This is a genomic window from Comamonas faecalis (assembly GCF_039538025.1).
GTDB classification, from domain to species: Bacteria; Pseudomonadota; Gammaproteobacteria; order Burkholderiales; family Burkholderiaceae_C; genus Comamonas_C; species Comamonas_C faecalis.
In genome coordinates this window covers 1-55,364 of the sequence record NZ_BAABBP010000022.1, presented here as the reverse complement: position 1 = coordinate 55,364, position 55,364 = coordinate 1, and the positions used below count along the sequence as shown (strand labels likewise).

Genomic DNA, 55,364 nt, shown 5'->3' with positions numbered 1-55,364 from the left:
CCAGCGCGTGGGCGTGAACGCCAGCGCCGGGGGAAAGCCGAACATGGCGCTTTGCTGCGGCAGGCCGTCGATCCAGAACTGGTCGCCCTCCTGCGGGCCGATGATGGGCAGATGCAGCCGCTGGGCCAGCTCGCCGGTGCCGCCGGCATGGTCGATGTGCGCGTGGGTCAGCCAGATGGCCTTGAGCGAGACGCCCAGGCGCCGCGCCGCGCTCTCGATGCGCTCCAGGTCGCCGCCGGGGTCGATGACGGCCGCCTCCATCGTCTGGTCGCACCAGACGAGCGAGCAGTTCTGCTGGAAGGCGGTGACGGGAATGGTCAGGTAATGCAGCATGGCCGGCGATGATAAGGGCCAGGGCAAAGCGGCGCCGGCGCCGTAGCCCGCGTTTTCGCACGACAATCGCGCTCGGCAGGGCAAAACGCCCGCCGGGACGCGGACACCGAGGCTCCGCGGCCAGATAGAAAACGGAGACACGGTGAGGGCAGCAATGCATGGCGGTGCAACCAGGCGCAGGTGGGTAGCCACCGTCTGCGCCTGCGCGTGGCTGCTCTACGTTCTGGCCACTGCCTTTGCACCGCCGCCGGCGCTTGCGGCAGCGCACCAGGACGCCCCGCCGTGGGCGGCGGACCTGTGCTCGCAAGCCCATGGCGCGGCGCAGGAGCCCGCCGCGCCGGATCAGCCCGCCTGCACGCACGACCTGTGCTGCCTGCTGGGCTGTGCCCTGCACCATGGCGCGGCCGCGGCGCCGTGCCCGCCGATGCCGCCCGCCGCCGCGGCGGCGCGCGCGCCCGGGTTCGCGCGAACCGACCCGGCGCAGCTGCCCGGCACCATGCACGCCCTCCTGCCCGGCCCGCGCGGGCCGCCGGACACCGCGGGTTGACCCGCGCAGCACGCGCTGCGCTTCTTGACCAACGCACGCGGCGCTCTGCCGCCGTGCGCATGCGTTGGCGTTTCGCCTGTTTGTCCACTGCGGGCCGGTTGTCCGGGTGCATCACCGCACCCGGGCCGGCCGAGGAGTTCCCATGTCCACCCATCCCTTTTCCAGACCCGTGCGCACCGCGTGGTGGGCGCTGCTGGCGGCGTCGTGCGGCGTCGCGACGCATGCGCAGCCGGCGCCCGCCACCGACGCACCGTCGCTGCCCATGGTCACCGTAACCAGCGCCGAGCCGGGGTCGCCCACCGTGCCCAGCGTCGCGCGGCTGCGCGGCGCCATCGAACAGACCGCCGGCTCGGTCGGCTTCATCGACAACGCCGTGCTGCTCGACCGCTACCAGTCCAATCTGCGCGACGTGCTGCAGGACGCGCCGGGCGTGCTCGCGCAAAGCCGCTACGGGCAGGAGATGCGCCTGTCGATCCGCGGCTCGGGCATCGCGCGCGGCTACCACGTGCGCGGCATCGAGCTGCTGCAGGACGGCATCCCGACCAACCTGGCCGACGGCAGCGGCGACTTCTACGAGATCGACCCCATGGGCCTGCGCGCCACCGAGATCTACAAGGGCGGCAACGCGCTGGGCTTGGGCGCGTCCACGCTGGGCGGCGCGATCAACTTCGTCACGCCCACGGCGTACACCGCGCTTGCGCCCAACATCGTGCAGGTCTCTGGCGGCAGCAACGGCAGCGTGCAGACGAGCGGCCAGGTCTCGCGCGTGCTGGGCAAGCTCGATCTGCTGGCCAACTTCACCGCCTCGCACGCCGACGGCTGGCGCGCGCATGAGAGGGGCAACTACGGGCAGTTCAACGGCAACCTCGGCTACCGCCTCGGGCCGTCGGCCGAGACGCGCTTCTACCTCGGCATCTACGCCACCAACCAGCTGCTGCCGGGCACGCTGACGCTGTCCGATGCGCTGGGCGATCCGCGCAAGGCCGGGGCCGGCGTGGTGGCGCAGGACCAGGCGCGCGACATGCGCGTGCAGCGGCTGGCCAACCGCACCAGCGTGACTCTGGCTGGCGTCCGGCTGGACGTGGACAGCTGGCTGATCCACACCGACATGTTCCACCCGATCTTCCAGGTGCTGACCACCGAGGGCGACACCTGGGGCGTCGCGCCGCGCTTGCGCAGCGACTGGCAACTGGGCGGCCGGCGCAACGAGCTGACCCTGGGCGCGCGCCTCGTCGGCGGCAGCTACGCGGCGCGGCGCTTCGTCAACGTCGGCGGCGCGGCGGGCGCGCCCACGCTCGACGCGCGGCAGAAGGCGCTGAACGTCGAGACCTATCTGGAGAACCGCAGCTTCGTCACGCCGCAGCTGGCCGTCGTCGCGGGCCTGAAGGCGCTGCGCCACGAGCGGCGCTACACCGACCGCAGCAGCGGCGCATCCGACGAGGCCCGCTACAGCGGCGTGAACCCGAAGATCGGCCTGCTGTGGACTGCGCGCGAGCAGGTGCAGGTGTTCGCCAACCTGACGCGCAGCCAGGACGTGCCCGACTTCACCGACCTGACGCAGACCTTCGGCGCAGCGAGCCGCTTCACGCCGCTGGCCTCGCAGCGCGCTTGGACGGCCGAGGTCGGCACGCGCGGTGCGCAGGGGCCGCTGCGCTGGGATCTGACCTATTACCGTTCGCGGGTGCGCGGCGAGATGCTGCAGTACACGGTAGATCCCACGGTGCCGGCCTCGACCTTCAATGCCGGGCGTACCCTGCACCAGGGCATCGAGCTGGGCGCCACGCTCACGCTGGCGCGCAACCTGTTGGCGGCAAACGCGGGCGACCGGCTGGAACTGAGCCAGCTGTGGAACTGGAGCGATTTTCGCTTCCAGGGCGATCCGCAGCATGGCAACAACGCCATTCCCGGGCTGCCGCGCAACGTGCTGCGCACCGCGCTGACCTATGCGCGCGCCGACGGCTTCTACGTTACGCCCACGCTGGACTGGGTGCCCGGCGGCGCATGGGTCGATTACGCCAACACGCTGAAGACGCCGAGCCATGCGCTGCTGGGTCTGAAGTTTGGCGCGGCGCTGCGCGACGACCTGTCGTTCTACCTGGATCTGCGCAACCTCACGAACCGGCGCTACGTCGCCGACTTCGCGCCGGTGCTCGATGCCGGCGCCGCCCCGGCCAGCACCTTCTACCCGGGTATCGGCCGCAGCATCTATGCCGGCATGCGCTATCAGTTCTGACACAGGGAGCCAATCATGAAAACTTTCACCACAGGCCTGCCGGCCAGCCAGGTGGTGGACGAGCGCGCATGGATGCGGCTGCTCAAACGCACGCACGCGCCGCGCTACGCCCAGCTGTACGGCGGCGCGCCGGCGAGCGCGCAGGCCAGGGCGCCGGAGCAGGCGCTCGATCCGCGCTGCCTGGACGGCAAGGTGGTGTGCATCTCCAAGGCGCAGAAGAAAATGTCGCTGGTCGTCGACGGCAGGGTGCTGTTCACGCGCGAGACGCGCTTTGCCCGCCCCGGCTGGGGCAGCCCCGAGGGCGAATTCCGCATCTGGTACATGAACCAGGACACCATCTCCACGCTGTTCGGCGAGCGCACGCCCATGCCCTACGCCATTTTTTACGACGGCAACGTCGCCATCCACTAGGGCCTGTTAACGCTATTTTTGACGGATGCGTTGTGATCAAAAGGGCCACTCGCCAAGGCGCCAGCCGCAGCCAAGGTGCCACCCTTGGCAAGGCTGGCAACGCCGGCGATGGCCCTTTTGATCGCAACCCGAAGGGAACATACTCAAAACGGCGCCACTCTTCGTTGCGCTCCTTGCCCAGACACCCAGTCTGGGCTGCGTCGCACGTCTCGATTGACGCCGTTTTGAGTATGTTCGCACCGCCAAAAATAGCGTTAACAGGCCCTACTCCGACGACTTCGGCCAGGTCGGCTACCAGGGCGGCTCGCACGGTTGCAGCCAGCTGCGCGACTACCAGAGCGCGCACTGGCTGTTCGAGCAGGTGCGGGTGGGCGACAAGGTCGTCGTCTACTGACGAGCACGGCCGCCCCGGCGCGCAAAAGGCTTTGCCCCGCGCCCGCGCGGTGGGGGCTGCGACAATCACGCCCCATGAACACCTTTGCCCCTCTGACCAACGACACTTTTTTGCGTGCCTGCCGCCGCCAGGCGACCGACTACACGCCGCTGTGGCTGATGCGCCAGGCCGGGCGCTACCTGCCCGAGTACAAGGCCACGCGCGCCAAGGCCGGCAGCTTCATGGGCCTGGCCACCAACGTCGACTACGCCACCGAGGTCACGCTGCAGCCGCTCGACCGCTTCGCGCTCGATGCCGCCATCCTGTTCAGCGACATCCTGACCGTGCCCGACGCCATGGGCCTGGGCCTGACCTTTGCCGAGGGCGAGGGCCCGCGCTTTGCCAGGACGGTGCGCACCGAGGCCGACGTGGCCGGGCTGGCCGTGCCCGACATGGACAAGCTGCGCTACGTGTTCGACGCCGTCACCAGCATCCGCCGCGCATTGAACGGCCGCGTGCCGCTGATCGGCTTCTCGGGCAGCCCCTGGACGCTGGCCTGCTACATGGTCGAGGGCCGCGGCAGCGACGACTACCGCCAGGTCAAGACGCTGATGTACAGCCGCCCGGACCTGATGCACCGCATCCTGGCGGTGAACGCCGACGCCGTGGCCCAGTACCTGAACGCGCAGATAGCCGCCGGCGCCCAGGCGGTGATGGTGTTCGACAGCTGGGGCGGCGTGCTGGCCGACGGCATGTACCAGCGGTTCAGCCTGGACTACACGCGCCGCGTGCTGGCGCAGCTCAAGCGCACCGGCGTTCATGGTGAGGACGTGCCGCGCATCTGCTTCACCAAGGGCGGCGGCATCTGGCTGGACGACATGAAGGATCTCGACTGCGAGGTGCTGGGCCTGGACTGGACGGCCAACCTGGGCCGTGCGCGCGCCGTCGTTGGCGGCCAGGCCGGCGGCCCGGGCAAGGCGCTGCAGGGCAACATCGACCCCAACGTGCTGTTCGCCCCGCCCGAGCTGGTGGCCGCGCAGGCGCGCGCCGTGCTCGACAGCTTCGGCGCACCGCACACCGACCGCGCCACCACCGGCCCGACGCACATCTTCAACCTCGGCCACGGCATCAGCCAGTTCACGCCGCCCGAGCACGTGACGGCGCTGGTCGAGACGGTGCACGGCTACTCGCGCCAGCTGCGCCAGGCGCAAGCAGGCTGACGCGGCCGGGTGTGTTGCATTTGGTACATCTTGTTGTCGTTGCAACCTGCCCGGGCAAGAAGATTGGCACAGCCCTGTCATGCTGGTCGAAGCCCGCGTAAGTCATTGATTTGTCGTGTAATGCCCGCGTTGCCGCTTTCGTGGGCAAACCAGCCAAACCCAGCACCGACAAGGCTTTGGGTGATTTGTTCGACAGATATCAACAAAGTTATCCACAAAAATTCGGGACTTGTTTCAGATTCACTGGAAAATCAAGCACTTGCCGGCTTTTCTGGAAGTGCAGCCCCTCGGGCGATCGAGCGGCTAGCACATTTTGGCGGTGTCCAGACTATTGACAGCGCAGTTGTGCACACGATAGCGCGAGCGGGGTGGCTTTTTCACCCAAGGGCAAACATGCTGCCCGGCCTGCCGGATGGGTGATGCAAGACATTGATTTCCATCATTTTTTCCATACTCCATTGGTGTACTTCGGTTTGGCCATGCATCACGTCGATCTGGCGAAAAGACGAGATGGTCAGCCGCTATCAACAAAGTTATCCACAGGAAGCGGTCGTGCGACGAAATCGCCGATGAATCAAGGTCTTGCGACGTGAATGCCGACACCACTTCAACAAGCGACGCCAAGTCGAGCCCGACGCAGACCGTGCTCGTCGCGGTGCAGACGCCGGTGCACAGCGGCATGGCGCAGCTGCTCAGCTACGCCCACCCGGTGGCACTGGCGCCGGGCACGCTGGTGCGCGTGCCGCTGGGCGCGCGCGAGGTGCTGGGCGTGGTCTGGGACGGCGAGCTGCCCCCGCAGCAGGGCGGCGACGGCCTGCGCCCCGTGGCCGGTGTGCTGGACGGCCTGGCGCCGCTGGATGCGCGCTGGCGCCGCCTGGTGGCCTTTGCGGCCCACTACTACCAGCGCAGCCTGGGCGAGCTGGCGCTGTCGGCGCTGCCGCCGCAGCTGCGCGAGCTCAGCGCCGAGCAGCTGGCGCGGCGCCTGCGCCGCCCGCCGCCCAACGCTGCCGCAGTGGCTGATGCGGCGACGGCCGCTGCCACCATCACGCTAAGCGCCGAGCAGGCCGGCGCGACCGAGGCCATTGCCTCGCAGCCCGGGCCATTTTTGCTGTTCGGCAGCACCGGCAGCGGCAAGACCGAGGTCTATCTGCACAGCGTTGCCCGGGCGCTGGCCGACGACCCGCGGGCGCAGGTGCTGGTGATGGTGCCCGAGATCAACCTCACGCCCCAGCTGCAGCAGCGCTTTGCCGAGCGTTTCGCGCCGCTGTACGGCCCGCAGGCCATCGTCAGCCTGCACAGCGGCATGACCAACCCGCAGCGCCTGGCCAGCTGGCTGGCCGCGCACAGCGGCCAGGCGCGCATCGTGCTGGGCACGCGCATGGCGGTGTTCGCCAGCCTGCCGGGCCTGGCGCTCATCGTCGTCGACGAGGAGCACGACGCCAGCTACAAGCAGCAGGAGGGCGCGCGCTACTCGGCACGCGACCTGGCGCTGTGGCGCGGCAAGAACGCGGGCGCCAAGGTCATCCTGGGCAGCGCCACGCCGTCGCTGGAGAGCTGGCACGCCAGCGACCCGGCCGTTGGCCGCTACCAGCGCCTCGAAATGCCCAGCCGCATCGGCGCCGGCGAGCTGCCGCGCCTGCGCCTGGTAGACATGGGCCAGCAGCCGCGCGGGGCGGTGTTCTCGCCGCCGCTCTTGGGCGCGATCACCGCGCGCGTGGAGCAGGGCGAACAATGCCTGGTGCTGCTCAACCGCCGCGGCTTCGCGCCCGTGCTGCACTGCGGCGCCTGCGGCTGGAAGAGCGATTGCCCGCACTGCAGCGCCCACCAGGTCTTTCACAAGGTGGACCGCACGCTGCGCTGCCATCACTGCGGCAGCACCCAGCGCGTGCCGCGCGCCTGCCCGGCCTGCGGCAACCCCGACATCGCGCCCGTGGGCCGCGGCACCGAGCAGCTCGAAGAGCAGCTGGCGCACCTGCTGCGCAACGTCATCACGCCCGAGCGGCGCGCGGCGCGCGTGGCGCGCATCGACGCCGACACCACCAAGACCAAAGGCGCGCTGCAGGAGCAGCTGGCGCAGGTGCACGCCGGCGAGGTCGACGTGCTCGTCGGTACGCAGATGGTGGCCAAGGGCCATGACTTTCGCCGCATCACGCTGGTGGCCGCTGTGCAGCCCGATGGCGCGCTGTTCTCCAGCGACTTTCGCGCGCCCGAGCGCTTGCTGGCGCTGCTGATGCAGGCGGGCGGGCGCGCCGGGCGCGACGCGCGCTACGTTGCCGCGCAGCAGACCCGCCCTGAACTGTGGGTGCAGACCTGGCACCCCGATCACCCGCTGTTTGCCGCGCTGCGCCGCCACGACTGGCCGCAGTTCGCCGCGCAGCAGCTGGCCGAGCGCCGCCAGGCCGGCATGCCGCCATTCGCCTACCAGGCGCTGGTGCGCGCCGATGCACGCACCCAGGAGGCGGCCCAGGGCTTTCTGCAGGCGGCAGGCGACGCGGCGCGCGGCGCGCAGCTGCCCGGCGTCGACCAGGTGTTTCTCTACCCGCCAATTCCGCTGGCCGTGCAGCGCGTGGCCAACGTCGAGCGCGCGCAAATGCTGATCGAGAGCGCCAGCCGCACCGCGCTGCAGCGCTTCCTGGCCGCGTGGCAGCCGCTCTTGCACGCCGAGCGCCGCCAGCACAAGGGACTGGTGCGCTGGCTGGTCGACGTCGATCCGCAGGGAATTTGAGCTTGGAAACCCGTTGCTGGGCTTATCAACCGGCATCGCGGCGAGGGCGCCTCTCCCACAGAGGGGGAATGGATTCCGTGGGAGCGGCGCCCTCGCCGCGATGAATGCCCTGATGGTTTAGGCGAGACGCTGAACGCGCCCTCAGCTCTGCACCGTCCGCGACAGCGCGCCGATGCGCCAGCCGCCCAGCTCCAGCAGCGCACCAAAGGCGTCGGACATCAGATAGGCGTATTCCACCGGTCGCTGTATGCCGATCGCGTCCTGCAGCACCGGCGCGGTGGCCGGGTGGCACATCAGCAGGCCGCCGTCCTGCAGCTGCGCCAGCCAGGCGCGCATGTGCACGGCGTAGGCGCTCAGCGTGGGCGCGTCGAAACCGTAGACGCCGGCAAAGCCGTGATTGGTCTGCAGCCCGGCGCGGCGCCACTGGCGCGTGGCGGCGCGCCCGCCCAGCAGCGCAATGACGGCGGCCTTGGTGTCGCGCCACAGACTGCCGGCGGGCACCGTGGAGCGCAGCCACGGCATCTGGTCGGCGCGGTAGCGCGCCTGCAGCTCGGCCAGCAGCGCATGGCGCACGCCGGGCAGCTGGTGCACGTGCTGGTGGCCGTCGATGAAGTCGGGCGCGCTGCCCACGGCGTCTTCGAATGCGTCGAGCTGGGCGCGCCACAGCGGCCGCATCTGCGCCGCGCCAAGGCGCCCGGTGTAGGCGCGCGCCAGCACCTGGTGCAGGCTGTGTGCGGGGTAGTGGCCGCCGTGGCTCTCGGTCAGGTTGAAGTGCAGGCCCAGCTGCAGCGCCGGGCGCAGGGGCAGCAGTTGGGCGACGGCCTCGCGCCAGCGCGGCGACGTGGTCATGCAGCTGGTGGCCGACAGGCGCCCGGCGCGCGCCAGATGCAGCACGGCGTCGTCGATCAGCGCGTCCTGTGCGTAATCGTCGGCGCACAGGACGAGGGTACGGGAGGGGGAATTCATGTTGTCGTATGACGGGCCTTGAAGGCCCAGAACTTGCTCAGCACGAAGGTGCCAATGGCCACCAGCAGCAACACGGCCAGCAGGCTCCACAGGTAATGCCAGTGCAGCCAATGGAGTGCCGCGGCGTACAAAAGTTCATTGATCGCGAAACCCAGGCTGGCAACGGCAAAGTAGCGCGCAACGACCGGCCAGCCGCGCGCGCCGCTGCCGGAAAAAGTGAGCAGAGCATGGCCGTTGTAGCTGACGACGAAGGCCACCAGGAACGCCAGTACATTGGCCGCCAGCGGCGCCAGGCCCAGCAGCGCCACCAGCAGCGCCACCACCGCCAGGTGGGTGGCCGCGGCCGCGCCGCCCACCAGGACGAACTGCACGGGCTGGGGCAGGCGCAAGAGCGCCTGGGCGAGCGCCGCGCGGCTCATGGCCGCTCGCGCAGCGGGCTGTGATCCTCGTCGCGCGCCACCAGGTAGGCGGGGCGCTGCTTGACCTCGTCGTAGATACGGCCGATGTATTCGCCCAGGATGCCGATCGACATCAGCTGCACGCCCGAGAACAGCATGATGGCCGCGGCAAGCGTCGGCCAGCCCTCCAGGTCGGCGCCGAACAGCAGGGTGTCGAGCACGATGAGCAGGCCGTAGGCGAGCGCGATGAGCGCGATCACGCTGCCCATCACGCTCCACAGCCGCAGCGGCAGCGTGGTGAACGAGATCAGCCCCAGCAGCGCCAGCGATCCCAGGCGGCGCAGGTTGAAGCTGGACTGGCCGGCCGCGCGATCCGCCGGCACGAAGGGCAGGGCCGCGCTCTTGAAGCCCACCCAGGCGTACAGCCCCTTCATGAAGCGCTGGCGCTCGGGCAGCGCCTTGAGCGCGTCGGCCACGCGCCGATCCATCCAGCGGAAGTCGCCCGCGTTGGGCGGCACCTTGACGTGGCTGCCCGCGTTGAGCACGCGGTAGAACAGCCCGGTGCCCACGCGCTTGGTGCCGCTCTCGCCGCCGCGGTCGGCAATCACGCCGTAGACCATGTCAAAGCCCGCCAGCCACAGCTGGTGCATCTGGGGCAGCAGGTCGAGCGGATGCTGGAAGTCGGCGTCGATCAGCAGCACCGCGTTGCCGCGCGCGTGGTCGATGCCGGCGGTGAGCGCCGCCTCCTTGCCGAAGTTGCGCGACAGCGCGATGTAGCGCAGCGGCAGGCCGCTGCCTTGCGCCAGGCGCAGCGCCACCTCGTGCGTCGCGTCGCGGCTGCCGTCGTTGACGATGATGATCTCGAACTCGGCAGTCAGCGGCTGCACCGCCTGCGCCAGCGCGCGCACGAAGCGCTCCAGGTTGGCCTCCTCGTTGTGCGCCGGCACCACGCACGACAGGCGCAGCGGCGCGCGCGGCAGCGGCGGCGGCGGCGCTGCCGGCGCAAACGCGGCGTGGTAGTCGCTGCAGGGCAGGGCGCTGTCGGGGGCGTGCGTCTCAGTCATGGTGCGATTGTGTCCTGACGCAACGGCACTTCAGCGCTTCGGACCATCGACGTCGAATACCGCATAGGCAAACGGCGTCGGGCGCGGAAAGCGCCAGCCGCTGCGCTGCGCCTCCAGCATGTGGGCAGTGGCCGGCAGCCCCTGCGCGGCCAGCCATTGCTGCGCCTCCAGCATGCAGGCGCTGGCGGCGGGCAGTTGGCCAGCCCGCACCGGGCCCAGCGGGCACAGCAGCAGGCCGGGGCGTGCCTGCCAGTCGGTCAGGCCCAGCAGGCGGGCGCGCTCGCCGTCGGGCAGGCCCGGCACCGTCAGCAAACGGGGCTGGGCGTAGAAGGTCAGCATGGCGTTTTCGGCCCAATCGCCGCCCACCCAGGCCAGCCGCTGGCCGGGATGGCGCTGTTGCCAGTCGTGAACGATGGCGCGCGCCGCCTGCGCCGTAGGGCGGTAATAGCCCAGGTCGCCCTTGCGCGCGTTCATGGCGGCTGACACCAGCGCCAGCACCAGCACCAGTGCCAGCACCGGCCACCAGGCGCGGCCCAGGCGCGCCAGCGCGCCGTCCTGCGCCAGCGGGTACAGCGTGTGCAGGTTGCGCAGCCACAGCAGCGCGAACGCGTAACCGATCGGAATCGCCCAGGGCGTGGACAGCTCGGCGACGCCGGCCATGCCGAACGCCAGCGTCAGCGCCCAGGGCATGAAGGCCAGCCAGAACAGCGTGTCGCCGCCGCCCCGGGGCAGCCAGCTGCGCCACAGCAGCTGCGCGGCGCAGCGCAGCCAGGGCTGGCCGCTGGCGCGCGACTGCAGCCGCGCCCACACCAGGCACAGCGCCAGCCACGCGGGCAGCCAGTAGAACAGCGGCGACAGCGCAAAGCGCGCCACGTAGCGCCAATTGGTGCTCCCGCCGCCCTGGTCCATCGCGTACTGCAGCGGCGCCCAGTCGTGCGACGCCACCCAGGCCAGGTGCGGTGCCATCGCCAGGCCAAAGGCCGCCAGCGCCACATAGGGGCGTGGGGTCGCCAGCCAGCGCCGCCCGTCGGCGTTGAGCAGCGTGGGCACGAGGAAGCCCGCGAGAAAGACCCCGCTGTAGTACTTGCTCAGCATGCAGGCCGCGGCCACCAGGCCCAGCGCAATGCTGCTGGCCAGGCCGCGCCAGCCGCGCCCCTGCCAGCTGGCCAGCAGCAGCGCCGCCGCCCAGGGCCACAGCGCCAGCAGCTGGCTGTTGGCGTTGAACTTGCCCGCCAGGCTGGTGTAGGGAAAGCTCCACAGCAGCAGCAGCGCGCCCCAGGGCGCCAGCCGCCCCAGCTGCAGCCGCCGGCCCAGCGCCCACACGCCCAGCAGGCCGACGAAGACGTTGGCGTAGGACAGCAGCCGGTAGGCCCAGTCCGTCTGCGGCCAGACCATGAACCACAGCCCCGCGACCCAGGCAAAAAACGGCGGATGCTTGTGCGTGCCCCAGCGCAGCGGCTGGCCCCAGGCCACGTTCTCCAGCATGTCGTTGTAGCCGTCCAGGTTGGCGCCGGAGAGCCAGGACGCCAGCGCCCAGGCAAGGCAGGCGGCCAGCAGCCACCAGGCCAGGCGGTGGGCAGGCAGGCCCACAGAGGGGTTGAAGGTCATGGAGGAGGTCATTTCAGAATCAGGTCAGCAGCGCCACGAAGGCAGAAAAACTCAGAAACGCCAGCACCGTGCTCACCAAAATAATGCGTGCCACGCGCCCGCCGTGGGCCTGGAAGCGCTCGGCCAGCAGCGACACGTTGCTGGCGCTGGGCAGCGCCGCCAGCAGCACCAGTACCACCACGGTCGTGGGCTCAATCGGCGCGCCCAGCGCCGCGGCGCCGTGCGCCAGCGCCCACACCAGCAGCGGGTGGGCGACGAGCTTGACCAGCGCCGGTGGCCAGTATTGGCGCGCCGGCACCCATTCGTGCTGGTTGATCTGTGAGCGCGCCAGCACCGTGCCGATGGTGAACAGCGCCACCGGCGATGCGGCGTCGGCCAGCATCGCAATGGTCTTGTCGATTGGCCCGGGCAGGCGCCATTGCAGCCACGACGCGAGCGCCCCCAGCGCGATCGACCAGGGCATGGGGTTGACGGCCATGCCCGCCAGCGCCTTGCGCAGCGCCACGCCCATGCCGTGCGCCCCGGCGCCATCGAGGCGCGACAGCGCGATGCACGCCGAGCTGGTGACCACCAGGTCGACGGTCAGCACGACGATGGTCGGCCCGGCGCTGGCCGGGCCCAGCAGCGCCAGCAGCAGCGGCAGGCCCATGAAGCCGGTGTTGGGAAAGGCGGTCACCAGCGCGGTGAATGCGGTGTCGTTCCAGTTCAGGCCGGTGCGGCGCGCCCAGGCTGCGGTGGCGCCCACCAGCAGCGCCGCCGCCAGCAGGTAGACGCCGGCGACGCTCGCGTCCAGCAACTGGGCGATCGGCGTCTGCGCGCCGAAGCGGTACAGCATGGCCGGCAGCGCGAAATACAGCACGAAGCCGTTGAGCCCGCCAATCGCCGCCAGCGCCAGCGCGCCCGCCCGCGTGGCCAGGTAGCCGCACAGCACGAGCGCGAAGAAGGGAAAGGTGACGGCGAGGACGGAAAGCACGGGCGCGATTGTGGCAGTAACGACCTGTGCGCCGCCCCGATTTGGCGGGCGTCGCTATCATCGTCGGCTTTTCCGCGCCCGCCGCCGTCCCCCTTGCCCGCCATGTCCGCCGGTCTCAACCTCGCCCAGCTCCAAGCCGTGCGCTACACCGAAGGCCCTTGCCTGGTGCTGGCCGGCGCCGGCTCGGGCAAGACGCGCGTGATCACGCACAAGATCGCCCACCTGATCGAAAAAGGCCTGCAGCCGCGGCGCATTGCCGCCATTACCTTCACCAACAAGGCCGCCGCCGAGATGCGCGAGCGTGCCGCCGGGCTGATCGGCCGCGCCGCCAAGGACGTGCTGGTCTGCACCTTCCACGCGCTGGGCGTGCGAATGGTGAGGGAGGACGGCCATGTGCTGGGGTTGAAGCCCAACTTCAGCATCCTGGATGCCGATGACGTTGCCGGCATCCTGAAGGAATGCGCCGGCGGCACCACGGATCTGGCCACCGCGCGCCAGTGGCAATGGGGCATCAGCGCCTGGAAGAACCAGGGCTGGGACGCGCGCCGCGCGCTGGCCATGGCGGGCGACGACCACGAGCGCAGCCTGGCGCTGATCATGCAGCGCTACGAGGAGCGTCTCGCCGCCTACCAGAGCGTGGACTTCGACGACCTGATCGGCCTGCCGATGCGCCTCCTGAAGGGCCACGCCGAGGTGCGCGAGAAATGGCAGCGCCTGCTGGGCCACGTGCTGGTCGACGAATACCAGGACACCAACGCCACGCAGTACGAGCTGCTGAAATTCCTCGTCGGCGAGCGCGCGCGCCTCACCGCCGTGGGCGACGACGACCAGAGCATCTACGGCTGGCGCGGCGCGACGCTGGACAACCTGAAGAAGCTGCCCATTGACTACCCCCAGCTCAAGGTCATCAAGCTGGAGCAGAACTACCGCTCGACCAGCGCCATCCTGCGCGCGGCCAACCACGTGATCGGCCCCAACCCCAAGCTGTATCCCAAGACCTTGTTCAGCGAGCTGGGCGAGGGCGAGCCGGTGCGCGTGCAGGACTGCGACAACGAGGAGCACGAGGCCGAGCGCGCCGTCGCCCGCATCCAGAGCCTGCAGGCCGGCGCCAACCCGCCGCCGGCGTGGAAGGACTTCGCCATCCTCTACCGCGCCAACCACCAGGCCAAGCCGTTCGAGAAGGCGCTGCGCAAAGCCAATATCCCGTACAAGGTCTCGGGCGGCACCAGCTTCTTCGACCGCGCCGAGATCCGCGACCTGTGCGCGTGGTTCCGCCTGTGGGCCAACAGCGACGACGACCCGGCGTTTCTGCGCGCCGTCGCCACGCCGCGCCGCGGCATTGGCCACACCACGCTCGGGCGGCTTGGCGAGTTTGCCGCGCAGAACAAGCTGAGCATGTTCGGCAGCCTGTTCAACGCCATGCTGGCCGCGCTGATGCCAAGGAAGGCGCTCGATGGCCTGCTGGAGTTCGGCCGCCAGATCAACGACCTGGAATACCGCGCGCGCCACACCCTGGGCGCCGAGGACGCGCGCCGCTTTCTCACCGACTGGCTGGCCGACATCGGCTACGAGCAATACCTGTACGACAGCGAGGACAGCGACAAGGTCGCTGCCGCGCGCTGGAGCAACGTGCTGGAGTTCTGCGACTGGATGGCGCAGCGCGCCGGCGGCCAGGTCGAGGACGCGGCCGGCACCACGACGCAGACCGAGGTCAAGAGCCTGCTGGAGGTGGCGCAGAACATCGCGCTGCTGTCGACCATCTCCGAGCGCGAGAAAGACCAGGACATGGTCATCCTCTCGACGCTGCACGCCAGCAAGGGCCTGGAATGGCCGCACGTGCAGCTGGTTGGCGTGACCGAGGGCATGCTGCCGTTCAAGCTCGACGACGACGAGGGCCGCCAGCAAAAAGTCGCCGATGACGTCGCCGCGCGCCTGCAGGAGGAGCGCCGCCTGATGTACGTCGGCATCACCCGCGCGCAGCGCACGCTGGTCGTGAGCTGGACCAAGAAGCGCAAGAAGGGCCGCGAGATGGTGGCCTGCCGGCCCAGCCGCTTCATCGCCGAGATGAAGCTGGACGCCGCCACGATGCGCGAAGACCCGCGCGAGAAACTGCGCCAGCTGCGCGCAGAATTTGCCCGCAAGGCGCAGGCCGGCGTCCCTTCCGCTTGACCGAAAGCGACCCCCCGCGAGCACACCATGCCTACCGTTTCCAATATTCCCCCGGCGCGCACCGTGCGCGCCACCCTTGCCGCCGCGCTGCTGGCGGCCGCAGCCCAGGCGGGCGCGGCCGAAGCGGCCGACTGGCGCTCATGCGCCGCGCTGGCCGCCGACGCCGGCGCGCGCCTGGCCTGCTTTGACCAGTGGGCGCGCCAGCAGGCCACCGACACACCGGCCGCACCGGCCGCACCGGCCGCGCCGCCCACCGGGCAGGCAGGAGAGGTTTTTGACGCGGCGCCCGCGAACACACCCAACCCGGCGCAAGGCCTGACCATGGTGCAACCGCTGGCGCTGCCCGACGAGGCGCAGGCCACGCAGGAGGTGCGCGAGGCGCTGGCTGCCACCAGCCCGCCCGGCGACGGCTGCCGCAACGGATCGAACACCACGCTGTCGCGCTACTGGGAGCTCGAACGCAGCAGCGACTGCGGCTCGCTGCGCTTTCGCGGCTACCGGCCGCTGAGCGTGTCCGTCGTCCACGCCAACCGCGTCAACCGCCAGCCCACCTCGGCCAATCCGCTCAACAACGCCGGCACGCCGGTCGACTACCGCACGACCGAGATGCGCGTGCAGCTGTCGGTGCGCACCAAGCTGGCCAAGGGGTTGCTGGCCGAAGGCGAGTCGCTCGACTCGCTGTGGGTCGGCTACACCCAGCAGTCATACTGGCAGCTGTTCAGCCCTGATATCTCGCGCCCGTTTCGCAACACCGACCACGAGCCCGAGGTCGTCTACGTCTACCCGACGACGGCCAACCTGCCCTGGGGCTGGCGCTGGCGCTACAGCGGCGTCGGCCTGGTGCACCAGTCCAACGGCCAGAGCCGGCCGCTGTCGCGCAGCTGGAACCGCGTCTACCTGATGACCGGCGTCGAGCTGCAAGACCGCTGGGCACTCACCGCGCGCGTATGGCGGCGCCTGAGCGAGAGCGCGGCCAACGACGACAACCCCGGCATCAGCGACTACGTGGGCCGCGCCGAGCTGGGCGCGATCTGGAACGTCACCGGCGACGACACGCTGGGCATGACGCTGCGCAACAACCTGCGCCGCTCGGGCCGCGGGTCGCTGCGCCTGGAGTGGCTGCACAGCCTGGGCAACGGCAGCTTCGGCGCGCACAGCAACCTTCGCCTGCACGCCATGGTGTTCACCGGCTACGGCGACAGCCTGGTGGACTACAACCGCAAGCGCACCGTGTTCAGCCTGGGGCTGAGCCTTGTCGATTTCTGACGGGCATACAACCCGTTACGGCTTGGTGTCTGCTGCGGGTTGTGGCGGCCGTAGTGCGCTCCCACAATCGGCAGCGGATGTGCATGCTCTCGACGCGTGGGCGAACTGGCCTGGGTTTCACGCGGTTTTCCGCCCATGCACCTGGTGGGCAATTGCACAGAATCGAGCCAGAGGAGGACGACGACCATGCAATTGCAATACGAGCTCAAGGCCGGCAGCTACTACCTGTACGACCTGCGCGAGGCGCCCAGCGCCATTACCGGAGAGCGCCGCTTCAAGCTCAAGACCGACCAGGTGGCCATTGCCTTCGATGCGCACACCGGCCAGGTGCACCAGCATGGCAGCCCCACGCGCATCCAGTCGTGGGCGCTGCACCAGCGCCGGCGCCTGCGCGCAGCGGGCAGCCTGCAGCAGGCCAACGACATCGTCGTCGTCTCGGGGCCGCTGCCGGTCGACGAACTCAACAAATGCCTGTGGATCAGCGGCTACTGCCGCCGCCTGTTCAAGCGCCTGGCCAGTCTGCCGCACGGCAAGCTGCAGCGTCAGGGCGCGCCGGGTGGCTGGCGCCGGGCGGCGTAGGCGGCGCGCCGGCGCCCCTCCTTCTCTTGCCGCGCGCCGCTCGGGTCTTCAGCTGGCGGTGTCCTCGGCATCGTCCTCGTCTTCGCCCTCGTCGATCTCCAGCGGATCGGCGTGTTTGACCACCGTCACCGGCATCGTCGCCTGGTGCACCAGCGCCTGCGACACCGACCCCAGCAGCGCGCCACGCAGGCCGCCCAGGCCGCGCGCGCCGATGATCATCGCGTCGCAGCCGCAACGCTCGGCCATGTCCGACAGCGTGGCTGCCACGCTGCCCAGCGCGATCTCGGTCTCGTAGGGCACGCCGGCGGCGTCCACCAGCGCGATGGCGCTGGCCATCAGGTCGTTGGCCGCTTCCACGCTGGCGGTGGCCACCATGTCGGCACCGCGCGTGGCCAGCTCCAGCAGCGTCGCCTCCTCCTGCACGTGGCCCAGCACCAGCGTGGCCTGCAGGCCGCCGCGGCGCATCAGCATCAGCGCGTGGCGCACCGCGTCCAGTGCCAGTTCCGAGCCGTCGACCGCAACCAGAATTCTCAGCATGGCAACTCCTTCTCGTTCATTGGGTATGCGGTCAGTGTAGGCCCGCGGCGGGCGGGTTTGGCCCTGCCTTGGAGGCGCTCTGGGACAATCGCGCCCCATGCTGCAATTCGAACTGCTCACCGCCGACTCCGCCAGCCACGCGCGCCGTGGCCGCCTCACGCTCAATCACGGCGTCGTACAGACGCCCATCTTCATGCCCGTGGGCACCTACGGCACCGTCAAGGGCGTGATGCCGCGCAGCCTGCATGAGATGGGCGCGCAGATCATCCTGGGCAACACCTTCCACCTGTGGATGCGCCCGGGCCTGGACATTGTCAAGAGTTTTGGCGGGCTGCACGCCTTCGAGCAGTGGGACAAGCCCATCCTGACCGACTCGGGCGGTTTCCAGGTCTGGAGCTTGGGAAGCATGCGCAAGATCACCGAAGAGGGCGTGCACTTCCAGAGCCCGGTCAACGGCGACAGGCTGTTCATGTCGCCCGAGGTCAGCATGCAGATACAGACGACGCTGAACTCCGACATCGTGATGCAGCTCGACGAGTGCACGCCCTACGAGACCAACGGCCACAAGACCACCGAGGCCGAGGCACGCAAGAGCATGGAGATGAGCCTGCGCTGGGCCGCGCGGTCGAAGGCCGAGTTCGAGCGCCTGGAAAATCCCAATGCGCTGTTCGGCATCGTGCAGGGCGGCATGTTCGAGCATCTGCGCCAGCAGTCGCTCGACGCGCTGGTGGAGATGGACTTTCCCGGCTACGCCGTCGGCGGCGTCTCCGTGGGCGAGCCCAAGGACGAGATGCTCTCCATCATGGCGCACACGCCGCACCGCCTGCCCAAGCACAAACCGCGCTACCTGATGGGCGTGGGCACGCCCGAGGATCTGGTCGAGGGCGTGGCCTGCGGGGTCGACATGTTCGACTGCGTGATGCCCACGCGCAACGCGCGCAACGGCACCTTCTTCACCCGCCACGGCGACCTGAAGATCAGGAACGCCCGCCACAAGAGCGACCACCGCCCGATCGACCCCAGCTGCACCTGCCATGCCTGCGCCGGCAGCGAGGGCGCGGCCTGGGACGCGGGCGGGCGCGGCGGCTTCTCGCGTGCCTACCTGCACCACCTGGATCGCTGCGGCGAAATGCTGGGGCCGATGCTGGCCACCATCCACAACCTGCACTACTACCTCAACCTGATGCAGGAGATGCGCGACGCGCTGGATGCGGGGCAGTTCGCGGCGTTTCGCACGCGCTTTCATGCGGATCGCCGCCGCGGTCTGGATTGAAACCATGATTGCGATGGTTTCAAACTGACGCTACAAGTTCTTTTTTTGTTACTTCCCGCGCCTGTCGCAACCTTGATGCCTGATTCCGCGCGACCCTGGCCAGTCTCTGCTGCGGCGCCTGCAGCCGGCCTGTGGCGTGGGCGGCTGGGCGTGTCCGCCTGTGTTTTCCTGGCCTGCCTGATCGGCATCTACAGCCGCCCGATTGGCTATCTGTCGGCCTTCTGGCCGGCCAATGCCGTGTTGCTGGGGCTGCTGCTGCGCCACCCCCGGTGGGCCGCATCGGCAGGCATCTGGCTGTGCGCCATGCTGGCCTTCGTTGCCGCCGACCTGGCTACGGGAGCACCATGGCAGAAGGCGCTGGGCATCAACGCCGGTAACCTGGCGGGCGTTTTTGCCGGCTGGCTCTACCTCTCCAGGCTGCCAGAGGCGGTTTTGTATCTGCGCCACCAGCGCTCGGTGCTGCACCTGGTGGCGGGCAGCGCCGTCGCGGCGCTGGGTTGCGGGCTGGTGGGCGGCTACGCCGGATCGCATTTCCTGGGCATCCCGCTGCTGCAGTCCGTGGCCATGTGGACGTTTTCCGAGTTCTTCAATTTCATTTTGCTGATCCCGGTTTTTCTGGCGGCGCCCAAAGGGTGGGTCGGGCAATGGCGCTTGCAGGAGGTGATGCCGGCGCTGCGCGGGCGCCCGCTGTCGCCGTCGTTTGCGCTGCCGCTCGCAGCGCTGGTGGCATCCGAGGCCCTGACCCTGGTGATCGGAGGCCCCGGCGCGCTGGGTTTCGTCATGCCGGCACTGGTCTGGTGCGCCATGGCCTATGGTGTGCTGCCCACCGCCGTGATCAACCTGCTGCTGTACGGCTGGAAGACCGCCTCGGTCGCGCTGGGCACTTTCTCGTTCACGCACACCCATTTGCCGGACGTCATTTCGCTGCGCGTCGGCATGGCGCTGCTGTCGGTAGCGCCCCTGGCGGTGGCCTGTGCCTATGCGCTGCGGCTGCAGGCGCTGGAGAAGCTCGACCATGCGGTCAACCACGACTTCCTGACCGGAGTGCTCACGCGCCGCGCCTTGCTCGAACGCGGCACCAAACTGCTCGAACGCATGCAGGGCGCGCGTGCGCCGCTGTCGCTCTTGATGCTCGACCTCGACCACTTCAAGCGCATCAACGACCGCCATGGCCACGCCCAGGGCGACGTGGTGCTGCGCCAGCTGGTGCACCAGGTGCGCCAGTTTCTGCGTCCGGACGACATCCTCGGGCGCCTGGGCGGCGAGGAGTTTGCCGTGCTGCTGCCGCGCACCTCGTGCGAGCAGGCGCGCAGCATTGGCGAGCGCCTGTGCCGCCAGCTCGGAGCCCACCCGGTGGCGCTGGGCGACGGCACGCAGCTGACGGTGACCTGCAGCATCGGCCTGCACGGCAGCGACCGTCCGCAGCCGGACGAGACGCTGAGTCACTGGCTGTCGTGCGCAGACCGCGCGCTCTACCAGGCCAAGGCCTCGGGGCGCAACCAGGTGCAAAGCTATAGCGACGACCTGGCGCCGATGTCGACCATGGAGGCACCGGAGTGAGTGGCCTCTGTCGATGGGCATGTGGGCGGATGGCGCAGGCCGCAATCCAGCGGGTCCGGCCTGCACCGGGGTGACGGGTCGCCTCATGGCGGGTGCGGAACACGCGCCATGACTGCCCGATCCGGGCTCAGCGCAGCCGCAGCGGCAGGCGGTCGAACCCCATCGCCGGGTACTGCGCGCGGTGCGGCGGCTGGCCGGGCAGCGGCGCCAGCTGCGGCGCGTGCGCCAGCAGCGCGCGCAGCGCCACGCGCAGCTCCATGCGCGCAAGCGGCGCGCCCGGGCAGACGTGGATGCCCGCGCCGTACAGCAGGTTGTCTTCGGGCTTGCGGCCCCAGCGGAAGGTGCCCGGCGCGTCGAACACGCGCGGATCGCGGTTGGCCGAGGTCCAGTGCAGCACCACGCGATCGCCGGCAGTAATGGAACGTCCGCCCAGCTGCACCGGGCAGGCGCTGATGCGCCGGTTGGCCACCAGCGGGCCGTGCAGGCGCAGGATTTCGTCGATGGCCTCGTCGTGGCGCTCGGGCTCGGCGCGCAGCTGCGCCTGCAGGTCGGCGTGGTGCGCCAGCCAGTGGGCGACGATGCCCACGGCCGCGGCAATCGTGCCGATCTCGCCCACCGTCCAGTTGCGCACGATGCTGGCGATGTGGGCGTCGCTCAGCGGCTGGCCGTCCACGCGCTCGTGCATCAGGCGGGCGGTTGCGTCCTGCTCGGGGCCGGCGCCTTGCTCGCGCCGCTCCTGCAGCAACGCGGCCACGCGGCGCTCGAAGCGCTGGCCCAGCGCGGCCAGCGCCGGGCGGTCTTGCGCCAGCGACGCGCGGTGGTGGCGCGCAATCCAGTCGGCCAGCGGTGCGTGCAGTTGCGCCGGCCAGCCCATGAAGGCGCATTGCACATGCACCGCAAACGGCAGCGTGTAGGCGCCGGCCAGATCCACGGTGTCCTGGCCGGCCATCGCCAGCGCCAACGCCTGGGCAATGGCGGCGCAGCGCGGCTCGAAGGCCTGGACGCGCTCGGCGTTGAAGTAGGGATCGATCAGCGCCCGGTAGCGCGTGTGCTCGGGCGGATCCATGCCGTTGGGCACGGCCACGTGGCGCGAGACCGCGCTGCTGAACGCCTGCGGGTCGTGCAGCGCGCGCAGCACGTCGGCGTGGCCGAAGACGGACCAGCCCAGCATGTCGCTGCGCGCGACACCCAGCGTGTCGCGCAGGCGGTCGTAGGCGGCGATCTGGTCGGCCTGAACGCTGGGGTCGCGCGGATCCCAGTCGGCGTGGGGGCAGTGGGCAGAGGGGGCCATGGCGGTAGGGCGCAAGGCGCGGTGGCCTTGCGCGTACAAGCATCACAACCGCCCCAGTATGTCCCACGCCGCTCTAAAAGAGGCTTGGCGCCCAGGGTGGCAACAAGGTCATGCGCCGGCGTGCGGCGCGGCGCCCGCGGCCGGCGCTGCCGCGCTGCCGCAGTGCTGGCAGAAATGGGCAAACGTGCTCTTGCGCGTCTGGCAATGGCCGCAGTGGTCGAACAGGCCGATGCCGCAGTGAGGGCAGAAGTCGGTCACGCCGTCCTTGAGGTCGACGCTGCGCTCGCAGCCCGGGCACACGCCCTTGGCCAGCCGCGCCTGCGCGACGTCGTAGGGCAGCTGGCGGCGGCGCTCGCCGTCGGGCAGGCGCTCGGCGCTGCGCTGGCGCTCCAGGTAGCGCTGCAGCGCGACGATGGCGTAGCGCCCGATGACCAGCGTGAGGACGAGGCCCACGCCATAGCGCACATAGCCGCCGTAGCTGGGCAGGTAGGGCACCAGCTCGAAGAAGAAGGTGAACAGCGCAAACAGGATGAAGCCCCAGACGAAGGGCCACCAGGTGCTGCGCCGCTTGCGGGCGAACAGCCAGCCCGCCAGTACCAGCAGCGGCAGCGTCAGCGCCAGGCGCATCGCGAACACGCGCAGCTGCACGCGCCGTTCCTGCACTTGCAGCAGTTCTCGCCCCTGGTGCTCCAGTACGTTCAGTTGCCCGCGCGCGGCCGCTTCGCTCTGGCGCGCATCCAATAGCGCCTGCTGCTGCTCCTGCAGGGCCTGGCGCGCCTGCTGCTCGCGCGCCTTCAGACCGTCCAGCGCGCGGGTGCGCGCCATCACCTCGGGGTCGGTTTCGGCGCGCTGGGTGCTGCTGCGCAGCGCCAGCCAGTTGGCAAAGGTCTCGCGCTCGGCCTGCGTGCTGCTGCGCGCGCGCTCCCACGCCAGGCGCGCCTGGTCTTGCGCGTCCTGCGCGGCCCGGCCCGCCTCTTTCGCCTGCTCGATGCGTTGGCGCAGCGGCTGCACCTGGGCCTGATCGAGGAAGTCGTCCAGGCGCAGCGGCGCCTCCACGCGCGGCAGGTCGCCGACGACCGCGCTGCCCAGCCCGATCAGGAACCAGGCAAAGACCAGTGCCACCAGCCACAGGCCGCGGTGAAACCATTTTTCCGACCAGCGCAATGCCTTGCTCATCGCTCATCCATTTCTTGTGGGTGGGGGGTGTACGGCGGCGCCATCCCTGCTGGCGCCATGGGTGTGGGCGGTGCTGCGCGCCGCAGTCGGTGGCGCGGAGACAATGGGCGCATGAACGCGAACACCATTCCAGAGACGACGGCCGCCGTGCCGTGGGAGCGCATTGTGGCCGATGTGGCCGATGCGCTGATCTATGCCGACACCGAGGGCCGCATCCGCGCCTGGAACGCGCAGGCCAGCGCTCTGTTCGGCTTTGGCGCAGGCGAGGCGCTGGGCCAGAGCCTGGACTTGATCATTCCGCCGCACCTGCGCGAGGCGCACTGGCGCGGCTTTGACCGGGCGATTCAGCGCGGCAGTTGCAGCCACGAGGTGCGCACCACGCGCGGCCTGCACAAGGACGGGCGCAAGCTCTACGTGGACATGAGCTTCAGCGTGGTCAAGAGCGCGGACGGCCTGGTGCTGGGCTCGGCCGCGATGGCGCGCGACGTGACCGCGCGCTACCTGGCCGAGCAGCAGGCGCGGCGCAGCGCCGGCGCATAAAGCACGATCATCTGCCGAGGGCTGGAGCGCCTCGGGCATGCATCCGCGCGGATGAGCCCTGCCGGCGCCGCGTCAGGACGCCGGGCGCGAGCGCTTGCGTGCTGCTGTGCTGGCAGCCTTCTTGGCGGCGGTTTTCCCGGCAGCGGCCTTTTTTGCGCCTGTCTTGCCAGCCGCTGGCGCATCGGCCTGCGCAGCGGCGCCCAGGTGACTGGCCATCTCGGTGGCGGCCTTGAGCGCGCCGCTGGCCATCTCGCGCGTCGCGTCGAACGCCGCCTGCTGCACGCCGGCGTCCTGCAGCGCGTTCGAGGCGATCTGCTGGAACTGCTGCGTCAGCGCATTCCACCATTGCAGCGCGTCCGCGCCGGGCAGGCCTGCGCCGGCCGCCTCGGGCGCCTTGTCCCCGGCGGGCTCCTGCGCGGCGGCGCCTGCCTCGGTCATGCGGGCGCCGAACGCGGACGCCATGTCGCCGGCAGCCACGTTCATGTCCTGCAGCGCTGCCAGCGTCATGCGCTGCACCTGCATCGCCTGCACCGTCGCTCCCAGCGCGCGGGCGTTCTGCTCCAGCCAGAACTGCACGGTCTTGAGCTCCTGCACGCGTTTGTCCAGTTCCTCGATGCTCATCGTCGGCGCCACCCAGCCGGCCAGCGGCGGCATGGCCGCGGCGCCGCCCTTGGCCAGGTTCTGCAGAAAGTCGAAACCGGGGACGAAGCGCCCGAAACCAAAGGGAGAGGTGTCGCTCATGGCAAGCTCCTGTGCGTGGAAAAGAGATGTCCCTACAGCTTAGCGCCAATGCGCGGCGCTGGCGCGTGCGCAGGGCGGGCCATGGCGTCTTTGTAGAATGCGCGCACCAAAGGCCTGGCTCCCAGGACTTTGGCATGTTCAACGAGACAAACCACCAACCATGGCTACTGCAAAGAAAACCCCTGCTTCTGCAAAAAAGACCGAGGCCCCCAAGAAGGCCGCAGCACCCGCAACCAAGGCCGCAGCACCTGCGATCAAGCCGATCAAGGAGGCGCTGACCAAGACCGCGCTGGTGGCCCACGTGGCCGAGCAGGCAGGCGTCGAGCTCAAGGCCGCGCGCGCCATGCTGGCTGCGCTGGAGGGCGCCATCCTGGCGTCGGTGCACAAAAAGGGTGTGGGCGAGTTCACGCTGCCCGGCTTGCTCAAGATCGGCCTGCAGCAGACACCGGCCAAGAAAAAGCGCTTCGGCAAGGATCCGTTCACCGGCGAGGAGCGCTGGTTTGCCGCCAAGCCCGCGTCGGTCAAGATCAAGACGCGCGCACTCAAGAAGCTCAAGGACGCGGCCGCCTGAGCGGCCGTCCTCGGCGCACGCAAAAGCAGTCTGCGGACTGCTTTTTTGTGCCTGATCGGCAAGCCGTGCGGCCGCGCGCGTCAGCGCTCCAGGTACAGCTGCGCCAGGCGCTGGCGCGCTGCGGCGTCCACGCCCAGGCGCTGGCGCAGGTAGCGTTCGATGCCGCCGTGGTCGTGCTCGACGGCATCGAGCGCGGCGAGCAGAAAGTCCTCCTGCACCTGCCAGATCACGCGCAGCGCCTCCTCGGGCGCGGTTCCCTGGACGATGGCGGGACGGCGGTACAGCGCGTTGGTCAGCAGGTAGTCCTGCATGATGGTTTCGCGCGAGACGCCCAGCGCCAGCAGCACCAGCGCGGCGGCAAAGCCGGTGCGGTCCTTGCCCGCGGTGCAGTGAAAGACCAGTGGGCCGTCGTCGGTCAGCAACTGGTCGAAGAACGCGGCGAACTGCCGCGTGTTGTCGTTGACGAAGGCGCGGTAGGTGTCCTGCATCAGCTCCTGCGCAATCGGTGCGGTCATGGCCTGGCCGGCGGCGGCCATGGCCTTGGCGCGCTGCACCACGGTGGGTTCGATGGGCAGTGCCAGTTGGCGCACCGAGGGCAATGCGTAGGGCTGCGATGCGCTTTCGTCGACTCCGCGCAGGTCGATGGCGCGCGCCAGCGGCAGCTGCGCCAGCACCTGCAGGTCGTGCGCCGTCAGCGCCGCCAGGTGGTCGGAGCGAAACAGGCGGCGCCAGCGCAGCGGCCGCGCGCCGTCGCCCAGGTAGCCGCCCAGGTCGCGGAAATTGCTGGCGCCGGCCAGCCCCAGGGTGCGAGAAGTGCGTGAGAAATCGTCCATGCGAGGACTGTATGCGAAACCCCGCACCTGTTCTGTCGCACCGGCGAGCGCGGGAGCTGGGCAAAAAAAACCCGGCGGGCGGCCGGGTTCGCAAGCCCTGCGGGCAAGGTTGCCGCGCAAAGCCCCGCTCAGGGAGGAAAAGCGGGGGGTGGCCTAAGCCACCCGGGGGCAATCTAACATTGGGGTTTGGGCGTCACAAGGGGTCATTCGGACGATGGCGCGGACGCGGCGCCCAGGGCATGCGCCAGGGCATCGCCCAGGTTCTGCGCCACCTGCGCGGCGCTGGGCGGGTGTGCTGTGAGCTGCTCGCAGGCCACGGTGCGCCGCGCCATTGCGGCCGCGTCGCCGTCAAAACCCAGCGCGTGGCACAAGAGTGGCCAGTCGGGCACGGTGACCAGCGTGCCGGCCACCAGCAGCACGCCGGTGCGCTGGCGCCGCTGCGCCAGGCCCACCAGCTTGCGCGCCCGCGCGTCGACCACCTCCCAGGGCGCGAGGCTGCCGTAGCAGGCCCAGTCGACCAGCGCGCCGGTGCGCGGGTTGGCCTGCGCGACGTCGCCCGCCGGCAGCGCGGTGCACGGCACGCCGAGGTGGCCAAGCACGTCCACGTGCAACTGCCCCAGCGCCTGGTAGCTGTCGGGAATGCGGCCCTGCACCCAGGGGTGGTCCAGCGGCAGCACCACCGAGGCGCTCACCATCCACGGCCCGGTCAGCACCGCCCCGCCGCCCGAGGGACGCTGCAGCACGTCTACGCCCTGCGGGCGCCGAGCCAGCACGCCGTCCAGGTATTTGCGCTGCGAGCAGCCCAGCACGATGCCCGGCTGCGCGTAAGTCCAGACGCGAAAGCGCGGCTGCGTCACGGGTTGCAGCATCTGCCGGTGATTCCAGTCCTGCTCCTGGGCAATCGTCGCGTCGGTGGGGGCAGTGGGCGAGGGGCTTGTCATCGCGGTTGGGCTTGTTGCCGCTGGCGCGGCCAAAAGCGGCGAGGCTATCACGCAGCCATACCCCCGGTGGGCGTGCGGGGCAGGGCGGCCGCGTGTCGATGTTGGACAATCGCGCCATGCATTTGTCCAGCCCCACCCCCTTCCCCGCCAACCGCCCGCGCCGCCTGCGCCGCGATGCGTTCACCCGCAACCTGGTGCGCGAGCACCGCCTGTCGGCGCACGACTTCATCTACCCGGTGTTCGTGCACGAGGGCGTGAATCTGCACGTGCCGGTGCCGTCGATGCCCGGCGTCGAGCGGCTGAGCCTGGATTTGCTGCTGCCGGTGGCCGAGGAATGCGTGCAGCTCGGCATTCCCTACCTGGCGCTGTTCCCCTCGATCGATGCGGACAAGAAAACGCCCGACGGCAAGGAGGCGCTGAACCCCGAGGGCCTGATACCGCGCGTGGTACGGGCGCTGAAGAAAGAGTTTCCCGGCCTTGGCGTGATGACCGACGTGGCGCTCGACCCCTACACCAGCCACGGCCAGGATGGCGTGCTCGACGACACGGGCTATATCGTCAACGACGAGACGGTGGAAATCCTCGTCGGCCAGGCCCTGGCCCATGCCCAGGCGGGCGTGGACATGGTCGCGCCCAGCGACATGATGGACGGGCGCATTGGCGCGGTGCGCGAGGCGCTGGAGGCCCACGGCCTGATCCACACGCGCATCATGGCCTACAGCGCCAAGTACGCGAGCAGCTTCTACGGACCGTTCCGCGACGCTGTGGGATCGAGCGCCAACCTGGGCGTGAGCAACAAGGACGTCTACCAGATGGATCCGGCCAACACCGACGAGGCCTTGCGCGAGGTGGCGCTGGATCTGGCCGAGGGCGCCGACATGGTCATGGTCAAGCCCGGCATGCCCTATCTGGACGTGCTGCGCCGCGTCAAGGACGAGTTCAAGGTGCCGACCTTCGCCTATCAGGTGTCGGGCGAATACGCGATGCTCAAGGCCGCAGCGCAGAACGGCTGGCTGGATCACGACAAGGTGATGCTGGAGGCGCTGCTGGCCTTCAAGCGCGCCGGCGCCGACGGCGTCCTGACCTACTTCGCGCTGGATGCCGCGCGGCTGCTGAAGTCCTGAGACTGTGAACACGCTCTGAGCCGGCTGTTCCGAGCCCGTCGATGCACGGGCTTGCGCCGCGCATTGACGCGCATCAAAGGTGCGCACCCCGGGCCAGGGCGGCCCGCCCGCCGCGCCTACCATCGGCGCATGGCGCATCCGCATCGTTTTTCGCATTCCGGCACATCTGCCACCTTGCCCGCCCTGGCGGGCGCGGCGCTGCTGGTGTTGCTGGTGGCGCAGGCGGGCAACATTGCCGCGCCGGGCCAGGGCGCGACCACGCTGTTCGTGCCCGCCAGCGGCGTGGCGCTGGCGCTGGTGCTGCGCGGCGGACTGGCGCTGCTGCCAGGCGTGGGTATCGGCTGGCTGCTGGCCTATGCGCTGGCGGGAGAGGTGCCGCTGCATGCGCTGGCGCACACGCTGGGCCAGATGGCCGCGGTGGGCGTGGCCGGCCACTGGCTGCGCAGGCGCGCACCGTTCGACTCGGATCAGCCGTCTTTCGACATGTTCAAACAGTTGCTGCTGGGCGCGTGCCTGGTCGGCGCCGGCGTGGGCGCGCTGGTCGCCAGTGCCGGGCATGCGTTGCTGCATGGCGCGTTCGAAGGCGGCGTGGCCCTGCACCTGGCGCAGGCCTGGATGGGGCCGGCGCTGGGCTTTTTGCTCGCCACGCCGCTGGCGCTGGCCTGCCACCGGGCGCTGCACCAGCCCATGGCGCTGGCACGGTTGCGCGAAGGCGTTTTGCTCTGGCTGCTGGCCGCCATTGCGGCGGCCATCATCTTCGGGCCCGCGCCCGCGCCCTGGCTGGCTCCGCTGGCCAATGCCTACTGGATGTTCTTGTTCGTCGGCTGGTCGGGCATGCGCCTGGGGCTGGCGCCGACCGTCGCGCTGCTGAACCTGGTCGCATTGATGGCGCTGTGGGGCGTCTACCAGCGCACCGGTTTCTTCGCTCGCGACATTGCCGCCACCTGGGGCTTTGGCTACTGGTCGTATCTGATGATTCTGGGCGTGCTGGGGCTGGCGCTGTCCTCCTACATGGCCGACCAGCAGGCGCAGGAGGGGCGCCGCCGCGCCGCCGAGCGGGCGCAGCGCGACGCGCTGGTGCGCGAGGTGCACCACCGCATCAAGAACAACCTGCAGGGCATCGTCGGCATGCTGCGCCGGCTCGACCGCCAGCACCCGCAGCTGCACGAGGCCATCAACCAGATGGTCTCGCAGGTGCACGGCATTGCCGTGGTGCATGGCCTGCAGGGGCGCAGTGCGGGTGAATCCATCGTGCTGGCCGAGCTGGTTCAAGCCGTGGCCCAGGGCATGTCGCAGGCCTGGGCCACGCCGGTGCGGCTGCAGTCGGCGCCGCACTGCCTGCCCTGGCGCGTGGCGGCGTCCGAGGCGGTGCCGGTGGCGCTGGTGCTCGGCGAGCTGATGCGCAACGCGGTCAAGCACGGCGGCCAGGCGGCGCAGGACGTGCAGTTGCACTGCAGCTGCGACGCGCAGGCGCAGCACGCCCGCATCACGGTCTCCAACCCCGGCCACTGGGCGCCGGACGCTGCCCGCGATGCGCTGCCCGCAGGCCATGGGCTGGATCTGGTGCGGCTGCTGCTGCCGCGCCAGGGTGCCCGGCTGACCCACGACGCGCTGGACGGCCGGGTCATCGCGCGGCTGGACTTGTTTCACCCTGTTATCTGCGTGGACAATGCCCCGCATGGCCACTGATTCAGCCCCCGCATCTCCCCAGCTGCTGCTGGCCGACGACGACCGGCTGGTGCTGGCCACGCTGGCGCAGGGCCTGCAGGCCGGCGGCTGGCGCGTGGCCTGCGCCGAGTCGGCCGAGGACGCGCTGGCGCAGCTGGACGCCGGCCTGGCCCCCGACCTGGCACTGTTGGACATGCGCCTGCCCGGCGAGGATGGCCTGGCGCTGGCGGCGCGGCTCTCCCAGCGCGGCTCCATCCCGTTCATGATGCTCAGCGCCTACAGCGACGACGAGACCGTGCGGCAGGCGGTGCAGCTGGGCGCGCTGGGCTATTTGGTCAAGCCGCTGGATACGGCGCACATCATCCCGCAGCTGCAGGCCGCGTTGCAGCAGGCGCGCGAGCAGGCCCGGCTGCGCGAAGGCCAGGCGCAGCTGCAGGAGGCGCTGGACGGCAACCGCGAGATCAACGTCGCCGTCGGCATCACCATGGTGCAGTACCGCCTGCCGCGCCACGCCGCCTTCGAGATGCTGCGCGCCGCCGCACGCGCCCAGCGGCGCAAGCTGCAGGCGCTGGCCCGTGAAGTGGTGCAGGACAGCGAGATGCTGTACCGCGGCAGCCGGTAAAAGCGCGCCGCCATTGATCTGGATCAACTGGTTTCGAGTTGTCACCAATTGACGGGCCGCGCCATCTGCAAAGATATTGGCAATCTGTATCCGCTGGCGCGCTGAACGACTGCGCCGCCACGGCCCACAGGCCCAGAACACGCCTTTCACGCGCTGCCCCTTGCCCCGGCTGCAGCGCCCGTGCTTTCAGGTGATTCGCGTGTCCGTCTCTTCCTCTCGCCCGCTCTCCCGCGCCCGCATCGATGCCCGGGCGGCGTTCACATGCCGATGCGCGTGGTGAGCCGCCTGCGCGCGCGGCGCTCCGGCAGCGAATCCTGCCCGGCGCAGCCCCTGCTGCAAAGCCTGCCCCTGCAGGGCGCGGCGCGCTGGATTTTTCGCTGGCGCATCGGCACCCGCCTGGCGCTGATGATGGCGCTGGCCGCCCTCGTCGGCCTGTGGTTGACGGCATCGGGGCTGCGCGGCATGCAGGCGTCGGTGGGAGAACTGCAGCGCGTCTATGCGGAGCGCATGACACCGGTGCGCACGCTCTCGCAGATCGCGCAGCTGATGCTGGCCAACCAGCACCAGCTGCAACTGGCGCTGGCGCGCACCCCCGACGGCGCGGCCGGTGCGCGGCGCCCGCCGGCGCTGCTCGACGAAGACGCGGCGCAGGCGGCCGCGCTGCTGATCGAGCGCAACGTGCAGGCCATCGACGCGCTGTGGCACAGCTACGCCGGCGTCCTGGCGCCCGATGGCGACGAGACCGCACTGGCCCGGCGCTTTGCCGAGCACCGCGAGGACTATCTGCGCCAGGGCATGGTGCCGGCGCTGGTGGCGCTGCGCGCGCTCGACCATGGGCAGATCCTGTACCGCGCGGCCAGCGCCGGCAGCCTGTACGAGCGCGCCAGCGCCGACATCCAGGCGTTGATCGGCTGGCAGTTCGAGCGCGCCCGCGCCATCCACGAAGAAGGCCTGCAGCGCTACCAGCGCACGCGTGCGCGCGCCCTTTGGGCGCTGGCGCTCACCGTGCTGGTGCTCGGCCTGCTGGGCTGGTGGCAGATCTGCGCGATCACCGAGCCGCTGCGCCAGGCGCGCCAGGTGTTCGCCCGCATGGCCCAGGGCGACTGGAGCTCGCCCATCGAGGTGCCCGGCCGCGACGAGACCAGCGCGCTGCTGGCGGGGCTGCGCGACCTGCAGACCCGCCTGGCGGACAACGAGCGCGAGATCGAGCACCTGATCCACTACGACCCGCTGACCGGCCTGCCCAACCGCCGCCTGCTGCGCGAGCACCTGGCCCGGGCCGTCGAGGCGGGGCGCGCCGACGCCCGCCAGCGCGCGCTGATGCTTCTCGACCTGGACAACTTCAAGACCATCAACGACACGCTGGGCCATGAAGTGGGTGACCAGTATTTGCAGCAGGTCACGCAGCGCCTGCAGGCGCTGGTGCGGCCGCCGCACCTGGTCGCGCGCATCGGCGGCGACGAGTTCGTCGTGGTCACCGGCGCGCTGCATGGCGAGCGTGCCCAGGCGCTGACCGAGGCACTGGCGCTGGGCGAGAGTCTGCGCGCTGCGCTGGCCGCACCCTGCCACCTGGGCGCAACGCAGGGCGCGGTGCACCACGGCAGCACCAGCATCGGCCTGTGCCTGTTCGGCGCCGAGGGCGCCAGCGGCAAGGAGCTGCTCAAGCGCGCCGACCTGGCGATGTACCAGGCCAAGGCCGCGGGGCGCAACCGCCTGTGCGTGTTCGACCCGCAGATGCAGACCGGCATGGCCGAGCGCGCCGCACTGACCGCGGCGCTGCGCGAGGCCGTCGACCACCGGCAGCTGGCGCTGCACCTGCAGCCGCAGGTGGACGCGCGCGGCCTGCCGGTGGGGGCCGAGGCCTTGCTGCGCTGGCAGCACCCGACGCTGGGCATGGTGGCGCCAGCGCGCTTCATCCCGCTGGCCGAGTCCAGCGGCCTGATCGTGCCGATCGGCCAGTGGGTGCTGCGCCAGGCCTGCGCGCAGTTGCGCCAGTGGCAGGCCTGCGAGGAGCTGCGCCACCTGGAGCTGGCGGTCAACGTCAGCCCGCGCCAGTTCCAGCAGCCGGACTTCGTGGCGCAGCTGCTCGCGCTGCTCGACGACAGCGGCATCGACGCCACGCGCCTGGTGCTGGAGCTGACAGAGAGCCTGGTCGTCGAGGACGTACAGGACACGGTGGACAAGATGCGCCAGCTGCACCGGCGCGGCGTGCGCTTTGCGCTGGACGACTTCGGCACCGGCTATTCATCGCTGGCGCTGCTGCGCCAGCTGCCGCTGCACCAGATCAAGATCGATCGCAGCTTCGTGCGCGACGTGACGCACGACAGCGGCAGCGCCACCATCGTGCGCACCATTGCGCTGCTGGCGCGCAGCCTGGGACTGCAGGTGATTGCCGAGGGCATCGAGACGCCGGCGCAGCACCAGACGCTGCTGGCGCAGCGTTGCCGTTTCTTCCAGGGCTACTGGTTTGCGCGGCCCATGCCCCAGGTCGACTGCCTGGCCTGGCTGCAGCAGCGCTGCCGCGTCGCGCCGAGTGTTTCTTCGTCCTCCAGGAGCACCTTATGAACCGCATCCGCATTGCCACCCGCGTCGCCATCCTGGCGCTGGCGCTGACCCTGCTGTCGCTGGCCCTGGGCGGCCTGGGGCTGTGGGGCATCGCCCAGTCCAACCAGGCGCTGCAGGATTTGCACGGCCAGCGCCTGGCCAGCACCGCCGAGATCGGGCGCATCCAGGCGCTGCTGCTGACCCAGCGGCTGCTGCTGGCGACGGCGCTGGTCACGCCCGACGAGGCCACGATCGCCGAGAACACCGCAGCGGTGGAGCGCAACATCGCCGCCATCGGCGAGGTCTGGCAGGCCTACGAGGCGCACTCCCATTCGCCGCAGGAGGCGCAGCTGGCGCGCCGGTTCTATGGCGACCGCCTGCGCTTCGTGCAGGAGGGGCTGCAGCCCGCGGTGGCAGCGCTGCGCGCGGGCGACATTGCACTGGCGCAGCAACTGGTGCGCGAGCGCGTGCGCCCTCTGTACGTGCCGGTGGGCGAGGGCATTGCCGCGCTGGTGCAGTGGCAGGCCGACGCCGGCCAGCAGGCCTGGCTGCAGGCCAGCGGCCGCTACCGGCTGATTCGCAACATCGCCATCGCCGCGCTGGCGACGGGGCTGTTGTTTGCCGTGTGGTTCTCCGGCGCGCTGGTGCGCTCGATCGCGCGCTCGCTGGGCCAGGCGGTGCAGGTGGCGCAGACGATTGCCGGGGGCGACCTGAGCCAGCCGGTGACGGTGCATGGCGGCGACGAGGCGGCCCAGGTTCTGCGCGCGCTGGCGGCAATGCAGCAGCAGCTCGGCGCGCTGGTGCGCCAGATTCGCGGCGGCAGCGAGAGCGTGGCCAGCGCGTCCAGCCAGATCTCGACCGGCAACCACGACCTGGCCCAGCGCACCGAAATGCAGGCCAGCGCGCTGGAGCAGGCCAGCGCCGGCATGCACCAGCTCGGCGCCAGCGTGCAGGACAACGCCGGCCACGCGCGGCGAGCGCGCGAGCTGGCCGAGCAGGCCAGCCAGGTAGCCGGGCGCGGCGGCAGCGTGATGGACGAGGTGGTGCAGACGATGCGCGAGATCCACCGCTCGTCGGACCAGATCGCCAACATCATCCAGGTGATCGACTCGATCGCCTTCCAGACCAATATCCTGGCGCTGAACGCGGCGGTAGAGGCCGCGCGCGCCGGCGAGCAGGGCCGCGGCTTTGCGGTCGTCGCCGGCGAGGTGCGCAGCCTGGCGCAGCGCAGCGCCCAGGCGGCCCGGGAGATCAAGGTTCTGATCACCGGCAGCGTGCAGCGCGTGGGCACTGGCGCGCAGCTGGTCGAGCGCGCCGGCGCGACGATGCAGGAGGCCGTCGCTGCGATTGCTAACGTCAGCGTGCTGATGGCCGAGATCAGCGCCGCCACCAGCGAGCAAAGCACCGGCGTGGCGCAGATCGGCGCGGCCGTCGAGCACCTGGACCAGAGCACGCAGCACAACGCGGCGCTGGTCGAGGAGCTGTCGGCCGCCGCGCGCGGCTTGCAGGATCAGGCCCACGCACAGGTGCTGGCCATGGAGCGCTTCACGCTGGCGGACGTTGACGGCCCGCGCCTGCCGGCCATTCCTTCCCGTCAGGAGCCCCGGCAAATTCGTCACGAGACGTTTTGAGTTTTTGGCGGGCGGTAGTTCCAACGGGCCATTGAAGCGTTGCCTGGCTGAAGTTAATCTTTTTCGTCTGGTGATTGCGTTTGATGACGTCATGCTTGGGCACAAGGCTGGGTATTTGCCGGCTTGCGAGGCTGATATACCAAGACTCTTGCGCACATCAGCTCAATGGCTGTTGAACTTGGAGGAGCTCATGAAATTCATTCGCGTTGTACAGGCTGGCGCAATCGCTGCCGCATTCGCCGCCTCGGGAGTGGCGCAGGCCGATCCGGTCAATTTGCTGACCAATGGATCGTTCGAATATCCGACCGTGCCCAATGGCACTTGGGTTCAGGATGGCTCTTTGAGTGGTAACGCTTTGTTTGGTTGGGAATACGACCCCGGTCAGGTCGTTGAAATTCGCAACAACGCCGTGGGCACGGCGCAGCATGGCGTCAACTACGTCGAGCTGGATTCGACGAACAACATGAGCATCTGGCAGACCATTGCAACCACGGTCGGCCAGGCGTATGAAATCAGCTTCTGGTATTCACCGCGCATTGATCAGCCGGCCAGCACCAACGGCGTCAACGTCTATTGGGGCGTTACATTGCTTTCGGATCCGACCATCACCGGCGACGGCGGATCGATCAATAACTGGGTGAAATATACGTATACCGCTGTCGCTACTGGAATCACTTCGACGCTGAAGTTTTCCGCAGAAGGCGCGTCCGACAGCTTTGGCGGCAATATCGACAACGTTGCCATCAGCACCGTCCCGCTGCCCGGTGCCGCATTGATGTTCGGCTCGGCATTGCTCGGCGCTGGCGTGCTGCGCCGGCGCAAGCAGGACGAAAATCCAGGCGGGTTGGCGGCGTAAGCCAGCGCGCTTGGACACCAGCAGATCAAAGGGGCCTCGTGCCCCTTTTTTCATCGCCGGGCCGCTCCAAGATGAAAAACGCCCCCTCGGGGGGGCAGCGGATCATGCGAAGCAGGAGAGCGTGGGGGCCATTTTTCATGGCGGATCGCCATTGCTGGCATGGTGAATGCAAGGGATGTCCTGCATAACCCTCGCGAGTCGGTGGTAGTGCAGATCGGGATGGGGTGCAAGGCGCTTTTCGCCGCCTGTAGCCGTAGCTACAGGCCAAGAGAAGCAACGCAGCGAACCGCCCGAGGCTGCGCTGCCACAGACCGCAGGGAGTTATGCAGGGCATCCCAAGGCCGCATCAAGCGCCCAGATGCCGGGCGAAAAACGCCAGCGTGCGCTCGCGCGCGGCTTGCGTTGCAGGTGCGTCGTAGCTGGCGCGCTGGTCGCAGTTGAAGCCGTGGTCGGCCGCGTACAGGTGAACCTGCGCGTCCGGGTGGGCCTGGGCAAAGGCCTGTACGCCGGCGGCCGGGATGAAGTGGTCGCGCTCGCCGAAGTGCGCAAGCACCGGCACGCGCGCGCTGCGCGCCGATTCGGTCTGGTTGGTCATGCCGCCGCCGTAGTAGCACACGGCGGCCGACAGGCCGTCCACGGCGCAGGCGGCGCGCCAGGCCAGCAGGCCGCCCCAGCAAAAACCCACCACGCCGACCTTGCCGCCGCTGGCCGCGCCGGCATGGCGCACTGCGGCCTCGATGTCGGCCTGCACGCCGGGCGTGGGCAGCGCCTCGGCGGCGGCTTTCAGCGCAATGCCGCGCTGCATGTCGGCCGCGCCATAGCCCAGCTCCACGCCGGGCTCGACGCGGGCAAAGGTGTCGATGGCCAGCGCCAGGTAGCCTTCGGCCGCGTACTGCTCGGCCACGGCGCGAATGTGGCTGTTGACGCCAAAGATCTCGGGAAGCACGACCACGGCGGCCCGGCGCTGCGGCGCGCCTGCGGCGGGTTGCGCCTGCCAGGCGCGCACTGGCGTGCCGTCGGCGCTGGTGAGGGTGATCCATGCGTTCATGGCGGGTCTCCTGTGTGTTGCTTCAGAGCGTGTTGACGATCTCCTCATAGCGCCCGTTGTCTCGCAAAGGTGGTGGCTGCAAGGCGCAAAGCGCAGCCGGGCTGGTGGCCCGGCGAGTATTTGCAACGCAGCAGACGCCATCTTTGCGGGACAACCCTCCGGGCAAGGCAGCAAAAGGCCGCACTCCGCGTTGCGCACCTTGCCCAGGCCACCAGCATGGCCTGCGGCGCGCGCCTCGATTGCGGCCTTTTGCTGCCTTGCGGGCGCTATGAGGAGATCGTCAACATGCTCTCAGTGTGCCGGCTGGCTTTGCAGCCATTGCGCCAGCTCGGTGGCGACCTGGCGCGAAGCCTGGGTCAGCGCGCGCGCGCCGCCGGCGGCGTCGGGCGTGTCGGCGGGCACGCGCGCGGTGAACAGGCGCTGGCCTTGCAGCGCCTCGCCCTGGCCGCTGGCGCGCGACAGCGTGGCGCGCACGCGCACCAGCGCGGCGCTGGTCTGCGGCGTGTCGAAGACCTGGCTGAACTCCTCCAGCTGCACACGCAGCACGGCGGGCAGGCCGCCGCCAGCCAGCTGCTGTGTCAGCCCGGCGTCGCCCAGCAGCACGGGGCGCTGCTGCCCCAGCTGCTCCTGCAGAGCGGCCGTCAGCAGCGTGGCGGGGGGCTGGCTCCAGCGCGCCTGTGCGTAGGGGCGCAGCTGCTGCGCGTTGGCGTAGGCCAGGCGATAGAGCAGCGCGGTGCTGTCTTCGGGCAGGCCCAGGGTCTGCACCTCGGCCAGCGCGATCGCCGGCAGGCGCTGCGCCTGGGCCGCCGGCGCCTGGGCCGCTGGCGGGCCGAAATCGTAGATGGCGGCGTGCGCCGGCGGCTGCGGCAGCACCGAGCAGCCGCCGGCCAGCAGCGCAAGAGCGCCAGCCAGCAAGAGGGTGCGGATGGGTGCGCGCGCGGCGCGGGAACAGGGGCGGGAAGAGGTCATGGCTGTGCTCCTGCGGCGGTGCCCGGCGCTTCAAAGCCGGGCTCGCCCGGGCCGGCGCGCACCGTGTCCGGGCCGTAAATCAGTTGCTGCGGGTTGTCGCTGATGCCCGCGGCGGCGCGGCCGATGCGGCGCGCCGCCGCCGAGGTGTCGCCCGCAGCGCGGTTGACGCGCGGCAGCGTGACGCGCGCCAGGCGGTCGATGGCGCCCGACAGCGCCTGCGCGCTGTCCGTCAGGCCGTCGAGCGCGCCGCCTTCGCGGTTCAGCGCCTGCACCGTTTGCTCGATGCTTTGCGCCGCACCGCCCGCGTGCTCGCTGGCCTGGCGCAGCGCCTGCAGGCTCTGGCGGCTGTCGCTGATCAGTGCGGGCAGCTGCGCCAGCAGCGGGTCGAGGCGCTCGGTCGTCGTGCGATCCAGGCTGGCGGCCAGGTGCTGCATGCTGGAGGCGGCCTGGCCGATGTGCTCCAGCGCCTGGTCCACGCGCTGCTGGTTGCCCTCGTCGAGCAGGCGCGCGACGCGCTCCATGATGTCCTGCGCCTGCCCGAGCAGCTGCGGGCCTTGCTCGACCAGGCGGCTCAGCTGCGAGGGCTGCAGCGGCAGGCGCGGCAGGCCGCTGGGGCCGGGCGTGGGCGCGGTCAGCGCGGAGGCGGCGTCGTCGAGCTGGATGTGCGCCAGGCCCGTGACGCCCTGGTAGCCCAGCGTGGCAAAGGTGGTCGCGCCGATCGGCGCGTCCGTGTCGACCGCGATGCGGATCAGCACGTTGCCCGGCGTCTGCGGGTCGAAGCCGATGGCCAGCACCTTGCCGACGTTCACGCCCTTGTAGCGCACCGCAGCCTGCGGCTGCAGGCCGGTGACGCTTTCGCGGCTGGACAGTTCGTAGCGGTTGTAGCTGGAATGGTCGCGCGACAGCCACATGGCCAGCGCCGCCAGCAGCGCGGCGACGGCAATCACGAACACGCCCGCCGCCCATGCGTGGGATTTGTTTTCCATCAGGTCTCCTTGACCGGCGCCAGCGCCGTGGCGGGCGCCAGTGCGCGCCGTCCGCGTTCGCCGCGAAAGAAATGGTCGATGAAGGGGTGGTCGAACTGCGCCACTTCGCGCGGCGGCCCGGCCACGATGACGCGCTTGTCGGCCAGCACCGCGACGCGGGTGGACAGCGCGTACAGGGTGTCCAGGTCGTGCGTGACCATGATCACCGTCAGGCCCAGCTGGCCGTGCAGCGTGCGCAGCAGCTCGCAGAACTCGTCGGAGCCGTTGGGATCGAGCCCCGCAGTGGGTTCGTCGAGCAGCAGCAGCGGCGGATCCATGATGAGTGCGCGCGCCAGCGCCACGCGCTTGATCATGCCGCCCGACAGGTCGGCGGGCATGCGCGCGGCGTGTTCGGGCGCCAGGCCCGCCAGGCGCAGCTTGACCAGGGCGGCGTCGCGCACCACGTCCGCGGGCAGCGTGCCCAGCTCGCGCAGCGCAAAGGCGATGTTGTCGAGCACGCTGAACGCCGAGAACAGCGCACCGTGCTGGAACAGCATGCCCACGCGCGCGCTGGCGCCCTCGCCGCCGAGCCGCGCGGCCGGCTGGCCCAGTACGGTGACGCTGCCCCGCGTGGGGCGGGTCAGCCCCAGGATGTGGCGCAGCAGCACCGTCTTGCCCGTGCCCGAGCCGCCGACCAGCGAGAGGATCTCGCCCGGCTGCACCTGCAGATCCAGGTTCTGGTGCACCGCGAACGCCTGGTCGCCCTTGCCGAACACCGTGGCCAGGCCGCGGATGTCGACGATTGGCGTGGCGCGCTCTGCGGGGCTGGTCTGCGCTGCGTCCATGCTAGGGCCTGTTCACACTAATCAAGGGGATCGCGTTGGGCCTGAGCGCTGTCGAGCGCAAGGCGTCCACCGCAGCAAGACTCAATGTCTTGCGAGGATGGACAACGCAGCGGGCGGCGGCGCTCAGGCCCAACCCTGCGGGAAGGCATGAAAAATCCGCCTGCCCTGCGTTGCCCGTCTTGCGCGTATTGACATACGCGCGGCGCCAGGCGCCTTGTTCAACCAAATTTTTCATGCCTTCGCGACCCCTTGATTAGTGTGAACAGGCCCTAAAAGCCCAGGTTCTTGAACGCGATGGCGAACAGCGCGTCGACGATGATGACCATGGTGATCGCGCTGACCACCGATGCCGTCGTGCCCTCGCCCAGGCTTTGCGTGTCGGGCTTGACCTGCAGGCCGTAGTGGCAGCCGATCAGTGCGATGAACACACCGAAGACGACCGACTTGCCCATGGCCAGCCACAGGTTGGATGCGCGCACCGCCGACGGCAGTGCCTGCATGAAGTAGGCCGGCGAGATGTCCATCACCAGGTCGGCCGCCAGCATGCCGCCAGCCAGTGCGGCCAGCGTGGTCCACAGGGAGATCAACGGCATGGCCAGCGCCAGCGCCAGCGCGCGCGGCATGACCAGGCGAAAGCCGTGCGGTATGCCCATCACGCGCATCGCGTCCAGTTCCTCGGTCACGCGCATCACGCCGATCTGCGCGGTGATGGCCGAGCCCGAGCGCCCGGCCACCAGGATGGCGGCCAGCATGGGGCCGAGCTCGCGGATCAGCGAGATGCCCAGGATGTTGACGATGAAGGCCTCGGCGCCGAACTGGCGCAGCTGCAGGCTCATCAGGTAGGCCAGCACCACGCCGATCAGAAAACCCACCAGCGCGGTGATCGGCAGCGCCGCCGCGCCCATGCGGTACAGATGGCCCGAGACGTCGCGCCACGGTGCGCGCAGCGGCCGGCGCAGCAGCGCCAGCACGTCCAGCAGCAGGCCGCCGACCAGCTCGACCAGGTGGCGCCCGTGCGCCAGCGTCTGCAGCACGCGAATGCCCAGCGCGTCCAATGCGTCGCCTGGGCGCCAGCGCGCGGGCGGGCTCTGCGGTTGTTGCGACAGCTCGGCCACGCGCGCCAGCAGCGTGCGGTGCGCGTCATGTATCTGCAGCCGCTCGGGCCAGCGCCGGCCCCAGTGGTTCCACAGCAGCTGCGCGCCCACATGGTCCAGGCGCGACAGGCCGCGCAAATCCCAGTCCAGGGCCGCGGCGCTGGCGTGCAGTTGCGCCAGCAGCGCTCGGCAGGCGCGGCGGTCGGCAAAATGCGCCGCCACCCAGTCGCCGCGCACCAGCACGCGCTGCGAGGCCGCATCGCCGCGCGCGAGGGTGGGGGGCTGGGGGACATTCATCGGGCAGACATTGTGCACAAACTGCCACGACCGCTGGGCGCAGCTGTGAAAAAACATCCAGAAATGCGGCAAAGCCTTGCCGTTGAATACCGCGGCGCTACTGAAATGAGAGTGCGTGGTAGTTTGCCCTCTCGACAAACCTGGTGCCGTTCGGACAATGACCGTCCATCATGAGCGACACCACTTTCGACTACATCATCGTTGGCGCCGGCACGGCCGGATCGCTGCTGGCCAACCGCCTGAGCGCTGACGCCGACCGGCGCGTGCTGCTGCTCGAAGCCGGCCCCAGGGACAACTACCACTGGATCCACATCCCGGTCGGCTACCTGTACTGCATCGGCAACCCGCGCACCGACTGGCTGTACCAGACCGAGCCCGACGCCGGGCTCAACGGCCGCAGCCTGCGCTACCCGCGCGGCAGGACGCTGGGCGGGTGCTCCAGCATCAACGGCATGCTCTACCTGCGCGGCCAGGCGCGCGACTATGAGCAATGGGCCGACATCACCGGCGAGGACGCCTGGCGCTGGGCCAGCGTGCTGCAGGCGTTTCGCCGCCATGAAGACCATTGGCGGCTCGATGACCCGGCGCAGGCCGGCGAAGACTTCAAGCGCCTGCACGGCAGCAAGAGCACCGGCGGCGGGGGCGAATGGCGCGTCGACCGCCAGCGCCTGCGCTGGGACATCCTCGACGCCTTCGCCCAGGCCGCGCAGCAGGCGGGCATTCCGGCGACCGACGATTTCAACCGCGGCGACAACGAGGGCGTGGGCTATTTCGAGGTCAACCAGAAAAACGGCTGGCGCTGGAACACGGCCAAGGCATTTTTGCGCCCCGCCTGCACGTCGCGCAGCAACTTCACGTTGTGGACGGGCGCGCAGGCCCAGCGCCTGATCACCGAGGTGGGCAGCGACGGGCGGCTGCGCTGCACCGGTGTTGAACTGATCCGGGACGGCCAGGCGGTGACGGTGCGCGCCACGCGCGAGGTCATCCTGAGCGCGGGCGCCGTCAATTCGCCGCAACTCTTGCAACTGTCGGGCATAGGCCCGCAGGAGCTGCTGCAGCGCCATGGCATCGACGTGGTGCAGGCGCTGCCCGGCGTGGGCGCCAATCTGCAGGATCATCTGCAGATTCGCGCGGTCTACAAGGTGCAGGGCGTGGCCACGCTCAACACGCTGGCCAGTTCGCTCGTGGGCAAGGCGCGCATCGGCCTGCAATACCTGCTCTCGCGCAGCGGCCCGATGAGCATGGCGCCGTCGCAGCTGGGGGCATTCACCCGCTCCAGCCCCGGCATGGCGCATCCCAACATCGAGTTCCACGTCCAGCCGCTGTCGCTGGAGGCCTTCGGCGAGCCGCTGCACGACTTTCCGGCGTTCACCATCAGCGTGTGCAACCTCAACCCGACCAGCCGCGGCAGCGTCCAGATCACCAGCGGCGACTGGCGCCAGGCGCCGGCGATCGCGCCGCACTACCTGTCGACCCCCGAAGACCGCCAGGTGGCCGCCGACAGCCTGCGCGTGGTGCGCCGCATTGCCCAGCAGCCGGCGCTGGCGCGCTACCGGCCCGAGGAGTACAAGCCCGGCCCGCAGTACCAGAGCGACGAGGAGCTGGCGCGGCTGGCCGGCGACATTGCCACCACCATCTTCCACCCCGTCGGCACAACCCGGATGGGCCGCGCCAACGACCCGCTGGCCGTGCTCGACCCGCAATTGCGCGTGCGCGGCATGGCCGGCCTGCGCGTGGTCGACGCCGGCGCGATGCCGACCATCACCAGCGGCAACACCAACAGTCCGACGCTGATGATGGCCGAGATGGCAGCGCAGTGGATACGTCGTGACAATACGTAAAGCAGGAAATTTTCGGGGAAACCCCCAATAGGGCAAGTGGCGTACTGTCACTAAAGTAACACCACTCGACGGCCGCCGCGGCGCGCCACACGAGGGGCCGAGGAGACAACCCGCCAATCCAAGAACAAGATCACATTCAACAGCATCCGCTTCGAGATGCATTTCTCTGAAAGCACCTGCGCCGCAGGTGCTTTTTTTTGCCCGCAAAACGGGCAGCGCTGCAGCAGGCGCGGTGCGACAATCGCGCCGATGGAATCGATCATCGTTGCGCTGGCGTCGCTGTTGGCCGGCTTCGTGGACGCCATCGTCGGCGGCGGCGGGCTGGTTCTGCTGCCGGCGCTGTTCGCCACCTTTCCCGCGGCCGCACCGGCCGACCTGCTGGGCACCAACAAGAGCGCCGCCATCTGGGGCACGGGCGTGGCCACCTGGCAGTACAGCCGTCGCGTGGTGCTGCGCTGGCCCACATTGCTGCCGGCGGCGGTGGCGGCCTTCGTCGGCGCGTTTGCCGGCTCATGGACGGTGACGCTGATCTCGGCCGACATCCTGCGCAAGCTGCTGCCGGTGATTTTGCTGGTGCTGCTCGTCTACACGCTGGCGCGCAAGGATCTGGGGCGCATACACGCGCCACGACTGGCCGAGCGCGCAGAAATGCAGGCCGCCTGCGCCATCGGCCTGCTGCTGGGGTTCTACGACGGCTTCTTCGGCCCCGGCACCGGCAGCTTCTTCGTCTTCCTGTTCGTGCGCGTGCTCGGCTACGACTTCCTGAACGCATCGGTGTCGGCTAAGCTGCTCAATCTGTCGACCAACGGCGCCTCGCTCATCCTGTTTGCCGCCAAGGGCCATGTGTGGTGGCATTTCACGCTGGTGCTGGCGCTGGCCAACGTGGCGGGCAGCGTGCTGGGCGCGCGCCTGGCGCTCAAGCATGGCGCGGGTTTCGTGCGCATCATTTTCATTCTCGTGGTTGGTGTACTGATTCTCAAAACCGGGTATGACGCGTTTGTGCGCTGATTCCATTTTTAAATCAAACGGTTACTTTGTCGGCTTCGCTTGCCGTGCTACAGCACTGTCTGCGCTGCGCCTTCGCGTACCCGATTGATTGAAAAATGGAATGACTCGTGAAAGGACGGACATGACTACCAATCGCTGCCTGACCCTGATCGGCGCGCCCACCGACGTGGGCGCCAGCGTACTGGGCGCCAGCATGGGGCCGGACGCGCTGCGCATTGCCGGCATTGCCGGCGCGCTGCGCGGGCGCGGCCTGCAGGTGAGTGACCTGGGCAACCTGCCCGGCCCGGGCAACCCGCAGGCGCCGGCAAGCGGGGGCTGGCGCCATTTGCCGGAGGTGACCGCCTGGTGCCAGGCGGTGCATGTGGCTACGGCCGGGGTGCTGCAGGCGGGCGCGCTGCCGCTGTTGATGGGTGGCGACCACAGCCTGGCCATTGGCTCGATCAGCGCGGTGGCCGCGCACTGCCGCGCCAGCGGCCGGCGCCTGAAGGTGTTGTGGCTAGACGCGCACGCCGACGCCAACACGCCGGCGTCGTCGCCCAGCGGCAATTTGCACGGCATGCCGGTGGCCTGTCTGCTGGGGCAGGGGCCGCAGCAACTCGTTGAATTGGGCGGCGCGGCTCCGGTGCTGTCGGCGCGGCAGATCACGCAGATCGGCGTGCGCAGCGTCGACCCGCTGGAGAAGCAGTTCGTCAACCGCCAGGGCATCGTGGTGCACGACATGCGCGCCATCGACGAGCAGGGCATGCGCGCCGTGGTGCAGCAGGCGCTGGCGGACGTGGACGAGCACACCCACTTGCACGTGAGCTTCGACCTGGACTGCCTTGACCCGTCGGTCGCGCCGGGCGTGGGCACGCCGGTGCGCGGCGGGCCGACCTACCGCGAGATGCAGCTGTGCATGGAGATGCTGGCCGACAGCGGCGCGCTCGCTTCGCTCGACCTGGTCGAACTCAACCCGGCGCTGGACACGCGCAACCAGACGGCCGAGCTGGCCGTCGACCTGCTGGAGAGCCTGTTCGGCAAGTCCACGCTGGTGCGCCCGTGAAGCCGCGGGTGCGTGCGGGTTTGCCGTAGGGCGGCGCCCACGGCGGCGTTCCTATAATCCGCCAGCTTCTCTGGTGCCGTCGCCCGGGCCATGCGCTGCGGCGCGGGCGCCGTGCCAGATGGATTGCATCTCCCCACCCACAGGACAAGTGATGAACATCTTCAATATCGTGGCCACGGCCGCCGTGGCGCTGGCCGCCGCCGTCAGCGCACAGGCCCGCCCGTTGGCCGACATCGAAAAAAGCGGCACCATCATCCTGGCCTCCGAAGGCCAGTACGCGCCGTTCAACTATTTCGAGGGCAAGAAGCTGACCGGCTACGAGATCGAGGTGGGCGAGGCCGTCGCGAAGAAAATGGGCCTGAAGTACGAGTGGAAGACCGTCGGCTTCGATGCGCTGCTCACCGGCCTGGCGCAAGATCGCTGGGACCTGGTGATCGCCAGCCACGCGATCACCGAAGAACGCGCCAAGGCCGTCACTTTCACGCTGCCGCACTACTGCTCGGGCGGGCAGATCACGGCGCTCGATCCCAAGATCCGCACCGCCGCCGACCTGGCGGGCAAGGTGGTGGCGGTGCAGACCGGCACTACCTACCTGGACAGTGTCAAGAAGGTGCCCGGCGTCAAGGACGTGAAGAACTTCCCGACCGACGAGGCGGCGCGCAATGCGCTGTCGTCCAAGCGCGTCGACGCCTGGGTGACCGACCGCTTCGTCGCCAAGGATCTGATCAGGAAAGTGCCCCAGGCGGGGCTGAAGACCGGCGACATGCTGTTCGTCGAGCAGGTGGCTTCGGCGGTCTCCAAGGGCAACACCACGCTGGCCGACGCCTGGAACCAGGCGCTCAAGGCGCTGATTGCCGATGGCACGATCGCGGCGATCTCGCAAAAATACTTCGGCGAAGACGTCACCTGCAAGTAACCCCTACGGGGCCGCCGCGTGCTGCGGCGACCCCGCCGTTTGCCCATGTTCCCTGATCTCTGGCCCGCACGCTGGAGTCGCTCCCAGCGCAGCAACGCCACGCTGGTGGCGGCCCTGGTGCTGATGGCGCTTGCGCTGTCCCTGCTGGGCAAGCTCCTGTCGCTGTTCCCCGAGCCGATCGGCTCCAACGCCGCGCTGTTTGCCGACGGCGCGCTGACCACGCTCGGCCTCACGCTGGTCTCGGGCACCGTCGGCCTCATCCTGGGCACCGCCGCCGCGCTGGCGCGCACCTCGCGCCGGGCGTGGCTGCGCTATGTCGCGCGCTTCTACATCTGGGCGATTCGCGGCACGCCGCTCTTGGTGCAGATCCTGTTCGTCTACTTTGCGCTGCCGGTGCTGGTGCCGGGGCTGAACCTGTCGGACTTCACCTCGGCCGTCGTCGCGCTGGGGCTGAACGTGGGCGCCTACAACGCCGAGGCGGTGCGCGCCGGTCTGCTGGCCGTGCCGCGCGGGCAGGGCGAGGCGGCGCGTGCGCTCGGCCTGTCGCGCCGGCATGTGTTTCTGGACGTGGTGTTCCCGCAAGCGTTCAAGATTGCGCTGCCGCCGCTGGTGAGCAATTTTGTTGCGCTGCTCAAGGACTCATCGCTGGCCTACGTGATCGGCGTCGTCGAGCTGACCAATGTGGGCAACCGCATCCAGTCGGCCACCTTCCAGCCGGTGGCAACGCTCACCACGGTGGCCATCACCTACCTGATCCTGACCACGCTGGTCACGCAGATCACCAACGCCATCGAGTACCGCTTCGACGTCGAGGGGCGCGCCCAATGAGCAGCAGCGAGCCGGCGCCCTACATCGTCTGCACCGACGTACGCAAGGCCTTTGGCAGCCATGAGGTGCTCAAGGGCGTGTCCACGCAGTTTCGCACCGGCGAGGTGACGGTCATCATCGGCGCCTCGGGCTCGGGCAAGAGCACGCTGCTGCGCGCCATCAACCGGCTGGAGCCGCACGACAGCGGCAGCATCACCATCGACGGTGTCGCGGTGGGCGACGACGCCGCCACGCTGCAGCGCCAGCGCAGCGAAGTGGGCATGGTGTTCCAGCAGTTCAACCTGTTCGGCCACCTGACGGTGCTCGACAACCTGACGCTGGCGCCGCGGCGCGTGCGCCGCACGCCGCGCTCGCAGGCGCGCGAGCAGGCCATGGCGCTGCTCGCGCGCGTGGGCATGCAGGATCATGCGCACAAATATCCCTGGCAACTCTCGGGCGGGCAGCAGCAGCGCGTAGCCATTGCGCGCGCGCTGGCCATGGCGCCCAAGGTCATTCTGTTCGACGAGCCCACCAGCGCGCTCGACCCCGAGATGGTGCAGGAGGTGCTGGACGTGATGCGAGAGCTGGCGCACGGCGGCATGACGATGATCGTCGTCACGCACGAAATGGGTTTTGCGCGCGAGGTGGCCGACCGCGTGATGTTCTTCGACCAGGGCTGCATCGCCCACGACGCACCTCCGGCCGAGTTCTTCGCCAACCCGGGCAGCGAGCGCATCCGTGCCTTCATCCGGCGCATGAGCGCCTGAGCCTTCCATGCGCAGAGAACACCAGGGCCTGCTGGCCCTTTTGATCGTGGTCGCCATCTGGGGCACCACCTTCCCGACGATGAAGCTGCTGTCGACGCAGCTCGACGCGCTGCAGATCATCGGCGCGCGCTTCGCGATTGCGCTGGTGGTGCTTTTGCCGCTGTGGCGCGGCATGCGCCGCGCCGAGCTGCGCTGGGGGCTGCTGCTGGGCGCGCTGCTGTTCATCGCGTTCTGGTTGCAGACCGAGGGGCTGGCGCGCACCAGCAGCAACCGCAATGCCTTCGTCACCGGGCTGAACGTGCTCGTCGTGCCGCTGCTGGCGATGGTGGTGCTGGGGCGGCGCTGCGGCGTGATGCTGTGGGGCGCCTGCGCGCTGGCGCTGGCCGGCATGGTGTTGATGTTCCACGAGGACGCGCCCTGGAACCTGGGCGATACGCTGACGCTGGCGAGCACCTTGTTCTATGCGGTCTACATCCTGCTGCTGGAGGAATGCGCGCGGCGCAACGCCGTCCGGCCGCTGCGCGCCGCGCGCCTGGCAGCCAGCCAGGCGCTGGTCATGTTCGCTGCGTCGGCGCTGCTGATCCTGCTGCGCCATGGCGGCCTGGGCGGCACGCTGGGCGCGCTGCGCGGGCTGGGGACGCACGAGCTCGTCTCGCTCGTCTACCTGGGCGTGCTGGCCAGCGTGCTCGTCGTGACGCTGCAGGCCTGGGGCCAGCAGCGCGTGGATGCGGTGCGCAGCGCCATCGTCTACGGGCTGGAGCCGGTGTGCGCGGCTGCCACCGCGTGGCTGTTGATTGGCGAGCGCCTGGGCGCCAGCGGCCTGGCCGGCGCGGCGCTGATCGTCATCGCGCTGGTCATCAGCCAGCTGCCGGCGCCACGCGTGCGCGCGCTCACCCGGGAGGCGGCGTGATCGGTACGTCGGCCACCTGGCGCGGCGCGCCGATGGGCGGGCCGCCCTGGCCGCGGGCGACGGCGGCAATGTCTTCCTCGCTGGGGTACAGGCCCGACAACCAGTAGTCGAACACCCGGCGCACGATGGGCGCGGCCGCGGCGGCGCCAAAGCCGGCGTTCTCGACGATGACGGCGACCGCGATGCGTGGCTCCTCGACCGGGGCGAACGCGGAAAACAGCGAATGGTCGCGCTGGTGCTCGGCCAGCAGCTTGGCGTCGTAGCGGGTGTTGCGTGCCCAGTTCACGGCCTGGGCCGTGCCGGTCTTGCCCGCCGAGGTGTAGGCCGCGCCGGCGAACACACGCCGGCCGGTGCCTGATTCGTTGACCGCCGCCAGCCCCGCGTGCACCACTTGCACGTTGGCGCTCTTGTAGCCCAGGTTCTCGCCCGGGGGCTGATCGATCGGCGTGATCGTGCCGCTGAGCTGGTCGCGCACTGCCTTGGCCAGGTGGGGGCGGTGGCGCGTGCCGCCGTTGGCCAGCACGCTCTCGGCCACGGCCAGCTGCAGCATGGTGAAGTTGTTGTAGCCCTGGCCGATGCCCAGCGAGACGGTCTCGCCCGGGAACCACTTCTTCATGTCGGCGCGCTTGTAGGCCTGCCGCTTCCAGGCCTGGCTGGGCAGCACGCCGCGCAGTTCGCCGCCCAGGTCGATGCCGGTGATCTGGCCAAAGCCCATCGGTGCCATGAAGTCGTGGATGGCGTCCACGCCCATCTCGACGGCCAGCGAATAGAAATAAGTATTGCTGGAGAACTGGATGGCTCGCACCATGTCCACGCCGCCCAGCCCGCCGGGGTGGCTGCGGAACGTCCGCCCGCCAAAGTTGTAATAGCCCGGGTCGTTGACCACCACCTTGGCGCCGCGCTTGTTCAGCTCCAGCGCGGCCAGCGCCATGAAGGGCTTGTAGGTCGATCCCGGCGGGTAGGTGCCGCGCAGCGCGCGGTTGAGAAGCGGCTTGTCGATCGACTCGTTGAGCGCCTGCCAGTTCTCCTGGTCGATGCCGTCGACGAACAGGTTGGGGTCGAACGTGGGCTTGGAGACCAGCGCCAGCACCTCGCCATTTCTCGGGTCGATGGCCACCAGCGCGCCGCGGCGCTCGCCGAACAGATCCTCGACCATCTTCTGCAGCTTGATGTCCAGCGACAGAATGACCGCGTTGCCCGGCGTTGCCGGGTGGTTCTCCAGCCGGCGCACCGCGCTGCCGCCGGCAGAGGTCTCCAGCAGCTCGAAGCCCGTCAGGCCATGCAGCGTGCGCTCGTAGCTCTGCTCCACGCCCAGCTTGCCGATGTCGTCGGTGCCGCGGTAGTTGGCCGCGTCGTCCGAATCCTCGATCTGCTCCTTCTCGCGCTGGTTGATGCGCCCGATGTAGCCGATGGCGTGGCTGGCCACCGCGCCCAGCGGGTAGCTTCGAAACAGGCGCGCGCGCACCTCCACGCCCGGAAAGCGCCAGCGCTGCGCGGCAAAGCGCGCCACCTCCTCGTCGCTCAGGCGCGTGCGGATCGGCAGCGAGTCGAAGCTGCGCGAGTCGCCGCGCAGCCGCTTGAAGCGGCGCCGGTCGCGCGCCTCGATGGTGACGATCTCGGCCAGCGCGTCGATGGTCGCCTCCACGTCGGGTACGCGCGACGGCGTGATCTCCAGCGTATAGGCCGAGAAGTTGGTCGCCAGCAGCACGCCGTTGCGGTCCAGGATCTGGCCGCGGTCGGGCACGATGGGGACGACGGCCGTGCGGTTGCTCTCGGCCTGCGCGGCCAGGCCGTCGTGGCGCAGCACCTGCAGCACGTACAGCCGCCAGCCCAGCAGCGCGAACGCCAGCAGCACGACGGCGGCGATGACGACCAGCCGCAGGCGAAAACGCCCGAGGTCTTGCTCGGTGTTGCGCAGTTCATTCATCGCCGCGCGCTCACAGGGGACGGTTGTCGTCCTGGTCGGGCGGGCGGCGCTGGGGCGCCAGCAGCACCCAGCCGACCAGCGGCCACAGCAGCGCCTGCAACACCGGCGCCGCCAGCAGCCACCAACCGGGCCACAGGCCTCCGCCGGCCAGGCGGATCAGCACCTGCAGCGCGTGCGCGCCGATGAACAGCGGCAGCAGCTGCAGCGCCTGCTGCCAGGCGCTGAACCACCACAGGCGCCGATGCGCCAGGCCCACGCCGAAGACCAGCAGGCAATAGGCCAGCGCGTGCTGGCCCAGCAGCGCGCCCTGGTGCACGTCGATGGCCAGGCCCATGACGAACGCCACGCCCAGGCCCACGCGTCGGGGCTGGTGCATGCTCCAGAACGCCAGCAGCAGCATGACCCAGTCGGGCATCCACACTACCGGCCCCAGCGGCAGCATGGCCAGTGCCAGTGCCAGTGCCAGGCTGGCGGTGATGAAGGCTGGGCTGGCCGGCAGCAGCAGCTGTTCGCTCGGCGCTTTCATCATGGCCGCGCTCGCTTGGGCTGCGGTCCGGGCGCGGGGCGCTCGGGCGTGTCCTGGCCCACAGGCGTGAGCACCATGACGTGGCGAGTGCCCAGCATCTGCGCCAGCGGCGCGCAGGCAATGCGCGCAAAAGCCGTGTCGGCGCGCCGCTGCACCTGGGTGATGCGCGCCACCGGCAGGCCTGGCGGGTAGACGCCGTCGACGCCGCTGGTTGTGAGCAGGTCACCCTCCTGTACGTCGGCGTTGACCGGGGTGTAGCGCAGCTCCATGCCCTGGGCGCTGCCCGGGTCGCCGTAGGCGATGCTGCGCACACCGGTGCGCAGATTGAGCACGGGAATGATCTGGTCATGGTCGGTCAGCAGCGTCACCTCGCTGAGCATGGGGTAGACGCGCGTGACCTGGCCGAGCACGCCAGAGGCGTCGAGCACCGGCGAGCCGGCCTCGATGCCCGCCACCAATCCTTTGTCGATGATGATGCGGCGCGTGTAGGGGTCGACGTTGTCGTACAGCACCTGCGCGGCCTGCGCCGGCGTGGGCAGGCGCTCGCGCAGCGCCAGCAGCTCGCGCAGCTGGGCGTTCTCGCGCAGCAGCTCGTCGGTCTCGCCGGCGCGCACCGCCATCAGCGCCATCTGGCGCCGCGCCGTGTCCAGCCCTTGTTGGGCGGATTCGAGCGACTGGAAGTAGTCGGCGCCGTGATCGGCAAAAACGACCGGCTGCAGCATCACCCACTGCAGCGGATACAGCACGGTGGCCACCGCCTGGCGGATCGGGCCGGTCAGGTGAAAGCGCGCGTCGGCCACCATCAGGAACAGCGCCAGCGCGCCGTACAGCGCCAGCTGCGCCAGCGGCGACGGGCCCTGGCGGAACATCGACGGCGCCCTGCGCTCCAGCGTTCCCAGGGGCATGCGCTCAACGTCCTGGCAGCATCAACCGCCCGGGGCGATCAGTCGTTGGTGAAGATGCCGACCTGGCGGTCCAGGCGGTCGAGCGCCATGCCGCAGCCGCGCACCACGCAGGTCAGCGGCTCCTCGGCCACCAGCACGGGCAGGCCGGTCTCCTCGGACAGCAGGCGGTCGAGGTCGCGGAGCAGCGCGCCGCCACCGGTCAGCATCATGCCGCGCTCGGCAATGTCGGCGCCCAGCTCGGGCGGCGTCTGCTCCAGCGCGTTCTTGACGGCGCTGACGATCTGGTTGAGCGGCTCGGTCAGCGCCTCCAGCACCTCGTTGGAGGAGATGGTGAAGCTGCGCGGCACGCCCTCGGAGAGGTTGCGCCCGCGCACCTCCATCTCCTTGACCTCGGAGCCGGGAAAGGCGCTGCCGATCTCCTTCTTGATCGCCTCGGCCGTCGGCTCGCCGATCAGCATGCCGTAGTTGCGCCGGATGTAGCTGATGATGGACTCGTCGAACTTGTCGCCGCCCACGCGCACGCTGCCCTTGTAGACCATGCCGCCCAGGCTGATCACGCCGACCTCGGTGGTGCCGCCGCCGATGTCCACGACCATCGAGCCCGAGGCTTCGGACACCGGCAGGCCGGCGCCGATGCCGGCGGCCATCGGCTCCTCGATCAGATATACGGCGGTGGCGCCGGCGGCCTCGGCCGCGTCCTTGATGGCGCGGCGCTCGACCTGGGTGGAGCCGCAGGGCACGCAGATGATGATGCGCGGGCTGGGCGTGAGCACGCTGCGTGGATGCACCATCTTGATGAACTGCTTGATCATCTGCTCGGTGATCACGAAGTCGGCGATCACGCCGTCCTTCATCGGGCGGATCGCCTCGATGTTGCCGGGCACCTTGCCCAGCATGGCCTTGGCTTCGCTGCCGACGGCCTGGATGACCTTCTTGCCGTGGGGGCCGCCCTCGTGGCGGATCGCGACGACCGACGGCTCGTCCAGCACAATGCCCTTGTCGCGGGCAAAAATCAGGGTATTGGCGGTGCCAAGGTCAATGGCCAGGTCGGTGGAAAAATACCGGCGGAATGCTCCGAACATTCAAAAATCCTCATGCGGCACGGCAAGCGCTTCGTCCTGCAGTCGCCGGATATCGATGGAAAAAAGGAGATTGGGGGGATTTTTTCGCACAATGACCGGCGTGATCGGGGCAATTGCGGCAAAGCCGGGATAATAACGCATCCCCTGTCAACCCCTTGTGCGGCGCCGGAGCGGATCCCTGGTAATTACATCCGGTTTCGGGCCGCCTTTGCTTCTCTTATGGCCCTCTCTGCCCAGGACATTGAACGCATCGCGCGCCTGTCGCGCCTGCGCTTCTCCCCCGAAGACGCCGAGCGCATGCGCTCGACGATCAACGACTTCTTTGCCATCGTCGAAAAAATGCAGGCCGTCGACACCACTGGCGTCGCGCCGCTGGCGCACCCGCTGGCAGCCGCCCAGCCGGTGCAACTGCGCCTGCGCGAGGACGTGGTGAGCGAACCCGACCGCCGCGACGACTACCTGGCCAACGCCCCGGCGGCCGAGCGTGGACTGTTCCTCGTGCCCCGGGTCATCGAATAAAGGACGCGGCGCATGACGAACGACACCGCATTGCACGATATGGGCGTGGCAGAGCTTGCCGCGCAGCTCAAGGACAAAAAAGTCAGCAGCGTCGAGGCTGCACGGCATTTCCTGGCGCGCGCGCGCCAGCACCAGGCGCTGGGCGCCTTTCTCTCGGTCGACGAGGACGCCACGCTGGCGCAGGCGCGCGCGCAGGATGCGCTGATCGCCGAGGGCAAGGGCGGGCCGCTGGCGGGCGTGCCGATTGCGCACAAGGACGTGTTCGTCACGCGCCAATGGCCGACGACGGCCAGCGCGCCGATGCTGGACGGCTACCGCTCGCCGTTCGACGCAACCATCGTCGACAACCTGGCGCAGGCCGGCTGCGTGACGTTGGGCAAGCTCAGCTGCGACGAATTCGCGATGGGTGGCGCCAACGAGCACGCCGGCATCGCGCCCGTGGGCTTTGATGCACCCCAGCCGGTGCGCAACCCCTGGGACGCCACGCGCGTGCCAGGCGGCTCCTCGGGCGGCTCGGCCGCGGCCGTTGCCGCGGGCCTGGCGCCTGCTGCCACCGGCAGCGATACCGGCGGCTCGATCCGCCAGCCATCCAGCCTGTGCGGTATCACCGGCATCAAGCCCACCTACGGGCGCGCCAGCCGCTACGGCATGATTGCCTACGCCTCCAGCCTGGATCAGGCCGGCGTGATGGCGCGCAGCGCGCGCGACTGCGCGTTGCTGCTGTCCAGCCTGTGCGGGCCCGACATCGACCGCGATTCCACCAGCGTGGACATGCCGCCCGAGGACTTTACGCGCCACCTGGGCGAGGGCGTCAAGGGGCTGCGCATCGGCGTGCCGCGCGAGTTCTTCGGCGAGGGCCTGCACGCCGACGTGCGCGCCGCCATCGAGGGCGCGCTCAAGGAGTTCGAGAAGCTGGGCGCGCGCCTGGTGCCCATCAGCCTGCCGCGCACCGACCTGGCCGTGCCGGTCTACTACGTCATCAGCCCGGCCGAGGCCAGCTCCAACCTGGCGCGGCTCGACGGCGTGCGCTACGGCCACCGCGCCAAAAACTACGCCGATCTGGTCGACATGTATACGCAAAGCCGCACCGAGGCCTTTGGCGAGGAGGTCAAGCGGCGCATCATGATCGGCACCTATGTGCTGTCCGAAGGCTATTACGACGCCTACTACCTGCAGGCGCAGCGCATCCGCCGCATGATCGCCGACGACCTGCAGGCCGCGTTCAAGGACTGCGACCTGATCGCCGGCCCGGCCGCGCCCAGCGTCGCCTGGCCCATCGGCAGCAAGACCGACCCGCTGGACACCTATCTGTCCGACATCTACACGCTGCCCGCGTCGCTGGCCGGCCTGCCCGGCATGAGCGTGCCGGCCGGCACCGGCGACGCCGGCCTGCCCGTGGGTCTGCAGCTGGTGGCCAACCACTTCCAGGAGGCGCGCCTGCTGGCGGCCGCGCACCAGCTGCAGCAGGCCACCGACTGGCACCTGCGCCGCCCCTCCCTGTAAGGCCTTTTCCATGACCACGAATCTCATCCAAGGCTACGAGGTCGTCATCGGCTTCGAAACCCACGCCCAGCTGGCGACCAACACCAAGATCTTCAGTCGCGCCAGCACCGCCTTTGGCGCCGAACCCAACACCCAGGCCTGCGCCGTCGACCTGGCGCTGCCCGGCACGCTGCCGGTGATGAACAAGAAGGCGGTGGAGTGCGCCATCCGCCTGGGCCTGGCGCTGGGCAGCCACATCGCGCCCGAGAGTGTTTTTGCGCGCAAGCACTACTTCTACCCCGACCTGCCGCACGGCTACCAGATCAGCCAGTTCGACAAGCCGGTGGTGCAGGGCGGAACCGTCTCGTTCTACCTGGGCGAGGAGAAGAAGACCGTGCGCCTGGTGCGCGCCCACCTGGAGGCCGACGCTGGCAAGTCGCTGCACGAGGACTTCATCGGCATGAGCGGCATCGACCTGAACCGCGCCGGCACCGCGCTGCTGGAGATCGTCACCGAGCCCGACATGCGCTCCAGCAACGAGGCCGTCGCCTACGCCAAGGCTCTGCACCAGGTCGTCACCTGGATCGGCATCTGCGACGGCAACATGCAGGAAGGGTCGTTCCGCTGCGACGCCAACGTCAGCGTGCGCCGGCCCGGCGCGCCGCTGGGCACGCGCCGCGAGATCAAGAACCTGAACTCGTTTCGCAACATGCAGCAGGCCATCGACTACGAGATCCGCTGGCAGATCGAGCAGATCGAGGACGGCATTGCCATCCAGCAGGCCACCGTGCTGTTCGACCCCGACACCGGCGAGACCCGCGCGATGCGCACCAAGGAGGACGCGGCCGACTACCGCTACTTCCCCGACCCCGACCTGCCGCCGCTGGTGATCGCACCGCAGTGGATCGACGACATCCGCGCCCAGATGCCCGAGCTGCCCCAGGCCATGGCGCAGCGCTTTGTCGTGCAATACGGCCTGCCCGAGTACGACGCCACCACGCTCACGCAAAGCCAGGCCATGGCCGCCTACTTCGAGGCCGCGGCCCAGGCCTGCGGCCAGCCCAAGCTGGCCAGCAACTGGGTCATGGGCGAGATTTCGCGCCGCCTGAACGCGGAAGAAATCGGCATGGAACAGGTCAAGGTCAGCGCCGGGCAACTGGGCACGCTGATCGCCCGCATCCACGGCAACGTCATCAGCAACAACGCCGCCCGGCAGGTGTTCGAGGCGCTGTGGAGCGGCGAGGGCGTCGACGTCGACGCCGTCATCGACGCCAAGGGCCTCAAGCAGATGAATGACACCGGCGCGCTGGAGAAGATCATCGACGAGGTGATTGCCGCCAACCCCGCCAACGTCGAGCAGTACCGCGCCGGCAAGGACAAGGCCTTCAACGCGCTGGTCGGCCAGGTGATGAAGGCGTCCAAGGGCAAGGCCAACCCGCAGCAGGTCAATGCACTCTTGAAGGCGCGGCTGAATTGACGGCTGACCTGATGGACGATACGACAAGGGCTCCCACGGGAGCAATGCCGCTCAGTTAAGCCTGAGCGGCATTTTTCTTGATGGGGTAGTGAGTCTTGGTCATGCGCACCTCACGCGGGTAACGTCTGTCGGGTCTGCGAGGTGGCAGCACAAAGCGGCGAATG

Annotated in this window: 52 protein-coding genes and 1 pseudogene (1 of these 53 running past the window's edge); 30 read left to right on the top strand and 23 right to left on the bottom strand. The window is 69.5% G+C overall.

What is annotated here, in order from left to right:
• A protein-coding gene (locus ABD767_RS12170) for an MBL fold metallo-hydrolase (protein WP_103046413.1) crosses the window boundary here: on the bottom strand, positions 1–333 show its 5' portion. The gene continues 306 nt to the left of window position 1, outside the view; 333 of the gene's 639 nt are visible here — the first part of the coding sequence; the start codon lies at positions 331–333; the stop codon falls past the left edge of the window.
• A 154-nt stretch (positions 334–487) separates the two neighbouring features.
• Here ABD767_RS12170 and ABD767_RS12165 point away from each other — a divergent pair, with 154 nt between their 5' ends.
• From ABD767_RS12165 to priA, 7 genes and pseudogenes are all read left to right on the top strand, one after another.
• The gene (locus ABD767_RS12165; RefSeq protein WP_344869720.1) at positions 488–880 is read left to right on the top strand and encodes a hypothetical protein; all 393 of its coding nucleotides are present in this window, start codon (positions 488–490) and stop codon (positions 878–880) included.
• Between the two features lie 142 nt (positions 881–1,022).
• On the top strand, positions 1,023–3,113 hold the full coding sequence (locus ABD767_RS12160) for a TonB-dependent receptor family protein (RefSeq protein ID WP_344869719.1): 2,091 nt from the start codon (positions 1,023–1,025) through the stop codon (positions 3,111–3,113).
• 15 nt (positions 3,114–3,128) lie between these two features.
• Positions 3,129–3,524, top strand: coding sequence for a L,D-transpeptidase (locus tag ABD767_RS12155; RefSeq protein ID WP_344869718.1), 396 nt, complete (start codon positions 3,129–3,131; stop codon positions 3,522–3,524).
• Positions 3,525–3,825: 301 nt separating this feature from the next.
• Positions 3,826–3,918 (top strand): annotated as a pseudogene (locus ABD767_RS12150) (hypothetical protein); the annotation flags it as partial.
• A gap of 74 nt (positions 3,919–3,992) precedes the next feature.
• A complete protein-coding gene (gene hemE / locus ABD767_RS12145; protein ID WP_103044969.1) occupies positions 3,993–5,117 on the top strand; it encodes a uroporphyrinogen decarboxylase in 1,125 nt (374 codons plus the stop codon).
• Positions 5,118–5,536: 419 nt separating this feature from the next.
• Positions 5,537–5,710, top strand: a complete 174-nt coding sequence (locus ABD767_RS12140; RefSeq protein ID WP_344869717.1) for a hypothetical protein — start codon at positions 5,537–5,539, stop codon at positions 5,708–5,710.
• Complete coding sequence (priA, locus tag ABD767_RS12135) at positions 5,707–7,842, top strand: replication restart helicase PriA (protein WP_344869716.1); 2,136 nt, start codon at positions 5,707–5,709, stop codon at positions 7,840–7,842. The genes ABD767_RS12140 and priA overlap by 4 nt, the downstream gene beginning before the upstream one ends.
• A gap of 141 nt (positions 7,843–7,983) precedes the next feature.
• Here the strand turns inward: priA and ABD767_RS12130 are convergent, their stop codons facing one another.
• The 5 genes from ABD767_RS12130 to ABD767_RS12110 are packed head-to-tail and all read right to left on the bottom strand — an operon-like array spanning position 7,984 to position 12,851.
• A complete protein-coding gene (locus ABD767_RS12130) occupies positions 7,984–8,808 on the bottom strand; it encodes a ChbG/HpnK family deacetylase (RefSeq protein ID WP_103044970.1) in 825 nt (274 codons plus the stop codon).
• Entirely contained in the window at positions 8,805–9,227 is a 423-nt protein-coding gene (locus ABD767_RS12125; RefSeq protein WP_103044971.1) for a GtrA family protein, read from the bottom strand. The genes ABD767_RS12130 and ABD767_RS12125 overlap by 4 nt, the downstream gene beginning before the upstream one ends.
• Positions 9,224–10,270: a glycosyltransferase gene (locus ABD767_RS12120; protein ID WP_103044972.1), complete on the bottom strand. Its 1,047-nt coding sequence runs from the start codon at positions 10,268–10,270 to the stop codon at positions 9,224–9,226. The genes ABD767_RS12125 and ABD767_RS12120 overlap by 4 nt, the downstream gene beginning before the upstream one ends.
• A gap of 30 nt (positions 10,271–10,300) precedes the next feature.
• Positions 10,301–11,890: a glycosyltransferase family 39 protein gene (locus tag ABD767_RS12115; RefSeq protein WP_344869715.1), complete on the bottom strand. Its 1,590-nt coding sequence runs from the start codon at positions 11,888–11,890 to the stop codon at positions 10,301–10,303.
• Between the two features lie 7 nt (positions 11,891–11,897).
• The gene (locus ABD767_RS12110; RefSeq protein WP_103044973.1) at positions 11,898–12,851 is read right to left on the bottom strand and encodes an AEC family transporter; all 954 of its coding nucleotides are present in this window, start codon (positions 12,849–12,851) and stop codon (positions 11,898–11,900) included.
• 102 nt (positions 12,852–12,953) lie between these two features.
• Between ABD767_RS12110 and ABD767_RS12105 the strand changes: the two genes are divergently transcribed.
• The 3 genes from ABD767_RS12105 (at position 12,954) to ABD767_RS12095 (ending at position 16,865) form a co-directional block, all read left to right on the top strand.
• Positions 12,954–15,020, top strand: a complete 2,067-nt coding sequence (locus ABD767_RS12105; protein ID WP_103044974.1) for a UvrD-helicase domain-containing protein — start codon at positions 12,954–12,956, stop codon at positions 15,018–15,020.
• 27 nt (positions 15,021–15,047) lie between these two features.
• On the top strand, positions 15,048–16,286 hold the full coding sequence (locus ABD767_RS12100) for a phospholipase A (protein WP_103044975.1): 1,239 nt from the start codon (positions 15,048–15,050) through the stop codon (positions 16,284–16,286).
• Positions 16,287–16,472: 186 nt separating this feature from the next.
• Positions 16,473–16,865: a hypothetical protein gene (locus ABD767_RS12095; RefSeq protein ID WP_103044976.1), complete on the top strand. Its 393-nt coding sequence runs from the start codon at positions 16,473–16,475 to the stop codon at positions 16,863–16,865.
• A 48-nt stretch (positions 16,866–16,913) separates the two neighbouring features.
• Here ABD767_RS12095 and ABD767_RS12090 read toward each other — a convergent pair whose 3' ends face one another.
• Positions 16,914–17,402 carry a universal stress protein gene (locus tag ABD767_RS12090; protein WP_103044977.1) on the bottom strand — a complete coding sequence of 163 codons (489 nt, stop codon included), beginning with the start codon at positions 17,400–17,402 and terminating at the stop codon, positions 16,914–16,916.
• 97 nt (positions 17,403–17,499) lie between these two features.
• On the opposite strand from ABD767_RS12090, the gene tgt reads away from it, so the two are divergent.
• Both tgt and ABD767_RS12080 read left to right on the top strand, forming a co-directional pair.
• Positions 17,500–18,675 (top strand): tRNA guanosine(34) transglycosylase Tgt, encoded by a 1,176-nt coding sequence (gene tgt, locus ABD767_RS12085; protein WP_103044978.1) that lies wholly within the window; start codon positions 17,500–17,502, stop codon positions 18,673–18,675.
• Positions 18,676–18,825: 150 nt separating this feature from the next.
• Positions 18,826–20,235: a GGDEF domain-containing protein gene (locus ABD767_RS12080; protein ID WP_344869714.1), complete on the top strand. Its 1,410-nt coding sequence runs from the start codon at positions 18,826–18,828 to the stop codon at positions 20,233–20,235.
• 127 nt (positions 20,236–20,362) lie between these two features.
• Here ABD767_RS12080 and ABD767_RS12075 read toward each other — a convergent pair whose 3' ends face one another.
• Positions 20,363–21,526, bottom strand: a complete 1,164-nt coding sequence (locus tag ABD767_RS12075) for a cytochrome P450 (RefSeq protein WP_344869713.1) — start codon at positions 21,524–21,526, stop codon at positions 20,363–20,365.
• 108 nt (positions 21,527–21,634) lie between these two features.
• Positions 21,635–22,702, bottom strand: a complete 1,068-nt coding sequence (locus tag ABD767_RS12070) for a zinc ribbon domain-containing protein (RefSeq protein WP_103044980.1) — start codon at positions 22,700–22,702, stop codon at positions 21,635–21,637.
• Positions 22,703–22,813: 111 nt separating this feature from the next.
• Between ABD767_RS12070 and ABD767_RS12065 the strand changes: the two genes are divergently transcribed.
• Entirely contained in the window at positions 22,814–23,242 is a 429-nt protein-coding gene (locus tag ABD767_RS12065) for a PAS domain S-box protein (protein ID WP_103044981.1), read from the top strand.
• 72 nt (positions 23,243–23,314) lie between these two features.
• On the opposite strand, the gene ABD767_RS12060 is transcribed toward ABD767_RS12065, so the two are convergent.
• Positions 23,315–23,983: a PhaM family polyhydroxyalkanoate granule multifunctional regulatory protein gene (locus ABD767_RS12060; RefSeq protein ID WP_103044982.1), complete on the bottom strand. Its 669-nt coding sequence runs from the start codon at positions 23,981–23,983 to the stop codon at positions 23,315–23,317.
• A 160-nt stretch (positions 23,984–24,143) separates the two neighbouring features.
• On the opposite strand from ABD767_RS12060, the gene ABD767_RS12055 reads away from it, so the two are divergent.
• Positions 24,144–24,554, top strand: coding sequence for an HU family DNA-binding protein (locus ABD767_RS12055; RefSeq protein WP_103044983.1), 411 nt, complete (start codon positions 24,144–24,146; stop codon positions 24,552–24,554).
• A gap of 80 nt (positions 24,555–24,634) precedes the next feature.
• On the opposite strand, the gene ABD767_RS12050 is transcribed toward ABD767_RS12055, so the two are convergent.
• The gene (locus ABD767_RS12050) at positions 24,635–25,387 is read right to left on the bottom strand and encodes a tyrosine-protein phosphatase (RefSeq protein WP_103044984.1); all 753 of its coding nucleotides are present in this window, start codon (positions 25,385–25,387) and stop codon (positions 24,635–24,637) included.
• Between the two features lie 203 nt (positions 25,388–25,590).
• On the bottom strand, positions 25,591–26,328 hold the full coding sequence (locus ABD767_RS12045) for a lipoyl protein ligase domain-containing protein (protein WP_103044985.1): 738 nt from the start codon (positions 26,326–26,328) through the stop codon (positions 25,591–25,593).
• 116 nt (positions 26,329–26,444) lie between these two features.
• Here ABD767_RS12045 and hemB point away from each other — a divergent pair, with 116 nt between their 5' ends.
• The 6 genes from hemB to ABD767_RS12015 all read left to right on the top strand — a co-directional run bounded on the left by hemB (position 26,445) and on the right by ABD767_RS12015 (position 34,773).
• The gene (gene hemB / locus ABD767_RS12040) at positions 26,445–27,452 is read left to right on the top strand and encodes a porphobilinogen synthase (protein ID WP_103044986.1); all 1,008 of its coding nucleotides are present in this window, start codon (positions 26,445–26,447) and stop codon (positions 27,450–27,452) included.
• Between the two features lie 174 nt (positions 27,453–27,626).
• The gene (locus ABD767_RS12035; RefSeq protein ID WP_344869712.1) at positions 27,627–29,141 is read left to right on the top strand and encodes a sensor histidine kinase; all 1,515 of its coding nucleotides are present in this window, start codon (positions 27,627–27,629) and stop codon (positions 29,139–29,141) included.
• Positions 29,131–29,742 carry a response regulator gene (locus tag ABD767_RS12030; RefSeq protein WP_103044993.1) on the top strand — a complete coding sequence of 204 codons (612 nt, stop codon included), beginning with the start codon at positions 29,131–29,133 and terminating at the stop codon, positions 29,740–29,742. Before ABD767_RS12035 ends, ABD767_RS12030 begins: the two co-directional genes overlap by 11 nt.
• 261 nt (positions 29,743–30,003) lie before the next feature.
• Complete coding sequence (locus ABD767_RS12025) at positions 30,004–32,307, top strand: EAL domain-containing protein (RefSeq protein ID WP_103044988.1); 2,304 nt, start codon at positions 30,004–30,006, stop codon at positions 32,305–32,307.
• Positions 32,304–33,917, top strand: a complete 1,614-nt coding sequence (locus ABD767_RS12020; protein WP_103044989.1) for a methyl-accepting chemotaxis protein — start codon at positions 32,304–32,306, stop codon at positions 33,915–33,917. Before ABD767_RS12025 ends, ABD767_RS12020 begins: the two co-directional genes overlap by 4 nt.
• 190 nt (positions 33,918–34,107) lie before the next feature.
• Positions 34,108–34,773, top strand: coding sequence for a DUF642 domain-containing protein (locus ABD767_RS12015; RefSeq protein ID WP_344869711.1), 666 nt, complete (start codon positions 34,108–34,110; stop codon positions 34,771–34,773).
• Between the two features lie 346 nt (positions 34,774–35,119).
• On the opposite strand, the gene ABD767_RS12010 is transcribed toward ABD767_RS12015, so the two are convergent.
• The 5 genes from ABD767_RS12010 to ABD767_RS11990 all read right to left on the bottom strand — a co-directional run bounded on the left by ABD767_RS12010 (position 35,120) and on the right by ABD767_RS11990 (position 39,991).
• On the bottom strand, positions 35,120–35,821 hold the full coding sequence (locus tag ABD767_RS12010) for a dienelactone hydrolase family protein (RefSeq protein ID WP_344869710.1): 702 nt from the start codon (positions 35,819–35,821) through the stop codon (positions 35,120–35,122).
• Positions 35,822–36,112: 291 nt separating this feature from the next.
• A complete protein-coding gene (locus ABD767_RS12005; protein WP_103046506.1) occupies positions 36,113–36,790 on the bottom strand; it encodes an ABC-type transport auxiliary lipoprotein family protein in 678 nt (225 codons plus the stop codon).
• Positions 36,787–37,776: an MlaD family protein gene (locus tag ABD767_RS12000; protein WP_103046507.1), complete on the bottom strand. Its 990-nt coding sequence runs from the start codon at positions 37,774–37,776 to the stop codon at positions 36,787–36,789. Before ABD767_RS12000 ends, ABD767_RS12005 begins: the two co-directional genes overlap by 4 nt.
• Positions 37,776–38,600, bottom strand: coding sequence for an ATP-binding cassette domain-containing protein (locus tag ABD767_RS11995; RefSeq protein ID WP_103046508.1), 825 nt, complete (start codon positions 38,598–38,600; stop codon positions 37,776–37,778). Before ABD767_RS11995 ends, ABD767_RS12000 begins: the two co-directional genes overlap by 1 nt.
• Positions 38,601–38,869: 269 nt before the next feature.
• The gene (locus ABD767_RS11990; protein WP_103046511.1) at positions 38,870–39,991 is read right to left on the bottom strand and encodes an MlaE family lipid ABC transporter permease subunit; all 1,122 of its coding nucleotides are present in this window, start codon (positions 39,989–39,991) and stop codon (positions 38,870–38,872) included.
• Between the two features lie 170 nt (positions 39,992–40,161).
• Here ABD767_RS11990 and ABD767_RS11985 point away from each other — a divergent pair, with 170 nt between their 5' ends.
• On the top strand, positions 40,162–41,832 hold the full coding sequence (locus tag ABD767_RS11985) for a GMC family oxidoreductase N-terminal domain-containing protein (RefSeq protein WP_103046509.1): 1,671 nt from the start codon (positions 40,162–40,164) through the stop codon (positions 41,830–41,832).
• Between the two features lie 50 nt (positions 41,833–41,882).
• Here the strand turns inward: ABD767_RS11985 and ABD767_RS11980 are convergent, their stop codons facing one another.
• Positions 41,883–42,095 carry a hypothetical protein gene (locus ABD767_RS11980; RefSeq protein WP_146031526.1) on the bottom strand — a complete coding sequence of 71 codons (213 nt, stop codon included), beginning with the start codon at positions 42,093–42,095 and terminating at the stop codon, positions 41,883–41,885.
• On the opposite strand from ABD767_RS11980, the gene ABD767_RS11975 reads away from it, so the two are divergent.
• The 6 genes from ABD767_RS11975 to ABD767_RS11950 all read left to right on the top strand — a co-directional run bounded on the left by ABD767_RS11975 (position 42,082) and on the right by ABD767_RS11950 (position 47,282).
• On the top strand, positions 42,082–42,840 hold the full coding sequence (locus ABD767_RS11975; protein WP_103046510.1) for a TSUP family transporter: 759 nt from the start codon (positions 42,082–42,084) through the stop codon (positions 42,838–42,840). The genes ABD767_RS11980 and ABD767_RS11975 overlap by 14 nt on opposite strands.
• A gap of 121 nt (positions 42,841–42,961) precedes the next feature.
• A complete protein-coding gene (gene rocF / locus ABD767_RS11970) occupies positions 42,962–43,882 on the top strand; it encodes an arginase (protein WP_103046152.1) in 921 nt (306 codons plus the stop codon).
• 151 nt (positions 43,883–44,033) lie between these two features.
• Positions 44,034–44,798, top strand: a complete 765-nt coding sequence (locus tag ABD767_RS11965) for a transporter substrate-binding domain-containing protein (RefSeq protein ID WP_103046151.1) — start codon at positions 44,034–44,036, stop codon at positions 44,796–44,798.
• A gap of 45 nt (positions 44,799–44,843) precedes the next feature.
• On the top strand, positions 44,844–45,626 hold the full coding sequence (locus ABD767_RS11960; RefSeq protein ID WP_103046150.1) for an ABC transporter permease subunit: 783 nt from the start codon (positions 44,844–44,846) through the stop codon (positions 45,624–45,626).
• Complete coding sequence (locus ABD767_RS11955; RefSeq protein ID WP_103046149.1) at positions 45,623–46,372, top strand: ATP-binding cassette domain-containing protein; 750 nt, start codon at positions 45,623–45,625, stop codon at positions 46,370–46,372. The genes ABD767_RS11960 and ABD767_RS11955 overlap by 4 nt, the downstream gene beginning before the upstream one ends.
• A gap of 7 nt (positions 46,373–46,379) precedes the next feature.
• Positions 46,380–47,282, top strand: coding sequence for an EamA family transporter (locus tag ABD767_RS11950; RefSeq protein WP_103046148.1), 903 nt, complete (start codon positions 46,380–46,382; stop codon positions 47,280–47,282).
• On the opposite strand, the gene mrdA is transcribed toward ABD767_RS11950, so the two are convergent.
• The 5 genes from mrdA to ABD767_RS11925 are packed head-to-tail and all read right to left on the bottom strand — an operon-like array spanning position 47,263 to position 51,863.
• Complete coding sequence (gene mrdA / locus ABD767_RS11945; RefSeq protein WP_103046147.1) at positions 47,263–49,209, bottom strand: penicillin-binding protein 2; 1,947 nt, start codon at positions 49,207–49,209, stop codon at positions 47,263–47,265. The two genes, ABD767_RS11950 and mrdA, sit on opposite strands and share 20 nt — an antisense overlap.
• A 10-nt stretch (positions 49,210–49,219) precedes the next feature.
• Positions 49,220–49,738, bottom strand: a complete 519-nt coding sequence (gene mreD / locus ABD767_RS11940; RefSeq protein ID WP_103046146.1) for a rod shape-determining protein MreD — start codon at positions 49,736–49,738, stop codon at positions 49,220–49,222.
• Positions 49,735–50,640 (bottom strand): rod shape-determining protein MreC, encoded by a 906-nt coding sequence (gene mreC, locus ABD767_RS11935; RefSeq protein ID WP_103046145.1) that lies wholly within the window; start codon positions 50,638–50,640, stop codon positions 49,735–49,737. Before mreC ends, mreD begins: the two co-directional genes overlap by 4 nt.
• A gap of 38 nt (positions 50,641–50,678) precedes the next feature.
• A complete protein-coding gene (locus ABD767_RS11930) occupies positions 50,679–51,722 on the bottom strand; it encodes a rod shape-determining protein MreB (protein WP_103046144.1) in 1,044 nt (347 codons plus the stop codon).
• On the bottom strand, positions 51,723–51,863 hold the full coding sequence (locus tag ABD767_RS11925) for a hypothetical protein (protein WP_344869708.1): 141 nt from the start codon (positions 51,861–51,863) through the stop codon (positions 51,723–51,725). It abuts the gene before it with no gap.
• A 78-nt stretch (positions 51,864–51,941) separates the two neighbouring features.
• Between ABD767_RS11925 and gatC the strand changes: the two genes are divergently transcribed.
• Genes gatC through gatB form a run of 3 tightly spaced genes read left to right on the top strand, consistent with a single transcriptional unit; the run spans position 51,942 to position 55,200 of the window.
• On the top strand, positions 51,942–52,241 hold the full coding sequence (gene gatC, locus ABD767_RS11920; protein WP_103046143.1) for an Asp-tRNA(Asn)/Glu-tRNA(Gln) amidotransferase subunit GatC: 300 nt from the start codon (positions 51,942–51,944) through the stop codon (positions 52,239–52,241).
• A gap of 12 nt (positions 52,242–52,253) precedes the next feature.
• On the top strand, positions 52,254–53,744 hold the full coding sequence (gene gatA / locus ABD767_RS11915) for an Asp-tRNA(Asn)/Glu-tRNA(Gln) amidotransferase subunit GatA (protein ID WP_103046142.1): 1,491 nt from the start codon (positions 52,254–52,256) through the stop codon (positions 53,742–53,744).
• Between the two features lie 10 nt (positions 53,745–53,754).
• Entirely contained in the window at positions 53,755–55,200 is a 1,446-nt protein-coding gene (gatB, locus tag ABD767_RS11910; protein ID WP_103046141.1) for an Asp-tRNA(Asn)/Glu-tRNA(Gln) amidotransferase subunit GatB, read from the top strand.
• Positions 55,201–55,364 lie beyond the last annotated feature (164 nt).

Excerpts from the sequence above, each read along its gene's own strand:
- ABD767_RS11980 (WP_146031526.1), bottom strand. The coding sequence starts at position 42,095 with ATGATCGATTCCATCGGCGCGATTGTCGCACCGCGCCTGCTGCAGCGC.
- ABD767_RS12000 (WP_103046507.1), bottom strand. The coding sequence starts at position 37,776 with ATGGAAAACAAATCCCACGCATGGGCGGCGGGCGTGTTCGTGATTGCC.
- ABD767_RS12025 (WP_103044988.1), top strand. The coding sequence starts at position 30,004 with ATGCCGATGCGCGTGGTGAGCCGCCTGCGCGCGCGGCGCTCCGGCAGC.
- tgt (WP_103044978.1), top strand. The coding sequence starts at position 17,500 with ATGCTGCAATTCGAACTGCTCACCGCCGACTCCGCCAGCCACGCGCGC.
- ABD767_RS12130 (WP_103044970.1), bottom strand. The coding sequence starts at position 8,808 with ATGAATTCCCCCTCCCGTACCCTCGTCCTGTGCGCCGACGATTACGCA.
- ABD767_RS11995 (WP_103046508.1), bottom strand. The coding sequence starts at position 38,600 with ATGGACGCAGCGCAGACCAGCCCCGCAGAGCGCGCCACGCCAATCGTC.
- ABD767_RS12160 (WP_344869719.1), top strand. The coding sequence starts at position 1,023 with ATGTCCACCCATCCCTTTTCCAGACCCGTGCGCACCGCGTGGTGGGCG.
- ABD767_RS12020 (WP_103044989.1), top strand. The coding sequence starts at position 32,304 with ATGAACCGCATCCGCATTGCCACCCGCGTCGCCATCCTGGCGCTGGCG.
- ABD767_RS12070 (WP_103044980.1), bottom strand. The coding sequence starts at position 22,702 with ATGAGCAAGGCATTGCGCTGGTCGGAAAAATGGTTTCACCGCGGCCTG.
- ABD767_RS12165 (WP_344869720.1), top strand. The coding sequence starts at position 488 with ATGCATGGCGGTGCAACCAGGCGCAGGTGGGTAGCCACCGTCTGCGCC.
- ABD767_RS12005 (WP_103046506.1), bottom strand. The coding sequence starts at position 36,790 with ATGACCTCTTCCCGCCCCTGTTCCCGCGCCGCGCGCGCACCCATCCGC.
- hemE (WP_103044969.1), top strand. The coding sequence starts at position 3,993 with ATGAACACCTTTGCCCCTCTGACCAACGACACTTTTTTGCGTGCCTGC.
- ABD767_RS12030 (WP_103044993.1), top strand. The coding sequence starts at position 29,131 with ATGGCCACTGATTCAGCCCCCGCATCTCCCCAGCTGCTGCTGGCCGAC.
- gatA (WP_103046142.1), top strand. The coding sequence starts at position 52,254 with ATGACGAACGACACCGCATTGCACGATATGGGCGTGGCAGAGCTTGCC.
- ABD767_RS12065 (WP_103044981.1), top strand. The coding sequence starts at position 22,814 with ATGAACGCGAACACCATTCCAGAGACGACGGCCGCCGTGCCGTGGGAG.
- ABD767_RS11985 (WP_103046509.1), top strand. The coding sequence starts at position 40,162 with ATGAGCGACACCACTTTCGACTACATCATCGTTGGCGCCGGCACGGCC.
- ABD767_RS11955 (WP_103046149.1), top strand. The coding sequence starts at position 45,623 with ATGAGCAGCAGCGAGCCGGCGCCCTACATCGTCTGCACCGACGTACGC.
- ABD767_RS12120 (WP_103044972.1), bottom strand. The coding sequence starts at position 10,270 with ATGACTGAGACGCACGCCCCCGACAGCGCCCTGCCCTGCAGCGACTAC.
- mreD (WP_103046146.1), bottom strand. The coding sequence starts at position 49,738 with ATGATGAAAGCGCCGAGCGAACAGCTGCTGCTGCCGGCCAGCCCAGCC.
- ABD767_RS12075 (WP_344869713.1), bottom strand. The coding sequence starts at position 21,526 with ATGGCCCCCTCTGCCCACTGCCCCCACGCCGACTGGGATCCGCGCGAC.
- ABD767_RS12060 (WP_103044982.1), bottom strand. The coding sequence starts at position 23,983 with ATGAGCGACACCTCTCCCTTTGGTTTCGGGCGCTTCGTCCCCGGTTTC.
- ABD767_RS11990 (WP_103046511.1), bottom strand. The coding sequence starts at position 39,991 with ATGAATGTCCCCCAGCCCCCCACCCTCGCGCGCGGCGATGCGGCCTCG.
- ABD767_RS11925 (WP_344869708.1), bottom strand. The coding sequence starts at position 51,863 with ATGCGTTATTATCCCGGCTTTGCCGCAATTGCCCCGATCACGCCGGTC.
- ABD767_RS12010 (WP_344869710.1), bottom strand. The coding sequence starts at position 35,821 with ATGAACGCATGGATCACCCTCACCAGCGCCGACGGCACGCCAGTGCGC.
- ABD767_RS11975 (WP_103046510.1), top strand. The coding sequence starts at position 42,082 with ATGGAATCGATCATCGTTGCGCTGGCGTCGCTGTTGGCCGGCTTCGTG.
- ABD767_RS12155 (WP_344869718.1), top strand. The coding sequence starts at position 3,129 with ATGAAAACTTTCACCACAGGCCTGCCGGCCAGCCAGGTGGTGGACGAG.
- gatC (WP_103046143.1), top strand. The coding sequence starts at position 51,942 with ATGGCCCTCTCTGCCCAGGACATTGAACGCATCGCGCGCCTGTCGCGC.
- ABD767_RS12090 (WP_103044977.1), bottom strand. The coding sequence starts at position 17,402 with ATGCTGAGAATTCTGGTTGCGGTCGACGGCTCGGAACTGGCACTGGAC.
- ABD767_RS12100 (WP_103044975.1), top strand. The coding sequence starts at position 15,048 with ATGCCTACCGTTTCCAATATTCCCCCGGCGCGCACCGTGCGCGCCACC.
- gatB (WP_103046141.1), top strand. The coding sequence starts at position 53,755 with ATGACCACGAATCTCATCCAAGGCTACGAGGTCGTCATCGGCTTCGAA.
- ABD767_RS12115 (WP_344869715.1), bottom strand. The coding sequence starts at position 11,890 with ATGACCTCCTCCATGACCTTCAACCCCTCTGTGGGCCTGCCTGCCCAC.
- mrdA (WP_103046147.1), bottom strand. The coding sequence starts at position 49,209 with ATGAATGAACTGCGCAACACCGAGCAAGACCTCGGGCGTTTTCGCCTG.
- ABD767_RS11960 (WP_103046150.1), top strand. The coding sequence starts at position 44,844 with ATGTTCCCTGATCTCTGGCCCGCACGCTGGAGTCGCTCCCAGCGCAGC.
- ABD767_RS12045 (WP_103044985.1), bottom strand. The coding sequence starts at position 26,328 with ATGACAAGCCCCTCGCCCACTGCCCCCACCGACGCGACGATTGCCCAG.
- ABD767_RS12125 (WP_103044971.1), bottom strand. The coding sequence starts at position 9,227 with ATGAGCCGCGCGGCGCTCGCCCAGGCGCTCTTGCGCCTGCCCCAGCCC.
- hemB (WP_103044986.1), top strand. The coding sequence starts at position 26,445 with ATGCATTTGTCCAGCCCCACCCCCTTCCCCGCCAACCGCCCGCGCCGC.
- rocF (WP_103046152.1), top strand. The coding sequence starts at position 42,962 with ATGACTACCAATCGCTGCCTGACCCTGATCGGCGCGCCCACCGACGTG.
- ABD767_RS11965 (WP_103046151.1), top strand. The coding sequence starts at position 44,034 with ATGAACATCTTCAATATCGTGGCCACGGCCGCCGTGGCGCTGGCCGCC.
- ABD767_RS12050 (WP_103044984.1), bottom strand. The coding sequence starts at position 25,387 with ATGGACGATTTCTCACGCACTTCTCGCACCCTGGGGCTGGCCGGCGCC.
- ABD767_RS12055 (WP_103044983.1), top strand. The coding sequence starts at position 24,144 with ATGGCTACTGCAAAGAAAACCCCTGCTTCTGCAAAAAAGACCGAGGCC.
- ABD767_RS12140 (WP_344869717.1), top strand. The coding sequence starts at position 5,537 with ATGCAAGACATTGATTTCCATCATTTTTTCCATACTCCATTGGTGTAC.
- ABD767_RS11950 (WP_103046148.1), top strand. The coding sequence starts at position 46,380 with ATGCGCAGAGAACACCAGGGCCTGCTGGCCCTTTTGATCGTGGTCGCC.
- ABD767_RS11930 (WP_103046144.1), bottom strand. The coding sequence starts at position 51,722 with ATGTTCGGAGCATTCCGCCGGTATTTTTCCACCGACCTGGCCATTGAC.
- ABD767_RS12015 (WP_344869711.1), top strand. The coding sequence starts at position 34,108 with ATGAAATTCATTCGCGTTGTACAGGCTGGCGCAATCGCTGCCGCATTC.
- mreC (WP_103046145.1), bottom strand. The coding sequence starts at position 50,640 with ATGCCCCTGGGAACGCTGGAGCGCAGGGCGCCGTCGATGTTCCGCCAG.
- ABD767_RS12095 (WP_103044976.1), top strand. The coding sequence starts at position 16,473 with ATGCAATTGCAATACGAGCTCAAGGCCGGCAGCTACTACCTGTACGAC.
- ABD767_RS12105 (WP_103044974.1), top strand. The coding sequence starts at position 12,954 with ATGTCCGCCGGTCTCAACCTCGCCCAGCTCCAAGCCGTGCGCTACACC.